The organism is Oceanobacter sp. 4_MG-2023 (genome assembly GCF_030689165.1).
In the GTDB taxonomy this organism is placed as follows: domain Bacteria; phylum Pseudomonadota; class Gammaproteobacteria; order Pseudomonadales; family Oceanobacteraceae; genus Oceanobacter.
In genome coordinates this window covers 1-55910 of sequence record NZ_JAUYVV010000022.1, presented here as the reverse complement: position 1 = coordinate 55910, position 55910 = coordinate 1, and the positions used below count along the sequence as shown (strand labels likewise).

The window sequence follows — 55910 nt, the reverse complement described above, 5'->3', positions numbered from 1 at the left end:
GGTGGTCATGGTCGCACGGCACCGGCAAGCAATCCTTGCGGATATCTGGGGCCGCGAAAAACCCGGCCCGTTGTCGCGAGATCAGGTAGCCATCATCGATCAATTCCTGATAGGCGATGATGACGGTATTGCGGGAGATCTTCAGCATCCTGGCCAATTCACGGGTAGATGGCAATTGCATGTCCGCCGGGATATGGCCTGCCAAAATCGCTTTGCTGATTTGCTCTCGCACTTGCTGCTGCAAGGTGTTGGTGCTGTCCGGGTTCAGGTGAAACAGTTGTTTGAACATGGTGTATCGGTACTTTTCCGGGTCGTTGTCCGACTCAAACGGCTGAGTGACTCACAGGATTCTATCAATCAACTGAGTCAAAAAGCCCGCCAATAACAGCCATAACCGAAAATCACCGGCCAGCACCACGCACTTGCACCACGCATTTATGCCATGGCGCGAATGGTTTCCTGCTTGCCCAGATTGTACGGACTCGCCGGACGCGCCAATAAACGTTCATTGACCAGTGCCTGTGCCAGTGAGCGATTACCATCCCGGATTGCAGCCTCCAGCAGGGTACGTGCCAGTACGTCACGCTGAGCCAGACTGCCTCCGAATTGACCATTGCTGTTCTTGATTGGCCAGAGTTTGTTCACCGCTGTTTTATAGTCTCCTTGGCCAAAGGCCAAAAATGCTTCACACACGGCCAGGCCGGTTTGTTTCACCATCTGGTAGTTGGTCGGGGCGCTATCGCCATGTACCAGATAGTCTTTCAGGTCAGTGACGATATCCGTCGCCGTATCAAAGTCTCCCGCTGCAACGTGAGCAATCACAGCATGGGCATCGTTAAAGACATAAAACCGCTGTTTGTGTTTATCCATCCAGGAGTCGGCCAGTGCTTGGGCACGATGCCCCAGGTTCTGGTTTTCCAGATACAGCCGCCACAACACCGAGGAGCCATCCAACAAGGCCATTGGTGCCGGATTGACACCCGGGAAATGGACGTATTTATCGTAAACCGCCACAGCTTCCTCCAGTTCACCGGTTTCCAGCAGGAACAGGTCAAGGTGGATGGCATTATGACTGATCATATCGTTATCCTTGTTCCAGTACGGTTCGTACTGGCGCATGAATGCCGCACCGTCCTGGAACTGGCCACGCATTTCCCGGGCGTGAGCCACCGCATGAATACCCCAGATGTCCCCCGGATTCATAGCCACCGCCCGCAAACCGTTGTCGGTGGCTTGCTCATAATGCCCGGCTTCTTCCTGGCCAAAACTCAGCATGCCCAGCAAGTATCCGTATAGTGGATGTTGCTGATCCCAACACGGCAGTACCCGGCCAACCCGATCACGTAAATTCAGCACCTGGCCCAAAAAGAAGTCGAGTTGGTGGCCACTGAGCAGCGCCAGTATGTCTTGCGGGTATTCCACCAGCAGCTGATCAAAGATATCGGAGGCGGTCATCAGGTCGCCTTTAACCCAGGGTTCCAGCGCCGCCAGGTGCATGCGTTCGCGGTGATTAAAGTGTGTGGCTGGCAGTGTCTGCAAGGCAGTGAGTGCCTCCAGCGCACCACCATGGTCATCCTTGTCGGTGGTCCACAAACACAGGTTGCCCTGCAGAATCAGTCCCATCACAAAGGCCGGATCGTCGTTCAACATGGCCTCAATGCGTGGTGATGGGTCTTTGAAACGACACAGCTCGCTAATGCCGGTGTTGTACAGCTCAACCAGCTGTGAAGATTGCGCAGTGATATCGAGATTGGTGATGTCTTTCATAGTGGGTGTCCTGTTTGGCCAGATTCTGGTGCTATGGCTCTCTGAGAACCAATCTGAGCATTGTGCTTGCGGAATACAGTAACCCTTCGAATCCAGAGCTATAGATCCAGATAGCCTGCTCTGTTGTGACACGGGCCTTCATGTGGACACTGCTGACAAACCTGATCCAGACAACTCATCGGGCGGTGGCTGATTTCAGTACAGGACGAGGATGAGAAGCAGCCATGGCGTCTGCTGCAACAACCTGTATGGCAGGATGCCTTGGCGGCTTATCAATCAGAAGGTGGAGATACTGAGCTGCGCGATAGCGGCATCACGCAACACGATGGCCAATGGCAATTGGCCAGAAAGGACACAAGGACTCCACGGTTGTGAAACCCTTGTCGCCAGCTTATCGACCCTTGGGAGGTTCTGGCAGTTCGTCTTCTGTCAGTGTGCCGCTGCCGTCTTCATCAAACTTGTCAAAATCATCCAGCAGTGGCCCTTTTACCTCATCCTTGCTCAGCTCATTATCGCCATTGGTATCCATCTGTTCGAAGCTGGGTGGACGCTGTGGTCGATCATCGTCAGCGGCTACTGCTGTTAGACTATAAGCAGACAGAACCAATAAGGGTAAGGCGATCAAATTTTTTTTCATATCTATCCTCTATAAAATAAACACCAGCCGTTAACGGCTTTCCGGCCTTTACTCGTTGAGAAAACAAGGAGCAAAAACAGAGTGTATTACACGCCAGACAATGGCCTGGTTTCAGGAAAATCAGTTATTTTGAAATTAACAAACAGACGTTAGATCGTTGACTGTCAACCGCTCTGCTCCGCCTCCAAGTTCAGCAGGAACAGTACCAAACACTCAAGTCGACAAGTATAAGTCAATTGTAAATATTGTAATCCTTCGCAAACATACTCATAAAAACCCAATCTCTTAATAAAGATCATGGATAGCCACAATAAACTTGTGATCCAATAAACACCGTTTTCATTCTGTTTGTGCTGGAGATTGTCTGTGAGAATGCCTGAAATTTCTCTATCCAAAAATACAAAATTCTCTATCGGTTACAGTTTTTTGCTGCTCATACTTTACTTCAGCTCTTTTGTTTCTCCGATGGATGACAAGGGTTATTATGTTCGGCTGATTATTTTGATCAACCTGGTGGGGATTGCAGCGTTTTATCTACAGTTCCCATTAACCGGGCGTTTAAAGACATTTCCTTTATTCAAGAATATAAACTGGAGTGTGGCCAAGCATAAATCCATGGGGTACTGGATTGGTGGAATATTCTTTCTGCACCCGTTTCTGATTATGGCTCCCAAATGGATGTTATCCACAGCAGATGGCTGGCTGGCCATCAAGACGGTCCTGTTTGCACCTGAGATGCTCACCGGCATTATCGCCTGGATACTATTATTTGTTTGGGTTGTTTTTTCAGCGTTAAAAAAACAACTGCCATTAGGTTATGAGGTATGGCGTTTCTGGCACACATTGGGTTTTATTGTTATTACCATTCTGGCAACGCTCCATATCACGGCGGTTGGCAGTCATGGTCAGTTACAACCCGTATTTAATAGTATCTTCTGGGGACTGTGTTGTATGGCTGTTGCTATTTCTTTTTACAACTACGCCATCAAGCCCAAAACGCTGCAAAAACATGCTTTTGTTATCCGGTCAATCGAAAAAATCAGTAGCACTGACTGGCAACTGACACTGACACTGACGGGAAAATCACACACAGCGTTTGATTTTGACGCCGGTCAATTTGTCTGGATTAATACACATGCTTCCCCCTACAGTCTGGATTACCATCCTTTTTCTATCGCTTCGTGCACCCAGTCCCTGCCTGATATTTCTTTTGTTATCAGAGAGCTGGGAGATTACACCCGCCAGCTCGATCAATTGTCGGTCGGGCAAACCGTCTACCTTGATGGCCCCTTTGGCCAGCTGACTCTCGATGCCAGCCAAAAAGCCAAAGGCATCACTCTGGTTGCCGGAGGAGCCGGTATCGGGCCAATGTTGGGGCTGTTACGCCAGCTGGCCGCAAACCATGACCCTCGCCCTGTCCGTTTACTCTATGGCAACAAAAAGCAGGATCAAATAGTGATGTATAAAGAGATCAAAGCGCTGGAGCAGTCCATGGTAGATTTCAAATCGCTATTTGTCTGTGAAGTACCCACATCGGACCCTGACATTCATCACGGTATTATCGATAGCAACAGCTTGGCAACCACTATCCCAGAACCACAACACTGGGCTGTGTATCTTTGTGGCCCAGAGGGAATGATGCAGAGTGTTCAAAAAGATCTGGGGGTGTTGCATATCCCGAAAAACAACATCATTTACGAAGAATTTGACTTTTAATAACCAACCCGGGACGTTTCATTATGCCTATTCATCAGATTTCTGGCTGCATTGGTTGCGAGTCATGTATTAAAAGCTGTCCGACCGATGTGATAAAACTGGATCAGGAAACCAAAAAGGCCGTGATCGCTTATCCAGAAGACTGCCAGATTTGCCATTTGTGTCGCCTGTATTGTCCGGTCGGAGCAATCACCATTACGCCGGAAAAAAGCATCCCTGTTATGGTTTCCTGGAGATAACATGAGCAAGCAAGACACCCAAGCCGGGCAAAGCGGATTATCCCGGCGTCAATTTATCGGCCTCACCGGCGGTGCTGTCGGCGCAGCCATTGGCAGCTATGCGCTGGGTCAGCATTTTCTGGGGCAACCGCCAACCATCAACAAACGCAAAATCGAATCCGCCGAATTCACCACCGACAACCAGACCACCGATGTGCTGGTGATTGGTGGCGGAATGGCTGGCCTTTTTGCCGCCGTCAAGGCACATGATGCCGGGGCCACGGTCGCCATGGTATCGAAAGGCCGCCTAGGCAGCTCCGGCCTGACGCCTTTTGCCAAAGGTATTTTTTGTTACGACAAGCATAACAGCCAGATCAGCCTGGATGAGTTCGTAGAAAAAGTAACGGAATCCGCCATAGATACCAACAATCCGGTATTTACCCGCCAAATGGCTGAACACTCTTATGATCGGGTACAGGAATTAAAAGCCTGGGGGTTCTTTGATTCTCCCCTGTACAACCAGTCGTTTATGCGGCCCATCGAAGAACGCCGCATTCCCTTGCACGAACGCATCATGATTACCCATCTGGTCAAGCAGGATGGTCGTGTTGTGGGAGCCTCCGGTTTCAGTCTCGACAGCCCCAAAATCATCCACTTTCACGCCAAAACCGTTGTGCTGTGTACCGGCTCTGGTGGCTTCAAGCCCAATGGCTTTCCGGTCTGCGACTTGACCCACGACGGCAGTATCATGGCCTATAAGATTGGTGCCAAGATCACCGGCAAGGAATGGAACGATGGTCACCCGGGGTCCGCCCAAAATTCAGGCTCCAGTTATGACAACTGGCATGGTCAAATTGAAGAAAAGCCATCCACCACGGGGATTGAGGTACACCACGATCTCGGCGTTGACCTCAATTATCAAGCCTATAATCTGGGTGCTCCGGTCACCATGGCACCACCCGGAGCCCAAACAGACACCGAATTGAGTGGTGGCCCATGGATACCCGACGCATTCAGGCACCCGGACCGTCGCCCGCCCATGCCACCACCAGAGCCCGGCCTGGCAGCGCTGTTTGGTAAAGGCAGACCCTCCGGCCCTCCAGGTATGGGTGGTGAACAGGTGGGAGGTTCCAGTGCCGGCATGGCCATTCACAAATCCGAAGGACTGGTTCCCATAAATGAAACCGGCCTGAGTACCGTTGCAGGTTTGTATGCTGCCGGTGATGCGCTGGGTTCTTATATGTCGGGCGGCATCTACACCCAGATTGGCTCGTCACTGGCCGGTTCAGCCGTGCAGGGAGCCATTGCCGGTGAAGCAGCCGCCAAACAAAGTGCAACCTTGCCACACAATCCGATCAGCACTGCCAACCAGCGCCACAATACCGAGCAAATCCTGGCTCCATTGCTGCGTGAGCGGGGCTACAGCCCGGCCTGGGTCACTCAGGTTCTGCAGGGCATCATGATTCCGAATTTTGTTTTATATATTAAAAAAGGCCGTTTACTGGAAGCCGCTCTGGCTTACATCGAAGAACTGCGAGACCACCACAGTCCGATGTTAATGGCTGAGGATTTACATGCATTACGTCTTGCTCATGAAACAGAAAACATGATTATTACTGCCGAAATGAAATTAAAGGCATCGATCATGCGTACCGAAAGCCGCTGCAGCCATTATCGCCTCGACTACCCGGAAGTCGATAAAGAAAACTGGCAGGCCTGGATCAACATAGAACAAGGCCCAGATGGTGAGATGCTATTCGAAAAACAGCCTTTTGATATGTGGCCAAATTTCCCGGCAAACCCTGTCGCTAACGGATGATAGCGACCAATAAAGAACCATAATCGCATCATTGGTTTCATTATTCCGTAATATTATTATGTTCTGTCCCTGACCCGCCACCCTGCAGCTGCTCAAACAAGCTGCAGGTACTTTCTTTGCTCCCAACCTCCTCCTTACCTCCTCCCCTGTTCTGTCTGCAGTGCCAAATGAGCCAGTAGCCTGCTTATCCAGCAATAGCCGTGCAAGAGTAAAAAAAAATCGCTAACATTACGGAACTTTACAGCGCCAACAAAAGATGACTTTTTTATGACTCTATTTTCGTCATACCAGGCAGCGAATACCCAGTGACGAGAAAAAGATCAAGCATGACCAGGCCGTGAAGTAATACGCATCAATCGCTTTATCACATAGATCAATATCAGGACCCGGATATGATGACACGCTCACTGCTTGCTATAGCCATTGCCACACTGGGTGCAGCCAGTGTTCAGGCAACCCCTTTCTTGCCGATGGACGCCCGAGGGCTTGCGATGGGTAATACCGGTGTTGCCAGTGCCCAACGTGCGCACGCGCCGGCCTACAACCCCTCGCTGCTATCACAAGCCGAACACGATGATGATTTTGCCATCCTGTTTCCACAGCTAGGACTTTCCATCGCCGATGAAGAAGAAATGTACGATACCTTCATCGACATGAATGACGAATTGATTCCTGAATTTGAAGCTTTGTTTGATAACGCCGAAAATAACAACTTCAACCAGCACCTGGAAGAACTGGATAATGCCTCCCAGGCCTTGTACGACGCACTCGACAACCTGAGCGCAAACGATGTCAATAATGTCGATGAAACCATCGCCGAACTACGCGCCAAAAACGACAACTTGCAAAGTGCTCTGGACACCGTCAATGACGACCTGAAACAGGTCGACAGCCTGACAGACCAGCTGACCAGTGATCTGACTTCTATCTCCGGCAACCCCTTCAGTGGCCGTCTGGGCACTTCTGCCGCCATTGCCTTGCCCAGCAAACGTTTTGCCGCGGCCATCAGCTTGTCTGCCAACGTGACCTTTTCTGGCCGCGTTGGCTACAGCTCGAACGATAACAACCTGATTAACGGCTATGGTGATGCCGCCAGTGGTTACGTCGACGATGCCGACGCTCTGAGCACCGACTTCGACGCGCTGCTCAACGATGCCGAGAACGGTGATGTGACAGAAGATGATCTCGACTGGATTACCACTCAAGCCGAAAATACCAGCAACTACACATCCGACAGCATCTCCACCGCAGCCGGTGATATCAGTATCATCGAAAATGGCCAGCTGAGCTCTGAAGCCGAAGATGCCGACATGGACTCCTATCTGGAAATGGTGGGTGTTGCTGTCTCTGACCTCGGGGTTTCCTTTTCCCGGGAGTTCAGCATCTGGGACAAAAAAGTGGCCATTGGTATCACACCGAAATACCAACGCGTTATCACGCTTCACTATGCCGCAGAAGCCGACTATGAAGGTGATATCGACGAGCAGGACCTGGAAGATGCTTCCGAAACCTTTAACCAGTTCAACGTCGATCTGGGGGCTTCCTTCCGTTTTGGAGCCACCAACAAATGGGTATTTGGTCTGGTTGGTAAAAACCTGATTGGCAAAACCTATCAAGCCAAGGAAGTGGTGATTCGCGGCTCAGCAGACTCAACCACTCTGGCAGGGCCAAAAATATCCCTAAACCCCCAGTTCCGCGCAGGCCTGGCCTTTAATGGCAACTGGACCACCGTCGCCCTGGACGTTGATCTCACCGAAAACGACCCGGTTGCCTGGGAAAACCCCACGCAATATGTCGCTGTCGGCGCAGAATTTGATATCTACAACACCTTGCAGCTGCGGGCCGGTTACCGCACCAACCTGAGTGTCTCCGATGCCGAAGTCGCTTCGATCGGTTTCGGCTTCTCGCCCTTTGGCGTGCATATCGATATTGCCGCCATGGCCAACCCCAACGATGTTGAAAAAGAAGCCGGCATCGCTCTGGAAACCGGTTTTTACTTTTAATACCTCGGCCTGACACGCCCAACAGGGGTGTCACACCAACCCGAAAACGCCGGCAGGTGACAAGCCCGCTGGCGTTTTTTATGCTTGTCGTTCTGGCAAGACAAGCAAAGCCAGACAACCCACTCGTTCAGGATAACCAACATCATGCAGCCTTATCTGGTCGGCGGTGCCGTCCGCGACGCACTACTGGGCATTCCGGTAAAAGATCACGACTGGGTTGTGACTGGCGCAACACCACAACAGTTGCTCGACCAGGGTTATGAACAGGTCGGAGCCGATTTTCCGGTATTCCTGCACCCGGACACCCACGAGGAATACGCTCTCGCTCGCACCGAGCGGAAGTCCGGCAACGGCTATCAAGGTTTCGAATGCCGTTTCAGCCCCGACATTACACTGGAAGAAGACTTGCTGCGACGGGACCTCACCATCAACGCCATGGCGCAGCAAGAAGATGGCAGCCTGGTTGACCCTTATGGCGGCCAACGGGATTTGCACAACCGGCTGTTGCGCCATGTTTCTCCGGCGTTTTCAGAAGACCCTTTGCGGGTATTACGGGTTGCACGTTTTGCCGCTCGTTTTGCATCCCTGGGCTTTACCGTCGCCGACGAAACCCAAACCCTGATGCGCGCCATGGTAGCAGCCGGTGAGCTAGACCACCTGGTGCCAGAGCGGGTCTGGCAAGAAACCCAACGCGCCTTGCAAGAAAACCAGCCTGCGGTCTATTTTCAAACGCTGCGTGACTGCGGCGCACTGGCGGTCTGGTTCCCGGAAATCGACGCCCTGTTTGGCGTGCCACAACCGGAACAGCATCACCCGGAAATCGACTGCGGCATCCATGCCCTGATGTCACTCACCGCGGCAGCACGTCTCTCCAGCCTGGTGGCAGTCCGCTGGGCGGCTCTGACCCACGATCTGGGCAAAGCCCTGACCGCACCAGCAGAATGGCCGCGTCATATTGGCCACGAAACACGAGGCATCAAGCCGGCCAAGCAACTGGCCAAACGCCTGAAAACCCCAAAAGATGCTGCCGAGTTATCCTTGCTGTCCAGTCAATGGCACACCCATGTGCACCGGGCACTGGAATTACGACCAGAAACCATCTTGAAGTTATTCGATGGGGTGGATGTCTGGCGTCGGCGGGAGCGGTTTGAGCAACTGCTGCTGGTTGCCAAGGCGGATTCCAGAGGCCGAACCGGTTTTGAAGACTGCGACTACCCGCAAGTGGAGTATTTGCAACGCGCGCTGGCAGCAGTACTGACCATCAGCGCCCAGGACATTATCGCCACCGGTATTAGCGGAGCCGCTATTCGACCCGCACTGGCGGCCGCCAGAAAAACCCACCTGGAAGACTGGAAAGCGCATCAGGCATCGTGATGCCTGATCTTAGCCATCAGGCAGGTTGCTTGAAGCAGGGCACTCGCCCTTCGACATCCACCGGTGGCGTGATTTGCTCCAGCGGTTGCAAGGCCAATGCTGGCCAAAAACTGTCAAACCGCTGATGACTCGATGGGCAACTCAGGTCCGGTGCGATATCCAGCAACGGCCGCAACACAAAAGCACAGCGACGGATATCACCACGCGGTAACGAATGGCCTTCGTATTCACCAACCAGATCGTTGTACAGCAATACATCCACATCCAGCGTACGGGATGAAAATTTCACCGCATCGGGAGCGCGGCCAAAATCCCGCTCCAGCTGCTTGAGCACACGCCCCAACGCTTGTAACGACAAGTCGGTCGAGATCTTGACCACCAGATTGATAAACGCCGGGCCATCAAACCCCATGGCTGGTGAGCGGTACCAGGGCGACACCTGTTCCAGCCCAAACTGCTGCTCCAGTGCCACCAAGCCAGCCACGATGTTTTCTTCTGGCCGCTGGTTGGAACCGATCCCCAGAAAGACAACCGCCATTACAAGACTCCTCGCTCAATTTTTAACCCGACAGCCCGCGCTTGCGGCACCACTGCCGGCTTTTCTACCCGGATCGACAACCAGGGCATGCCAAATTCTTGTAATAACCCGTCAGACAAGCGCTCCAGCAACGACTCCAGTAACTGGAAGTGCTGCTCACGCACAAACCCTTCGATATATTCAGTAACCGCCTGATAATTCAGGGCAAACGCCAGATCATCGGTCACCGCGGCCTGACGAATATCCCAGGCCATTTCCAAGTCAAACACCAACGGCTGGCGAACCTGTTTTTCCCACTCAAATACACCAATGACGGCGTCCACCCTGAGGCCTTCAATAAACACTCTATCCATCGATGGCGATCTCCATTGCTGTTACTCCGGCGACAGCCGGTAAATCAACCAAAGGCCAACGGGGAACAACCGCCACCGCCAAATCTGAAGATTGACCCGCCGCCAAACGTTGTGCTCCGGCGTAAGCGATCATGGCACCGTTATCGGTACAAAACTCCAGACGGGGGTAATACACCGCTCCGCCCATGGCTTCCGCGGTATCTCGCAACTGCTGGCGCAAGCGGGTATTGGCACCGACCCCACCAGCAATAATCAGCCGCTTGATACCGGTTTGTTTCATCGCCCGTTTACACTTCAGCGACAAGGTATCCACCACCGCCGCCTGAAACCCGGCAGCGATATCAGCCTTGTCTTGTTCTGCCAATACACCATCGACAGCCATCGCCAGGATTTTGGTACGGGTAAAGGTTTTCAAACCACTGAAACTGAAATCCAGACCAGGCCGGTCGGTCATTGGCCGCGGGAACGTAAAGCGTTTGTCGTCACCGACCAGCGCCAGCTGACTCAGAGCCGGGCCGCCAGGGTAAGGCAGTCCCATCATTTTGGCCGCCTTGTCGAACGCTTCTCCGGCCGCATCATCCAGCGAATCACCGAGCAATTGATACTGACCAATACCGTCCACCTGTACCAGCTGGGTATGGCCACCCGAGACCAACAGGGCGATAAACGGAAACTCCGGCGGATTATCTTCCAGCATGGGGGCCAGTAAATGGCCTTCCATATGATGAACGCCAATCGCCGGTTTTCCCAGCGCCCAGGCCAGGCTGCGGCCAAAACAGGCCCCAACCAGCAAGGCTCCAACCAACCCAGGCCCCGATGTGTAGGCAATGCCGTCGAGATCGTTTACCACCAGACCGGACTCCGCCAGCGCTTCATGAATCAGTGGCATCACCTTGCGAACATGATCCCGCGAAGCCAGTTCCGGCACGACACCACCATATTCCGCGTGCACGGCAATCTGGGAATACAACCGGTGCGCCAGCAATCCACGGCGGGTATCGTAAACGGCAATACCGGTTTCATCACAAGACGTTTCCAGCCCCAATACAATCACGCCACACCCTTCAACACGTTCATTCACCTGCTCCTGATTTTGGTCGACCGCCACCAAGAATATCTTGCAGCAACAGCCAAGCCGCCCATAATACGGCCCAGTTGATCGAAAGCCAACCAAACAGACCGTCAGGGCTTTGCATTCCGCTGCAAAAAACATTAGAATGCCCGCCCTCTAACTGGGGTCCGTGCAGGAGTTTCCTGAATCATCGGCCTCGACAAAAGAATTCAGCTAAAACGTAGGTGATTGGATGCCCGCTGTAAAAGTTAAAGAAAACGAACCATTTGACGTCGCTCTGCGTCGTTTCAAACGCTCTTGTGAAAAAGCCGGTGTACTGTCTGAAGTACGTCGTCGTGAACACTACGAAAAGCCAACCTGGATCCGTAAACGCCAGGCTGCTGCTGCCGTCAAGCGTCACCTGAAAAAAGTACAACGTGAATCACGCAAGCTGGTTCGCCTGTACTGATTTTTGTTCTGAATAACAACAGGAGCCATCATGAGTACTTTGGTTGAACAGGTAAAAGCAGCAGTAAAAGACGCCATGCGCGCCAAACAGAAAGACCGGTTGGGCGCCTTGCGATTATTAACTGCTGAGTTCAAACGAGTGGAAGTGGACGAGCGCATCGACGTAGATGATGCCCGGGCTCTGGTTATTCTCGACAAGATGACCAAACAACGTCGCGATTCTATTGCCCAGTATACGGCAGCAGGTCGCGATGAGTTGGCAGCCGTTGAGCAATTCGAAATTGATGTGCTTAGCGAATTTCTGCCAGCAGCTCTGAGTGAAGATGAGCTGAGCCAGCTCGTTGCTGATGCCGTTGCACAATCCGGTGCTGCCTCCGTGCAGGACATGGGTAACGTTATGGGCATCCTCAAACCACAGGTGCAAGGCCGCGCAGATATGGCGCAAGTCAGCCGAATGGTGAAAGCCATACTCGGTTAAGCGGCTGGACAGACACCAACGCCAGAGTCAAAACGCCACTTTTTTACAGTGGCGTTTTTTGTTTTCTGCTATCTTTATTTACGCTATACCGCAGGTGTAGTTGTCGACGGGTTGAATAATCGATGGCGGGCCGGATACCACAAGCATTTATTGATGAACTGCTCTCACGCACCGACGTTGTCGATGTGGTAGACAGTCGCGTCAAGCTTAAAAAGGCCGGCAAAAATTACTCCGCCTGCTGCCCTTTCCATAATGAAAACACCCCCTCGTTTACCGTCAGCCGCGAGAAACAGTTCTACTATTGTTTTGGTTGTGGCGCCTCCGGCAGCGCGCTGAAATTTGTGATGGAATTTGACGGCCTGGGCTTCCCTGATGCCGTCGAAAAACTGGCCGCCAGTGTCGGGTTGGATGTCCCTCGCGACCAGCAAAGCCAGGATATGGTACGGCAGCAGCAAGAACAGGATCCCCTGTATCGCCAACTGTCTCACTCCAGTGATTTTTTCAGTCGCCAGCTACGTCAGCATGACCAGCGCCAGCGCGCCGTCGATTACCTGAAAAGCCGAGGCCTCTCCGGCAAGGCAGCCAAGTTTTTTGCCATTGGCTACGCCCCGCCCGGCTGGGACAACCTGCTCGATGCTCTGGGCCACACTCCCGGCGATATCAAACAACTGATCACATCAGGCATGCTGATCGAAAAAGACGACGGCCGTTGCTATGACCGTTTCCGCGATCGCATCATGTTCCCGATACGGGATATCCGTGGCCGCGTCATCGCCTTTGGTGGCCGCGTGCTGGGCGACGAAAAACCCAAATATCTCAACTCGCCGGAAACGCCGATATTCCAGAAAAACAAAGAGTTGTATGGCCTCTACGAAGCCCGCAAAATTCGCCAGAAACTGAATCGCCTGATGATCGTCGAAGGCTATATGGATGTTGTCGCCCTGGCCGAATACGGAATTCACTACGCCGTTGCCACCCTTGGTACCGCTACCAGCGAGCATCACTTGCGACGGCTGTTCAAAATGGTGCCCGAACTGATTTTCTGCTTTGACGGCGACGCCGCTGGTCGCACCGCCGCTGCCCGGGCCATGGAAACCGTGTTGCCCATCCTTGAAGATGGCCTGCAAGCCCGCTTTTTGTTTTTACCCGATGGTGAAGACCCGGACACCCTGATACGACAGGAAGGCAAAGAAGCCTTCGAACAGCGCCTGAACCAGTCCCGCCATCTGCCAGAGTTTCTGTTTGATCACCTCAAACAACAGGTCGACTTCGACAGCCTGGATGGCAAAGCACGACTGGACCAACTGGCCGCGCCACTGATCAGCAAGATCCCGCGTGGCACCCTGCGCGACCTGATGACCGCTGAACTGGAAAAACAGCTGGGCGTGCAAAGCCGGGCAATGAACAAAATCAACAGCGCCGATGACGATCACACGCCACCTGCCAGCCAGAATCACCAGCCAGCAATCGAGCGCCATCCACACTCAGATAACGTGCCCGCCTGGCTCGATGATGACACCACCGATACCAGCCACCCCTACAATAACCAGACTGGTCAAAGCGGTTCCGACAACAGTTCCGCCAGCGACAGCCAACGCATGGTAGCGGCAGTGGAACGCGCACTGTCCGCCCTGATACGCAATCCGGCACTCGCCAGCCAGCTGGACCCCGTCGACTTTGAGCCCCTCACCGAGCGCGAACAACTCTTGCTGGAAGTTATGAAAAAGCTGCATCAATCGCCACAATCCAGCAGCGTTGGACTACTCATACAATGGATAGGCACCCCCTTCCACACCGAGCTGACTCGCCTGGCCAACCACAACGAAACACCGGTCAGACCCGTTCTTGCCGAAGTTGGCAATGCCATCAAGCGCCTCTGTGCCCGCCAGACGGAACGTGAATACCAGTCACTACTGGCGCGCTACCAGCACAAGGAAAGCCGCCGCCAAATGAGCGCCGACGATATAAAACAGCTGAAAACCTACCAACGCCAACGCCGTGAACTCACCGCCGGACGTGGCGATATTTACCTGAACAACCCACATCAGCGTTAGATCCGGTCTATGCTGCTTGAAAACACAAACATTCACCCCCATATGGATAAGTCGTATCAGAAATGCCCCGACTCAACACAAAGAGTCCTTGTTGTATATTTTTATTCACAGCCCGGATGGAACCCATCCCCTTGGTGCTGGCCTAAAACCGGTCAAAAAGATATACTTCGGCGCTTTTCTTGCCACGCCTGATACCAACGGATCACAGGGCCCCTATGTCTGCGAATACCCAACAGTCCCGATTGAAAGAACTCATTGCCAAAGGTAAAGAGCAAGGCTACCTCACCTATGCTCAGGTGAACGACCATCTGCCAGATGACATTGCCAACCCGGATCAGGTTGAAGACATCATCCGCATGATCAACGACATCGGCATTCCGGTATCAGAAGTGGCACCGGATGGCGAAGCACTGTTCATGAACGATGCTGCCGACGATGCTGCCGCTGAAGAAGCCGCTGCTGCATTGGCATCCGTTGAAAGCGATGTTGGTCGCACTACCGACCCAGTCCGTATGTACATGCGCGAAATGGGCACCGTTGAGCTGCTGACCCGTGAAGGCGAAATTGTTATCGCCAAGCGTATTGAAGAAGGCATCCGCGAAGTGATGTCAGCACTGTCCTATTACCCGGGCGCCGTACAGACCATCCTCAAGGCATTTGCAGACGCCGAACAGGACCCGAACCGCATTGGTGATATCTTCAACGGCTTTATCGACCCTTCCGATGAAGACCCGGAACCCGGCCCACAAAGTGGCCCTGATGCCGTAGTCGAAGAAACAAACGACTCAGACAGCGATGACGACGATGACGAAGAAAGCGGTGGTATCGACCTGACCGAGGTTAACCGTCGCTTCGAAGAAATCTACGACGCCAACGAAGCAGTGCTGGCCACGATTGAAAAACATGGCCGCGCCAGCAAACAAGCCGAAACGGCCCTGTCTGAACTGGCCTCTGTCTTTGCGCCGATCAAGCTGTCGCCCAAGTACTTTGAACGACTGGTCGTCGCTGCCCGTGAATCATTGCACGTCATTCGCACCCAGGAACGTCAGATCATGATGATGATGACGCGCAAGTGCGGGATGGATCGCAAGGACTTCATCAAGTTTTTCCAGGGCAACGAAGTTGATCATGACTGGATTGAAGGCCTGATCGCCTCTAACAAGCCCTACTCGAAAAAACTCGACACCTACAAGCTCGATATTTTCCGTGCCCAACGCAAAATACAAGCCGTTGAGACCCGTGTTGGCCTGAGCATCCCGGAAATCAAGGAAGTAAACCGTCGCGTTTCCATCGGTGAAGCCCGCGCCCGCCGCGCCAAGAAAGAAATGGTGGAAGCCAACCTGCGTCTGGTTATCTCGATCGCCAAGAAGTACACCAACCGGGGTTTGCAATTCCTGGATCTGATTCAGGAAGGCAACATCGGCCTGATGAAAGCCGTCGACAAATTCGAATACCGTCGTGGGTACAAGTTCTCGACTTACGCCACCTGGTGGATTCGTCAGGCAATCACCCGTTCGATTGCCGACCAGGCACGCACCATTCGTATTCCGGTACACATGATTGAAACCATCAACAAGCTGAACCGTATCAGCCGCCAGATGCTTCAGGAAATGGGCCGCGAACCAACGCCGGAAGAACTGGCAGAACGAATGGAAATGCCAGAAGACAAAATCCGCAAAGTACTGAAAATCGCCAAAGAGCCTATCTCCATGGAAACGCCAATCGGCGACGATGAAGATTCGCATCTGGGTGATTTTATCGAAGACGCGCATTCCGAGTCTCCGATGGATACCGCCACCAACGATGGCCTGACCGAAGCGACCCGCTCCGTCTTGTCTGGCCTGACGGCCCGTGAAGCCAAAGTGCTGCGTATGCGTTTCGGTATCGATATGAACACCGATCACACTCTGGAAGAAGTGGGTAAACAGTTTGACGTGACCCGCGAGCGTATCCGCCAGATCGAAGCGAAGGCATTACGCAAGCTGCGTCATCCCAGCCGCTCAGATCACTTGCGCAGCTTTATCGACGAATAGTCGTGTAATCGGCCAGCGTGATATAAAAAAACCGGCTTTGCGCCGGTTTTTTTATATCTACTCTTTGCATAGTCACGAGCGCCAATTTATAATCAGCGCCCTGTTTTTGCCAGTTATGGCAGCAACCAGAGGCGTGCGACCGCACACCTCGATCAGAAGGGCCTTTAGCTCAGTTGGTTAGAGCATCCGACTCATAATCGGCAGGTCCCCAGTTCAAGTCTGGGAAGGCCCACCATTTTTTCCTTTAAAATCAGTACCTTGGTTTTCAAATCCGGGTTTTATTACGAACACAAACCCGGTGTCATTTGAGTGTCAAACCCTGTCAGGGTGTCAACATTGGTGTCAATTATTCTGGCAACACCGCCCATTCCCGCGCAGTTGTGCGGATAGCCAAACCGGCCGGAAACCCGTACCAGCTCTGGCGTTTCTGGTTTGTCCTTCTTTTCCCACCCGCACAACTCCGCATTTTTCCGCATTTTGTGCGGATTCTTAAAACCCTCTACAGCCCCAGTGCTGGCGCGGGCTGGCGTCTGTTTGCACACGCACGCCACCCGCACAAATTTATTGGATAAAGCCCGGAAGTGGGGTGAGGTGGAGTGATTTTTATATCTGGATGTGTTTTTTATTTGGCGCTGGTGATGCCTTGGCTTTGGTTGGTCGTGGTTGCTGGGGGGATCGGTAGGCAGCAGGCATAAAAAACCCGGCTCATTGACCGGGTTCTTTGTTTCTGGCGGTGGTTATTTTGTGGCGGCGTCCAGCTGGGATTTCAGGCTGTCGATTGCGGTTTGTGCGGCCACGAAGGCGGCGGCGTTGATCGGTACGCTGCTGGCGCTGCCTGGGGCTGCGCATGTGACTGTCATGGTGCTGATGTTGGTCAGTGCGGTTGATATCTGGGCCAGTGCGGCGCTGATGGTGGCCAGCAGGTTTTGGCCGTCGGGGCCGATGTGGATAAGTGGCGCGGTGAGGCTGGCGGATGTTCCGGCGGTGGTGTTGTGTTCGCCGTCGGTGGTGCTGTTGCTGTTTCCGCCGGTTGTGGTTTCTCGGTTGCCGATAGTGTCGTCCATGATGTCACCGTCTGTGGTGTTCAGGCGCTGGCCGGTGGCGTGTTGGCGGATATCTCCGCTGGCGCTGGCGGTGATGTGTTGTCCGGCCACGGTATTGACGCTGCCTGCGGCCAGGATGTTGGCGACGGTTTCGGCCAGCATGTGGATGGCTGCGGCTTCGGTTGTGTGGGTGCCTGTTACGTCGGTGTGGCTGTGGCCATGGATGCGGCGGTTTTCGTGGCCGATGGTTTGGGCCAGCAGGCGCGCTGATTGGCTGATGCTGTCGGCGGTGTCGCTGATGGTCTGGTCTGTTTCGCGGCTCCAGTTGCCCGCGGCGTCGATTTGCTGGCGTTGGTGGTTTGCCTGTTGCCAGGTTTGTCCTGTGGCGCTGTTGTGTGGCAGTGCGTTCCTGTCTCCCAGGGTGCCGGTGATGATTGGGCGCTCTGGGTTGCCGCCGATCCATTGGATGATTACCAGTGTGCCGATGGTTGGCAGTGAAAATAGGCCGCGTTCTGCTCCGCCACCGGCTGGCAGTTGCACGGGTACGCCGTCCAGCTGGATGCCTGTGCCTGTTCCTGTGCTGGTTAGCATTTCTACGGTGACGGCATAGCGCGGGCGGTAGTTGTCGCTAATTCCGCCGGCGGCCGGGGCGTCTGGTACGGCTGTTATTTCGGCCAGTTGTGGGGTGTGGTATCCGGCGGCCAGTTCGGGGAACTCGCGCAGGATCTGGCGGCGGATATCGTCTGTCATGTGAGTGCTCGGAGTGTGGTGCTGTTGATGATTGATCGCCATTGCAGGCGCATTGTGTCGCCTGCTATTTCGATGCTGTGGATGATCTGCGGCTGGCCGCCGTTGATTGTGATGCTGATTCCTGGGCGTATCCGTGGTGTTAGTGGCAATGTGCCGCCCAGGGTGCTGAGGCTGTCGAATATGCTGGCTGGTAGGTCGATGGTTTTGGCGCCGGTGGCGCTGTTTTTTCGTTCGCCCACGTAGATCCGGCCATCTGTTTGCTGTTGCCAGATCCCGTCTGTGACTCCCCACGTTTTTAGCATGTTGTCGAGTGCGCCATAGCCGCCGCCCAGGTGTTGGTATCGTGGGATCTGTGTTTTTGTCCAGTCTGATTCTGGCAGTACAAATACTGCGCCGGTTTGGTCGCTGAGTGTCTGCAGTACGTCGGCTGGCAGCGGTTGGCGTAGATTGATTGGTATGCGTCGGTTGAGTGTGGCGGCTAGTTCGCGGGCGAGTATTTGCCATGCGCCACCGGCCAGCGGTTGGACTGTGTCGATGTATCCCCAGATCACTGGCCGCCAGTTGGTGCCGTTGAGTTTTGCGTCCAGGGTGATTGCCTGACCTGATTGTGGGTCGGTGTCTGTGATGGCGGTGATGATGGCTCGGCCGGGTGTGTTCAGCTCTAATTTTACGTTGTTGCTGATGAGTTCGGCGGTGGTGTGGTTGATGTTCAGTGCCGTGTCGATTCGCATTAGTCGGCCTCTAGTTCACCGATGATTTCATCCAGTTTTTTGAGCACCTGCCAGATCATGCCGTGATCTGATTCTGTGTCTGTGATGGCGCTGTCTGTGTCTGTTATTTCTGTTCCTGTGGCTGTGTCGGTGCTGGCGCTGGCGCTGGTGTATCCGGCGTTGCGTTGTGCCTCTACTCGCTCTGCTGTGCTGAGGTGTTCCGTCAGCGAGAATGTGACGGCCCAGGCCTGCAGGTCTGGAATTTTTCGGGCGTCAAAATCGCCATCAAATTTTACGTTTGTGATGTCGGCCGCGTCGGCGGTGTCGTCGACGATGGTGTAAACGGCGCGGGTCCCGTCGTCGTTTAGCGCCTCTCCTAGTTTGATGATCGTTGTTAGGTCGTCTGCACTGGCGAATGGTATGCGCCCGGCTACGCTGAGGCGTTTGCCTTTGGTGCCGGTGTTGATGGTGTCGGTACTGCTGCTGCTGGCGCTGACGTCGGCGTTTTTGATCGGCAGTTTTACGGATACGGCCAGATTCAGCAGTTGCAGTTCGGTGGTGGTGCCGTTGCGTTCCAGGATCACAATCCTAACTCCTGTTTCAGTGGTGCCAGCTGGTCAGCTGTTCCGTATATGGCAAAACCGGCGCTGTATGGCGCGGCGGTGTCTGGTGGTGTGATGCTGGCCAGTTGGGTTGCCAGATCGCCCGCCAGGTATAGGGCCCATTCGATGGCCCCGCCGTAACCTGTGATCGCGGCGGTTTGGTCGGCGTGGCGTTGGGCGCGTTGGTTGGCAAATGCGGCCAGCCGATCGGCCGGGTTGGTGTCGCTGGCAACGGCTTCTGACAGGCTGATGATGGTGTCTGCGGTGTCGTGCTCGCGCTGGCCGCCGGTGTGGGTAGTGGTCAGCGGTTCTGGCTCATTTGCCAGGTAATATTTTTCGGTTTCGTGGCTGGCGTATGCCGTGGCGGTGCGCCATGCGGCTGACAGTTTTGGTGATGGTAGTGCGGTATTGAGTGTTGCCAGTTTTTGAGCCAGTTGGGCGGCGGTGTCGGCTGGCAGTACAAATGCCAGCATGGCATCAAATCCGGCAGACTGGTCTGCCAGTTTGGTTTGCACGGTGTCTGGTGTGAGGCTGAATGCTACGCTGCGGCCTCTCTCTGGTGTGCCTGTTGCCCATGGGGTGATTATGGCTGTTGCCATGCTCTGACGGGCTGCTGTGATGTTGGCGCGGTTGGCGGCACTGGCCGCGGCAGTGCTGGCCAGGCTGTTGGCGGTGGTCACGTCGTCAGGCACGACCAGACCGGCCAGTGCAAATTGCTGCTGGCCGGTGATGCCGGGGTCAGTTGCCCAGGTGGCCGGTGTGCGGGTTGTGGCCTGCCAGGTCACGCGTACACCGTTGCAATAAATGCGGCGTTTTCTAACACCCAGTCTTGACTGGTTGCAGCATTAACACCCGTTTTTATTTCAAAGAAATTGGTGGTCCGGTTGGCAGTGTTTTCTCCGGCATACCCTAGGTCGTCTCCCAGACGATTGGCCATGACGTTGATTGATGTTCCCAGCGCTGGCGTTGGAAAGATCTGATAGGTTCCGGTGGCGGTTTTGTTTGCTGTCCAGCCCGTTGGGCCGTCTCTGACGGTGCCGTCTGATTCGACGACGATTTGATAAATGCCCAGGTTGTGACGGCTGGATTCTGTACTGCTGATCTCTGAGAGATTGTTGCTCCCCTGCATTCGTGCATCGGCTGTTGATTGGGCGGCAGCGGCGTCGGTTACGGCGGTGTCTGCTGTTGATTGTGCGGCAGCGGCGTCGGTTACGGCGGTGTCTGCTGTTGATTGGGCGGCAGCGGCGGCGGTTACGGCGGTGTCTGCTGTTGATTGGGCGGCAGCGGCGGCGGTTACGGCGGTGTCTGCTGTTGATTGGGCGGTGTCTGCTGTTGATTGGGCGGTATCTGCTGTTGATTGGGCGGCGGCAGCGGCGGCGGTAATCGCTGTGACTGAGTTCGTCGCTGCCTCTGCGGCCGCAATGGTTGCATCGATGGCTGATTTCACCGGGGCAGGCAGCAGCTCTGTATCCACGCTGGCTCGGTTGTCCGTGATGGATGATGGCCCTGTGATGGTTGCAATCAGTTCGCGGTGATAGTGGGTGCCCTGGTTATCGTAGCTGCTCAGTGCTGATGAGCTGGTTTCTATGTCACATACATTGCTGACGCTATTGATCGTCGCTTGCTGGCTGACTGTGGCATACACGTAAAACGGGTGGCTTTCCAATGGCTCGGATGACAGGGCTGTCAGGTTTGTGCTGGGTATGACTGTCAGCAGGCCATTGATTACTGCGCGTCCAGTTTGGACGTTATAACCAATGATGCTACCAGCTGGTGATTCGAAACATGCGGTGCCGAATATCCCTGCTGTTGCTGTTTGCGCCAGTGACTCGGCGCTTTTGAATCGTTCGAGGTAGTCAAATTGCCAGCTTTCGATATCGGCTGTCAGACCGGTGACTGCCGCTGCACTGGTCATTGTTAGCGAAAAATTCTTTGTTAGCACGTTGCCAATATCTGCACCATTTGTGGCGTATTTTGATTGTTCTGGCTCATATGCCACGGCGATCAGTACGTCGTACTGGCTGTTGTACAGGCCTATCCAGTTGAATGAATAATCTCCCCGGCTTGAATCGATCACCGCTGAAAAAACGGCGGTTGATTCGCTGGCGAGACCGGCCCGGTTAATCGGTACTGTGTCTACGACATCGGCCGTTGGTACTGTTTCCGTTTTCGGCGGTGTGGCGCTGACATCCAAACCCGATACGTTTGCAATTATGATCTGATCGCCTACAACGGGTTGACCGTTATCGTCGGTCGTTGTTATCGGGTTTTGTCCGATGGCAACGGTTGCGAGGAATTGCTCGCCAGCTGTTGTTATTACTGACATGAAATACTCCTTAAACTGTGGCTAATACGCCGGGGCAGAGTGACAGATATTTCGTTTTTGGTGGAGTACCCCCCAATTGCTGAACCCTCAATTTATAGTTCGAATAACCATCCCATAGTGCTGTGTCTGTTGGTAATGTAAACGGAATAAACATCGGCATACCACGGTAACAATCAACATAGATAGCCTGATTGCTGTCATGCCATACCCCTGTGTCATCCATGTATAGCGTTCTTCCTGATGACGAAGAATACAACGTCAATTTCCATGGGCCATAGTCGTACATGCCGGGAAGAACAATCCCCATATCTGTTCCACCGTCTGATTCACCGAACGTACTTGCGCCACTCCAGTAAACAGTGCCTGACGATGTAGAATATTCCGGCCCTCCGAGTCGGTCATTATATTCTCCCTCCGTTAAAGTCCCTTCCAACGTCATAAATTCCCGGTCAGAAATGTCAGCGCATCGGTATAATGACTCCGTGCCACCCGTGATTGCATTAACGCATGGTCGTCTCAGTGCTATTTTACTAATCCCGTTATCGATATACTCCTGCCCTTCAATTACATTAGATAACGCTAGCTCTGCTGTTGCGGTTTGTGGAGATGATAGATAGTGCGCGTTTGTGCTAGTAGTTCCCGGAATACACGCAAAATCAGTAGCGGTTATCCAAAATCCGTAGAGACGCCCTGTTGTGACAAAATATGTTGTGGAGTCGTCGATTAAAAACGTCATAGAGAAAATTTTTGGTTTTTTCTCTCTATTTTTAAATACATACCCTGCTGTTATCGACCCTCCTATATCTGGATTATCTATACCTCGAAGACTCATAGGAAGGCGTTCGGTATTCGAATAATTATTTACACGCATATTCACATCACCTTCCCCTACTAACATAGTTACCGTCATCTTTTTTGAGGAATCAGCGAAACCTAGCGGGTTTTTCATATACATAGACTCACTAGAGTAATCAACATATTTCCCATACTGATCCTCCGTCGTACTCTCTTCTATGTCAGTAGCGTATTGCGCCGTAAACCCTAATTCTTCGGGGCACGCCCATAGCGGCTCCTGCATGTGTGACACAGGGTTTATCGCGTTCCCAATAATCGTATATCGGTTAATAGTTCCTAGTTGGTTTAATGCCTCTTTGGAAAAACCAAAATTATTTACTAACTCATCCGAGTACATCGGCGCATCGCGTGGGATTGTAGATGATGTTGAAAATATCTGTGGGTCAGCCCCGAGAGCCGTGTTCGTGTCTACAATGTGTGGAGTGCCAGAAAGTGCGTGCAATGCGTCTGAGATAACAGACTGCCCGACGTAGTTGGGGTGGATAAAGTCTCCATCAAATGTGCCTGCGGAAATATCTACATTAGTTGCGTTGTAGTATCTAGCCGCTAATACTGCTAATTGCTCCTCATCATCAGTATCTAATCCACTAAGCCAGTGCCAGTCAATCATTGTTACGTGCGGTTCTAATTTTGTTGACAGTATGGCATTGCGCATTAGCTTGAATGACGTGTGTCTAGAACTAGCGGGCATCGAGTAGTGGCCACCCATCTCGCACATTGTAATGCAGTGAGCGCCGGATTCCCTTGTGTACTCGATAACTTTATTCATTGTCGGTATTGCGTAATTCTCAACATTGGACACCCCTGTACCAGCGTCATTAACTGTATACGGAAGAATAACCAAGTCCGGTTTAGAGTATTCAGACTGGTTATTAAATAGCGCCTCAAGCCCAGTGTCTCCAACAACAGGAACCGGGTCTACTTGAGTTCCCACTGTTGGTCTATCAATAATATAATTCTGAATAGTAGATCCACCATACGTCCCGTCCATAACGTGGATGCCGGGGTTATCTAGGCACCAATCAATAGATTCGAGGTAGACATATCCTGTCGTTGGTGGGTGAAATGTAATTGTGTGATACCCAATATCGTCAAAATCAATATTGAGTTCGTTGGCCATACTCTGCGCACCACTACAATCTATAGTCGCGTAATACACTCCGTTAACATCGACATCGCAAGAGCCGCCATCCGTTTCTGTGCTGTATCTAATCAGAATACGACGAGAGAAACCACGCCGGAGTGTAATGGAGTCGCTATCACTGTCCCCACGAAGCCGGTGCAGTCTCAACCCAGAGAATGGCTGTTTGTACCACCCGTCGTATATATCCTCGTAGCTACCTCCTAACGCCGCTAAAATTTCCGTGAGATTGCCAGAATCCCCATACGCAGCTTTTAACGACTCAAACCACATACGGTATCCGCTAGCACTGGAGGCCTCAATTGATGTCCCGGTAAACAATATACGTACAACACGAGACAGGCACTGTTGTGTTAATAGCGGAGCAATTGATCGCTGATTTACCGTGTATAACGCATCCTGTACGTTGGTTCCGGCCTCGTCAGATACGTTCTCTGACAGATTAGTCTCGTATAACTTATCCAATGATATTTTTTTGAGTTCGCCAGTTGGCGATATGAATGGGACGTGACCGCCGGATTCGTGCTCTACAACGGGTACTTGATCGGTGTTTAGGTCTTTTGCCATATCAATTAATCTCCAATAATTCGCCAGTGATGGTCAGTGGTTCACCGTTGAATGTAATCAGCTGGCCGAATGCGTCGGTACTGGCGGACAGGTGGCTGGTGTCTGTTTGTATGCTATGTATTACAGCAACCAATTCTGATTCGTTCTGTGTTGTTATCTGGTATCTGCGGCATGTCCGGCCATATTGATCTACCAGCAAATTGATCAGTGCCTCATTGCTCGCGATATCTGCCGGGGCCATTTGAATTTCTACTATGTCCCAGTCATCTCCGTAGACCCGTTCTGTAATTGTTACGTTTCCCAGTCCGAGCCGGGTCCAGATCCGTTTGAATCCGGCGGCGCTGCCCGCGTCTTTTGCGTTTTCGTATGCGGTTTTTACTCGCAGTCTGTATAGCGATTCGCTTTCGCCATTGAATCGGTCAACGTCGCGTTCCCAGGCCAGCATATCAACGATAAACATGGGGGCTGTGTCTACGTCGTAGACGCGCAGCGGAAATTCCAGCCAGCCGCGTACTTTCAGCCACCAGGTGTCGATGAATGTGCTGAACGCGCTGGCGTCGGCTTTTTCTTTGGTTCCGGTTTGCCAGAAAATCAGGCTTATTTTGCTCCAGTCCATGACGGTTATACCTCCTGAATCGTCGTTGTGAGTGTTTGCAGTCGGGGGATGTCAGCGGCACTGACAATGCTCCAAACGTTAAACTCTACGTTGGACAATACTGGCACCAGTACACGGATCTCGGCGGCCAGGTTAGCCAGGCTAAACCGGCTGTTGAATGTGACCTGTGTGACGCTGTATGCGCTGTTTTCTCGGAATGCACAGCGGATGATTTGCTCTGCCTCTGCCTGTGCGGCGGCCATGTCTGCAGCACTGGTGCCCGATGCTGCATACATTGTGGCGGTGATGTCGTGCAGGGTTTCCGGGAACAATTTCACGAGTAGATCATCACCATGTCCGTGATTTCCATCTGTTCTGATGTGCTCATTTACCTGAGATAGATAGTCATCACTGGCAACACCAGCATCAAACAACACGAGGGCGTCCGCGCTGCCAGGGCCTCGTGGTGCCTGTGTGTGGTCGATGAATATCCGGCTGTATTCGATGCCCACCTGTTCGGCGATGATTGATTTGTATACGGCGTTGACGTGCCAGTCTGATACTGCGGGGAACCGAGCGCGGATTCGTTCTCGGTAGTCGTCGTCTGATTCGTCGTCGGCGCCCGGGGTTGTAATCCAGTCGCTGGCGTTGGTCACGCTGGTGACGCCGGTTATTGGTGGGTCAAGGACGGTGAAATATCCGGCGGCCAGGTTGTAGGCTACGCCGGTATTTTCGGCCTCTACTGGCACTGTGATGGTTGTGTCTGTGCTGCCGAATTGGCCGGCGGCGGTGGTTTTTACGCGGTACACGGTGCCGTTGATTGCCGGGGTTTTGATCCATGTGCCTGTGGGGATCGGCAGGGTTGTGCCGGTGGTGGTGCGGTTGAACGTTATTTCACCGGTCAGTGTGCTCGCGTCTTTGCGCTCGATATTTCGGCCCCAGCCGATCAGGTCTAGCCAGGTGTCACTGGCGTATTTTAAAAACAGGTTTGGTGTGATCTCGGTGATCACCCATTGCAGCAGTGACAACACGGGTGTTGTGGCGATGGCACGCAGGAACCGCCAGAACGGGCTGTATGTGCTGTTGTTGTTGAACGTTAATCCAGCGTCGTCTGCCTCTGTTTGAAACTCGGTTTCCAGCTCTGTTTGGGTGGTTGGGATTCCCGCATCGGCTGCCTGTTGTGTGAAAAATTCCTGGGTTTCTGTATCGATGGCCATGTATGTCAGGCTCCCACGGTTATCAGGCCGAATTCAGTTTCGGCGGTGACGGTAATTTGTACGTTTTTGGTGGTGGCAAAATATTCTGTTACGGCACTGGTTCCGGGTTTTATCCGGCTGTCCGATTCGACTACCTGCCGGATTTGTTTGCGTACCAGTGCCCGTTGCTGGCTGTCACGCTGGCCGATCAGTTTGGTTAATAGCCCGCTCTCTCGGATTGCGTGCCTCGTATCCTGGGCAATGACGTCGCGGTCTGTGACCAGTAGTGGCTGACCGGCGGTGTCTGTGCTGATGTCGTCGTCGGTAATGAGCAGGTCAATATATGTCGCCATTTCGGTTATCCCCCTTGCAGCATTGACCACTGTTCCAGATCGGCAGGTGTCATGCCGTTGTCTGCGTTGATTGTTACGCCTCCCCAGTGGTTGCCACCGCTGCTGCCGCTGCCCTTGAGTATTTCGGCGATGGATTCGCGGGTGCTGGGCGTGTTGCTGGTTGGGGTGCTGAGTCCAGAAATGTCTGGCAGGTCGGCGATTGCTTTTATTTTTCCAATTCCCATTGCGGTAATTTCTTCTCCGCCAGAAAATGGATTTAAGTCATTCCAGCTAAAATCAATACCGCTCGCTGAAAATGGATTTAAATCACTTAAGCTAAAATCTAGTCCTATTAATTCTTTAAAGTCTTTCCATAATCCTTTTATCGAATCACTCAAGTTTTCAATCCATTTTAAAAACCCAGACCCCCATTCTGTATTTTTGAACCATGCACCCAATTTCTCCCACCAACCTAACCAATCGCCCAGTAAATAAATTGCAGCGACCACAGCCGCTATAATTATAGAAATAACAATAACTGCTGCCCAAAATGGGCTTGTAATAACTCCCATTGTAATTATGAATGCCAACATCGTTGTACGCAGTAATATCAATGCTTTCCGAAAATATATTAGCGCCCGTATTACGCCCAATATAATTATTTTCCCAAACGCCCACATAATTAGCAGCCCGGCCCAGGCGGCGCGACTGATCCCGATGATGATGGACATTAACCCGACTGCACCGCCCAACAGGATGACGCTCAGTGTGGCCAGTCCGATCCATTTAGTCAGATGGGGGAATTCTCTCGTCCAGCCCATGATGGTCTGTAAACCATCGGTCAGGCTGGCCAGTGTGTCGTTGATGACGGGTAACAGCGCAGTACCGAAAGCAATGCGCAGCCCTTCGGTTACCGCCTGAAATTGTTCCCATGGGTCCACCATGGCGGCGGCCATGTCCCGGGCGTTGTCCATGCCGGTGTTGCGGCCCAGTTTGGTGATGCTGGCATTGAGTCCGTCGGTGTTGCCCATCAGCTGTTTGATCAGGCTGACGGCCTCGTCTGATCCGAATGCGGTTTTCAGTGCGTCGGATTCGGCTACGTCCAGGGTTTCGCCGAATCGGGATTTCAGTGCGTTGAGGATGTCCAGCATGGGCAGCATGCGGCCCGCGCTGTCTGTAAATTTCATGCCTAATGATTTTTGCGCGGCACCCACTCCAGCCAGAAATGATTTGTATTTTGTACCGGCTTCGCTGCCGCTCATGGTGGATTGCAGGGTGCCCAGAATGGCCATTTGCTCGTGCAGCTGGATGCCTGCCGCCTGGGCGTTAGCGCCCACGCTGGTGAATGCGGCGCTCATTTCTGAACCGGTGGTTTTGAACATTTTAACGGCAGCGGCGGTTTGCCCGGTGAGCTGTTCTACCCACTCGGATTTCCCCATTGCAGCGGCCTGCTGCTGAAAAATGCCGTACATGGTGCCCATGTAGCCGGTGATGGTGGCGGCATCGGCCTTGGTTCCTTTTGCCAGGATGTTGCTGGCCTCTGTGAATACGGCCAGTTCGCCGTTGGTCAGTCCGCCAATGGCTGATTGGATGTCGTAACTGCTGCGGACAAAATCGGCGGCGGATTCGCCGTATTGCACGCTGAAATCCAGCGCGGTGTTTTTGAGCCGGGTTAACTCGGCCTCTGCTACGCCCAGACTACGCACCTCACCGATGGCGTTTTCCATCTGATAGACCGGTTCCATCAGCGTTTTGATGCCAATGTATGCGGCCCCCACGCCCACGGCACCGCCCCGGATGGCGTCGAATCCGGCGGTGGCGTTTTGGCGAACGCTGCCCAGAGTGCGGTTGATGTTTTGCAGTGGTCGGCTGACGGTATCGGTCAGGCCCACGGTAAACATCAATCGTTCCAGTGCTGTGGTTCCGCTCATTCGGGCGTGCTCCTGTTGCTACTTTTTGGCAAATGCCTTGGCAATGCCGCTGGCGACGGCGTCGCTGATTTTTTCAATGCTGCTCTGGTGCAGCCATACAGCGGCGGCGATCTCGTCGGGGTCGCTGGTCTCTCTGCCCCAGACCAGCCGGGCCAGTACCAATGCCTGACCCAGCTGGTTGTCTTTCAGCGCCTTAACGGCGCGTTCTATTTTTTTACGGTGATTTCCACGTCACCGGTGAACTCACCCGCAACTGCTTGAGCCAGGTTGATTGCCTGACCCATGTCCAGCAGCGCGTTCAGCGATTCTTTGTCGTCTGGATGAATGGTGCGCATCAAAAAGTTATTGCTGGGTGCCACCTTGTTGTTAGGCAAAAAATCATTCTGGAACGCATGGAATGCCATCAGATCGACGCTGAACCGCAATTCGGTTGAGCCTGCGCATACGGTGATTTTTTTGCTGTTTTGGTCTGCCATGGTGTTGGTTCCTGTGTTGTGTCTGGTTTGGTTATTTCGTTAATGCCTGCTGGATGCCGACGGTCAGCAGGCTGATCAACCCGGTGACCAGCAGGCCAATGACCGACCGGCGGATTACCCGGCCGATCTGCTCGCTGGCTTTGCGTTGCTGGCGCACAAACGCCATGTCGGCCTGCGTTTCCAAGTGGTTGTTGGTATCAAATCCCAACCGGGCCAGAGCGTTGTTGGTGCCCTGTTCGGCGGCGTTGGTAACCAGTTCTGTCAGTTCTGCCGGGTTCATGTCTGGCATGGTGCTGTGCTCATTCTGTGGGCGGTTTTACCTGTGCGGCGGGCAGTTTTTTGCCCTGCAGGGCGGCGGCGAAATCGTCCACGGTTTCACCGCTCAGGTCGTTGGTTGGTTTTCCGGCAATTTTGTACAGCGCCCACACGGCAATGCGGGTCAGCAGCCGTTCCAGCAGGGCTGCCCAGGGCAATTTTTTAATCAGCGCTTGGGCCACTTCGGTGATCAGTGGCCAGAGCACTGTCAGCAACAGGGTTTTCATGCGGTCTGCTCCGGTTCTGGGTTGCCATAAACGGCGTTGTAGGCGTTGAGGTAGTCATCCGGCGTTGCGGCACCGAGTTCGCTGTTCCAGTATTTTTTGGCGTAGTTGGCCAGCCCTTGCAGGTCGTCAGCGTCGGGTAATGGCTCTGGATGGCTGTACAGGTACACGCGGGCAAAACCGGCGGCCAGTACGCTGTCTGTTACCAGCCGGGCGGCGGAATACTGCCGTGGCAGTGCCTTGAATCGTCCGCTGCGCTTGAGGTAGTCGCAGCAGTATTGGTATGTCGGTGGCTCCATTTGGAACATACCCAGGGCCGGGCCGCCTTTTTGGCGCACGTACATGAACGCGCCGGATTCATGGGCGGCGATCATGATCAGCAGCCGGACGGCTGCCTCAGTGTCTGGCAGGTTGTAGCGCGTCAGGGCCTGCTCGATAGTGCCCCGGACTGCCAGGGCGATTTGTCGGACGTCAATACTCATGGGGTTGTGCTCCTTAAATAATGCCGAACGAGTCGCCGCTGATGTACGGCACTCCATTGATCTTGACGAAATCCTCACCGGTCACGTCGTACTGCACCGTGACGGTGGATTTGTCGGTGCTGTTCGGGTCGATGTTGAGCAAGTCGGAGATTTTGAGTTTGCAGCCGTCGGCATAGACCAACATGTTTTCGGCAATGGTGCTGCCGCCAACGGCGTAGGTGTGCACCGGGAACTCTGGCAGATCCTGCCAACTGCCAGCCGCTGCGGCGGCGGCGGTCAGCAAATTGAATTGGCTGATGTCGAGCACCAGATCACCGGATGCCGATACGTCACCCTGCAGGGTCCCTGCTGGGCGGCCGTTGTTGGTCGCGGTGGTGGTGTTGTCAGTGATGGTCAGTGTCATGGATTCGACGTGCACCATGATGCCCATGATGCGCACGTCAAACGATTTGCCATTGATGCGGTTTCCCATGGTTTATGCCTCCGTCCGGGTGAGATCGAGGCTGATATACAACCCCAGTTTTTTGGCTGAATTTTTTGGAGCTGCTTGCGCGGCCAGCTCAACGCTGGTGTTGGTCAACCAGGTGATCACCATGTCGCCATCTACCGGTGTTTGTACCAGTCCGGCGGCGGGTTCACCATTGATGGTGCTGGCCTTGGCGGCGTCGTAAATCGGCTTAAGGAAGTATTCGGTGTAATACGCGGTGCTGCTGGCGCTGCTGTTGAATGCGCGGTTGGCCACCTGATTGATCATGAGCAGGCGAATACGGCGGGTGATGTAGTCGATCACGCGGCGGTTTTCGTAGACGGAAAAATCACCGTCGCTGGCGTCCAGGCTCATGTGATCGGCCCAATACGTGCCGTCTTTGTCTGGGTACCACTGCGGCACGCTGAACCGGGCTTCGCTCAGTTCGCTGAGGTGATCCAGATCCAGTGCAATGCCGGTGCTGTCTTCTGGATGCTCTCCCAACCCGGCTACGGTTCCGGTTTGCACGCGCATTGGGCTGTCGGCAATGCTGACGTATTCCGACGTCAGGCGGCCGATGACTGCGCCCAGATTGGTGCCGTGCAGCTGTGGCACCAGGTGCACGCGGTCGAATACGTCGGTGCCGTTGATGGCTTTGGTGGCAGTGATGTACTGCGCCCAAGTCTGACTGCCATCTGGCCCCGGTAGCGGTGCATGAATGGTGATGTATTTGGCCCAGGTGTTGATGGCGTTGGTGCAAGCGGCCTGCAGGTCTGGCAGATCGGTGGCGGTGACGTTATCGGTCAAGGCAACCAGTTCCGTTTTGATGTTGTTGGGTTGTCCCAGAGCGATTTCTAACGCGGCTGACCAGTCGCCAAATGCGGTACCGATGTCTGACCCACCGAGCGCGCTGTACAGCGGCACGACGTAGGCTGTCCAGTTTGGCCCGACGTTCTGCTGTGCGGCGGTGATCTGGGTTTTCAGGTTGCTATCGGCGGCCCCCAGGATAGCGTCCAGATCGGTGGACGCGCCGATGGTGTGAACGGTGGCGGCGTTGGTGACGGTCACGGCGTCGTCGGCGTTTTCGTCGTTGTAGCCGATCCAGAGCACCCGGCGTTCCACGTCTGTGGTTGCGCCTTGGCTGAGGTTTTGTTGATTTGCGCTGATGGTTCCGAGTGCCATGTGGGTGGCTCCTGTGTGTGTGCGGGGGTTTATGCGGCCCGGCGCACGTCGTTCAAAATATCGTTGATCAGGTGGTTGGTGATGTCGGTAACGTCGGTGCTGTTGAGCCCGAAAAACTCACGTTCTGGCAGTGGCATTGACCACTGCTGTTTGCTGGGTTCGTCGCGCAGCATTCGCAATATCAAAGCCGCCTTTCCGACGGTCAGGTTTTCGGTTATCCAGCGGGCGCTGACGCGGCGAGTTTTGGCGCTGCCAGCTCTGGCCCCGCTTTTGTAGCGGCTGCCCGTTGGCTGTCGGTACCCAGCGGCCAGCAGCGCTTTTGCTTGGCCTTTTGTTGCTGGGTCGCTGTAGTTGGGTTCGCCCCGTTTGCGGGCTGTCTGTTTGGCCTGTGCGGCGGTCATGGTGGTGCTGACGCCCTCTTGATGGGCGCGGGCAATCTGGCCGGTGCGGGTTTTTGGCCAGGTGACTTTGGCGCTTTTGGGGCCAACGAAGGCCTTCAGGGTTTTGGGCAGTTTGCGCAGCACTTTTTTGTTGTCGCGTTTGCGCGGTGGCAGCGTGCGGCCGTGCACGTCTTTTTGCCGGGTGATGTTGCGTTTGGCGTTGCGGATGACCATGCGCGCCACGTAGCGGTGATGTTTTACGCGGGCGCGGTTGGGCATGTTCAACACGTCCAGCTGGCGTTGTAGCGTCAGGTCTCCAGCAATGCTTAGGCGGATCATGTGCGCACCTCACTGGTCAGGCTGATGGCCTCTGCGATGTTTAGCGTGTGCTCGCCAAACGTCCAACGGTCGCCGATGGCCTGCACTGGGCCGTTACTGTCGCGGGTCAGATAGATGCCGTCGCGCACGTCGAGGGTGTACTCGACTTGCAGGATGCGTCCGCCCCGGTTTTTTGTGGCGGTACTGGTAATTATCTGCGGCTCGTCGAGGTCGGCGCGTACCTCTCGGCTGAGGCTCGTTTCCCAGTTGTGCAACATGGCCAGCAGCAGGCCGCCACGGTGGCCGTGCATGGCGTCGATACTGAGTGCCAGGCGGTAGCGGTAATCGCAAAAATGCAGGCCGCGTTCTGTCTCGCGGTTGCTGCCCGGTTCGATGGTGCCGGAGTCGATCCAGAGGTCGTAACCCTGTCGGGTTATGCCCAGCAGTTGCCGGTTGTCGTGGATCAGGGCGGCCAGGCTGTCGAGTGTTTGCATGACCGCTCCTAAATCAGATACACGCCGGTCGCCGGTTCGCCGTTGATTTCGGCAACGGCGGCGGTGGCGGTGGCGGTGTATTGGGCCGCAACGGTGGCGCGATCGTCGTCACTCTGCATCGGTTGCATCATGATCAGTCGAGCCATGGCGGTGCTGTATACAGCGGCGTAATACTGTGCAACCAGTACGCTGTTTTCGGCAATGGTGTCGGCGGGGATATCCGCCAGGGTTTCCGGGTCGAGCATATCGACCGACACGGCGGTACCGGTATCGGTGGTGCCCCAGTAGACAAACCCGGTCTGGTCGGCATCCAGTGCACGCTGCTTGTATGGCTCCAACCGGCGGTTGGTTTGGGCGGCGGCAACAATCAGGGCGTTTTTGATCATGGCGTTGTCGAGCGCGCCGGGCACGGCGTACTGGCGGCAGAACTCGGCGACATTCATCCCCGGCCAAAATTCGGCGTTGGGTACGTCGGTCTCGTCGCGTTGTTGCGCGGCGGCGGCTGTCCAACTGTAGCTGTCTGTCATGTCGTGCCCTGCCTGTTGTAGGGGGACGGCTGACTCAAAACGTCCAGACAGGCCTCTGCCTGAGCTGTTGGATTTTGAGGGCCGCCCAGTGGTGCGGGGGTTGTTTACTGGCTCCGCGTGCCAGTTATTCGGTGTCGTCGTCTGTGTCTGGCGCGTCTGGCGCTGGTTGTTCGGTTTCCAGGCTGACGGCCGGCAATTGGATGCCCAGTTTTTCGAGGTTTTTCACGACCTCTTTTTTAATCGTCGTCACCTTGGCTGGGTGTTTTGGTGTCCCCAGCATGTCGGCCTTGGTCAGCAGGATGTATGCGGTTTTCCACTCTCCGGCGTCGGTGGCCAGTTGTCCGGCCAGCTTGTGGTATTTCATGATGACGCCGCGTGGTACTGGCCAGTTATGCAGCTGGTTGAAAATGTTGCCAAACAGCGGCTGTGGGCTGTGGTTCAGTTTGATTTGATGCGAGGCCCAGGCATGGACGGCATCCGCAACAAATGTCGGAAGACTCGATTTGAATCGTTCCGGCATTTTTTGGCCTTGGCTGACGCATAACAGGGCGATTTTCTCGAACTCAACGGCGTTGCTGGCGGGGTGACCGTCTTGCAACAGGTCTGCCAGCCAGATCATGGTTTCTACTATCACCGGGTTGGCGTAGACGTCTCCTGATGCCATGTACTCTTGGACGTGCTCCATGTATCCGGGCAGGCGTTCAACTTTGAATTCCTGTTTTTCGGTCAGGGTTTTTCCATGCAGCCACAACACGTCTTGGCTCATGGCCATGCACAGCGCCTCGAATCCCTCGGCGGTGGTGGTGAGTTCTGTAACCGCTCCGGGATCTGCCGATTCAACGGCGGCCTTGGCAGCAGCTTGCTGCTTTTCGCGCTGTTTACGGGCTGCCCAGGCGCGGGCCGGTGATAATTTGGTCATGGTCATGCGTCCTGTTGGTTCAGTTCATGTGGCCCGGTATTGCTACCGGGCCGGTGTATCAGGCTGAGAATGTCGCGGTGGCGGTTGTTTCATCCACGATGGTGACGGCGGTCGGTTCAAACCCGGCAATGGCGTCCATGTCGCCAATGGCGTAGGCGTCGTTGGAGCTCATGAACTCGGCAATGCGGTCCAGCTCTGGCTGATCCTTGGTCGTGCGACGGGTGCGGCCCTCTTGGTAGTAGAGGTGCAGGTTTTTCAGATCGGTAACGACGATGCCGGTGTCTGGGAATCCAGGCACTTCGATGGCTTTGAGTCCGCCATAGCTTTTGGACAGGGTAGTAATACCCAGTTTTTTCTCACTCGGGGTACCGGCATGTTCTGTGAGGGTTTTGCCGATATCGGCCGCGACCAGGGCAGAACCGACAATGACTACCTCGTCACCGGTGCGGTTTTCCACTTCGATCATCCGATAGATGTCGTACACCGCGGCGTCGAGGTTTTGGTAATCCGGGTTGTCGGTGTTTTTGCCAATAAATACCTTGTCTGTACCGGCTGCGTTTCCCTCTCCGATAATCCGGCTCGGGGCCTGTTCGCGCAGCACTTGCAGCCAGCCTTTGTTGACGTCCTGACCCAGTGGGTTGGTGGTGCTGTTGGTCGTGGTGGCAACGCTGGTGCCGTACCAGCCGACTTTGATTCGAGTCAGTGCAATGGCGCGGAATACCTGCTGCATGTAGCGGCTGTAGAAATCTTTGTAACGTGCCCAGGTGTCGAGAGTGGCATAGCGCATGTAAACGTCGTAGTTCGTCTTTGCTACCTCCCAGGTTGATCCTGTTGGGCCGCCCAGTTCAGTGCCATTACGTTCTGTGCCGCCACTCGTATCGGTGCGGCTGGCGATCATGTCGGAAAATCCGAGATCCAGCGCTTGGCCCTTCATATCTGTGACTGGGGCCATGCCGATCCATTGCAGGAATTCGCTGGACGCTTGCACTTTGTCATTCAGCGTCGTTTCGCTCGGCTCGGTTACTGCAAACTGTTTGCCGTTGTAGAGATCGGCAACGGCAACCGCGTTGGCGGCCGCAATGGCAAACAGCAGTTTGTTGTATTTTGCGCGGGTGTTCGTCTTCATGTGGTTTGATCCTTCAGCTGTTTGCTGGTTGCCGGTTCCGGCAATTTGATTAACAAATGTCGTCTGTGATTTCGTCGTCGGCTGGACCGGTCATTGCTGGCATTGTCACGCCGGGTGCTGGTGTGCTTTTCAGGGCGGTGAACTGGTCTGCCAGCGATTGTTGATCGGCCTGAATTTTTGCCAGGGCGTCGGTCAACGCACTGAATTGATCGGCTGGCGGCGTGTCGGTATCGGCTGGCGGCGTGTCGGTATCGGCTGGCGGCGTGGCGGGATCGGCTGGCGTCAGTGCCGTTTTCAGCTCTGTCAGGGCGCTGGTGAATTGTTCGGATTGTGTGGTGACTGCGTCGGTCAATGCCGTTTTGAGTTCGGCCAGTTGCTCGGGGGTCATGTCGTCGTCGTCCTGTTCTGGTTTTTTGGGTGCGGGTGCAAATGTTTTCAGCCAGTTGGTAAACCAGCCGGGGGCGGTGGTATTGGTGTTGGTGTCTGGCAGTTTCAGTTCCAGCGGTTGAGCGGCGGAATACAACGCTGGTTTGTTGCTGCTGAATTTCATGGCACTGGTGCCCAGGCTGGCCGGGCGATCGGTCACGGCCAATCCCGTGAGGTATGCGCCTCCGGTGTCGGCAAATTCTGGAATGATTTCCATGCTGAAAAACAACTTTTGACCGGTGACATTCATTTGCACCAGTCGCTGATTCGGATTAATGCGCGCTTCCAGAGTGGTTTTGCCCTGTTTGTTTTTCCCGGTGCGCAGCTCTTGCACGGTGCCGAATGATCCATACCACTCCAGCTCATGGTCTGAGTTGATCACGGCTGTGTACACGTCCAGGTCGTATTGTTCGGCGGCGGCGGTAAGCCAGTCTTCTGGAATTTCGCGGCCGTCGATCGTTGCACCGGCGGTCCCGATGGTGAGCCATTCGGTTAATAGCATTTACATATCCGTCCCTACTTTCGTTGGTTCATATATTCGAGACCTCAACAATATCGATATATTTGCCGGGTTTTTACCGCTGTATATTCTGTTTTTTTCTATTTTTATTGATATAGGATGATTTAAAAGTATTGGCCGCGTTTTTATATGTTGTGGTTTATACACTGGTGCCATTGATTTAAACCTGATTGGCTCGCTGATATGGCAAAACGATATTCTGATGATACAAAGGCGCTGGCGCGGACGCTGTTTATTAGGCGCGTAAAGGTGCCTGATATCAGCCGTGAAACCGGTGTTCCCCGTCGGACGCTATACGATTGGATTGATAAGGATGACTGGGACAATCTGGTAAAAACCGACGACATAACCGAGGCCTATGACCGGCGTATTTTAACGATACTGAACAAACGAGAGACGCTGACCACTACCGAGTTAAACGAAGTTGAGCACCTGCAGGGGCTGAAAGCCAAACACATGAAACTGTCTGGCCAGGTGGCGGCGGTTCGGTTGCCCGGTGATCCTGACCCTGTGTCTGTTATGGCGCATGAATTACAAGGCAATCTAACACTGGATGCGGCTGATAAGGCTGGTCGGCCAGAGCCTGACAAACGTAAAAAGAAGCCGGTTAAAAATGATTTCCGTGGCATTGATCGTGACCATATTTTAGAGCTGGCAAAGAAAAAGCTGTTCAAATACCAATGGCTGGAATTGGAAAAACTGCTGAATGATCCAGACAATGAGGAATACCGCCGCCGCTTTTATTTGAAATCCCGGCAAATTGGCTGGACGTTTTACGCGAGTCTTGAGGCGTTTGTATTGTCGTTGATCGATGGTAATAACAAGGCGTTTTTGTCGGCCAGTAAAAACCAGAGCCGATTGTTCAAGCGTTATATTTTGTCGTTTGCCATGGAGTGGTTTGGCATTGAAATCAAGGGCGGTGATGAGATTACGATCCAGACTGATAACGGCCCTGTAACGTATTGGTTTTTGAGTACCAATAGCAGCACGGCACAGGGCCCGTCTGGTGATGTGTATCTGGATGAGGTTTTTTGGATTCGGGATTTCGAAAAACTGAATAAGTTGGCTGGCGCCATTGCCACTCACAAGCATTTTCGTAAAACCTATTTTTCTACGCCATCGACTAAATCCCATGATGCGTATCAGTTGTGGAGCGGTGCCGATTATCAGGATATTCAGGAACACCGTCCAAATTTACCTGTTTTTGAGATGCCAACGGCTAAGCAGCTCCGGGCTGGTTATACGTCTGTTGATGGCATGTATCGTAAGATTATTACGATTCATGATGCCCTGGCTGGCGGCGCTGATTTTTTCGATTTACATCAGTTGGAAATCGAGAATATACCGGCGGTATTCCGTCAGCTGTATGAGTGCGAATTTATTGATGATCAGAACAGCGCGTTTGTTCTGGATCAATTGCTGGGCTGTGCTGCGAATGATGACCGCTGGCATGGTTTTAATTCCAGCGCAGCGCGGCCCTACGGCAACCGACCGGTGGCGATCGGATACGATCCCAGCCGTTCTGGCGACAAGGCGGAGGTGGTTGTACTGGGCCTGCCCAGTCAATCCGGTGGCCTGTTTACGCTGCTGGAGCGGCTGAGTATGCACAACGAGCACTGGCAGTATCAGGCCGATAGCATCAAATCTCTGTGCGACAAATACAACGTGGTATTTCTGGCGGTTGATCGCACGGGTGAAGGGTCTGGCGTGTTTGAGGAGGTGTGCAAATTCTTCCCACGGGCAACCGGCATCCATTACAGCGTTGACGTAAAAATCCAGTTGGTGCTCAAGGCGCAGAGTGTGATTGCTAAAAAACGGATTCGGTGGTCTGCCGATTATGTGGATATTCCTATGGCGTTTATGGCGATACGCCGACAGCAGCAGGGCAATGTCATCAGTTTTGTTGCAGCCCGTGATTCTAAAATTGGGCACGCCGATGTGGCCTGGGCGATTATGCACGCGCTGCAGTGCGAGGGGTTAACCAGTGATACACCCAACGACAAAAAAACCACCGCCGTTATCAGTGAGGCTGCATGACACATTCAACGCTCGATACCAGTACCGATACCAATATGCCCACAGAATCGGTGGCATGTTTCACCTTTGGTGATCCGGAGCCGGTAACCACCGGTCTGGAAAGCCTGCTGGGTGTTTATTACTACCAGGAGGCGGACTACTGGACGCCACCTATCTCTCCGGCTGGGCTGGATACGTTGAGCCGGGCCAATGCCATTCACCGCCGCTGCATTAATTTCAAGGTGCAGCAGGCGGGCATTTGCTACCGCCCCACCGCCAACGGTATGCCGCTGCGGGATTTTTTGCGCTGCAACCGGGATTTTCATGTGTTTGGTTATTTTTTCTTCCGGGTGATCCGGGGGATTTTGGGCAACGTGTTGGGCTATTCGCATATTCCGGCGTTGAATATGCGGGTTAAACCACGGGGCCGGTATTGCCGGTTGCTGAATGGCACGCTGGACCGGATCGATTTTGAACGCGGTGAGGTATTCATGGGGATGCAATACGACAGCGGGCAGGATGTGTATGGCGTCCCGGACTGGATCGGCGGTCTGCACGATGTGTTTTTGAATAGCGAGGGTACGTTATTTCGCCGGCGATATTATAAGAATGGATCCCACATGGGTTACATTTTGTACACGACAGATTCAAATCTGGATAAAGATCTGGAAAAGAAAATTGAAGCGGCCGTTAGGGGGTCAAAAGGTCCCGGTAATTTCCGGTCTATGTATATGAATATTCCGGGTGGGGATAAAGACGCGGTTAAATTGATCCCGGTTGGAGACATCGGCCAGAAGGACGATTTTAACCAGATCAAAACCGTGTCGAAGCAAGATATCTTGATTGCACACGGTATGCAGCCTGCTCTGGCTGGTATGGCTCCGGAGAATACCGGCGGATTCGGGGACATTGATAAAATTCAGTTGTTTTATCGTCAGAATGAGGTTCGCGCCCAGGTGCAGCCGTTTGTGGAATTGAATGATCAGCTGGGCCAGCCTGTGTTCCAGTTTGATTTCAATGCAGGAATTGACACCATTTGAATGAGGTATAAAGCCTATGCCTGCTGATTTTTATCATAATGGCGGTTACTATGTGTCGGATGTTCTGTCAGTTTCTGAGGTCTCCGATATGCGAATTAAATGCCCCTGTTGTGGCAAAAAAGCCACGGTGTATAGCCGGGCGTTGACAACGGATGATGTCAATTCGGTTTATGCTCGCTGTGTTAATACGGAATGCCAACGGTTTGACCATTCGTTTGTTTCTCATGTGGCGTTTAGCCACTGGATCGATCCGAAAGCGGCGGCGATGCAAATGACACTGACGCACCTGTTTGATCAGCTGCCCGCCTCCGATCGGATGGCGATGGCGGCGGAATTGTCTGCCAGGGTGTAATAACCCAGCACAAAAAAGCCAGCTGATTGCTGGCTTTTTTGTGTCTTATTGCTGTTCCGCTTCGCGGATCATTTCTTCTAATACGGTTTTCTGAACCCGCAACAAATCGTCTTTTTGATTTTCCGTTTTTACTGGAATACACACAAAGTCGATCCCCGCTTTCATCATTGTGTAGCCTGACTTTATGGATTTTCTCAGTTCTGCGGGATCCGCTTTTTTCATGACTGCCCCCATAATTTCAGCAGTTTTTCGATGGCCTCTGGCTGACCAATACCCGCCTTTATCTCACTGACGGTCAGCCCTGTGTCTGGGTGGTAAACCTGTTTCAGTTCCAGGTGGGTACCGTCGTCGTTTTGGTTTTTGGTTTGTTTAACCAGCATACCAACGGTTTTGCCGCTGAGTTCGGCGGCGATCTGCACTGACTCTCCCCGTTCGTTGGTGCTGGCCTGCCAGCTAAATCCGTTCAGACCAGTCAGGAACAGGATGGCATTGATAAAATTGCCGCCAAATACGGCGGTTACGCCGTCGGATTTCAGGTACGTGAGCGTGACGGACCCGGCCATGCCATCGGGGTTGACGAACCGGATGCGCAGGGCGTGGCTACCCGTTTTGTTTTGCTGATACTCCGCTTTGGTAATGGTGGCGATCACGGCACCGGTTTCGGTAATGAATGGCATATCTCCAGCCTGCTCGGCACTGGTTTCGTCCAGCACAAATGCAAACGCTGGGTTGGCTTGGTTGGGCTGCCGGGTTGGCTGGGTTGGCTGGGATGGGATATGGCTCATGGCGGCGGCTGCGTATGGGTTTTGGGTGGTGTATGTCATTGTCAGATTCCTGTCATTTGGTGGTGCATGTCTATCGCTGGTTGTAGTACCCGGATAGGGGTTGGGTGTGCCAGTGCTCCGGCAACGTGTTTGGCGGTGCTGGTTTCATCAAATCGATGCTGGCGTTGCATGGCTCCTGCTGCGTTTTTGATAACCCGGTCAGGGTTGGCTACTGGGTTTAATTCCAGTGCCAACCGAATCTCCAGTAAAAATGTATTCAGGTTGGATGGTTGTTTCATTGGACTGCCTCCAGTCGTTTCAATACTCGGTAGGGTTTGCCGGGTGTGGGTTGTGCAATGACGCCCTGCTGTTTCAGGGTTTCACACGCCCGGCGGTATGCGCTCTGGCCGATGCCCATGGCTGCCGCTTTGCTGCGGGTTGGCATTTCTCCGGTCGTCCGGATTATTTGGCGCAGTGTTGTCAGCGGGTCGGTTGGCTCTGGCTCTGGCTCTGGCTCTGGCTCTGGCTCTGGCTCTGGCTCTGGCTCTGGCTCTGGCTCTGGCTCTGGCTGGTTGGTTGGTTGGCTGTCCAGTGGGTTGGCTGGTTGGTTGGTATGTTGGTTGGTCGATGCTGGCATGGTCAGCAGGATGGCGGACAGTACAGGGATCAGGTCTATCAGCAGGGCGACGCCCCAGAACAGCCAGCCGCCCAGCAGTTCACCGGCCACGATTGCCTGGCTGATGGCCGGGGCCGCGTTTTCAGCGCGGGCGGCCTGCTTGGCGGTGGTGCCGGTGTTGGTGATCTGGGCGCGGATCGATTCGGCCTGGGCGCGGTAGTCGGCGGATTTGGTCAACAGGTTTTGTACGCTGGCCGCGGCGGCCTGTTTATCCAGTGCGGCTGCGCTGGCCAGCCGTTGGGCATTCAGGCTGGCGGCCAGATCGGCGGCGGCCAGATCGGCGGCGGTGGGTTGATTGGTTGGTGTGGTTCGCTGTTGGTATGCGGTTTGGAACCAACTGGCGGTACCGGCAACGCTGATGGCCATCAGCGCGGCGGCGGCCACGGCGCAGATTAGCGCCAGCGGTTGCTGGCATTGCTGCCAGCGGCGGGCTGCTTCTGCGGCCAGTGTGTACTGGGCCAGTACAAACAGGATGCCGGTGGCACCCAGGGCAATAGTAACTGGGGCCAGCAGGTTGCCCGGTTCGGGTGCAAACGATACAAACAGCGACCATTCAGCCCAGCCGGATACCGCCGCGGCGGTGATGATGATGGCAAACAGTGGGATGGTTTTCATGATCACCTCTATGCCACGGCCAGTGCAGCGCGAATGAATTTTTCACCGGCCATCGGTGGCACGGCGTTGCCAGCCATGTGGACGGTGGCGCGGTGCTGGCGTGGGCGTTGGGTGTTGGCTGGAAACGTCATGGCGGCCAGACATTCATCGGCGGTTAACATGCGCATTTGGTCGCCATTGACGATGGCCCATCTATCGCGGGTGGTGATGGTTCCTATCGGCCGGTCAATGCTGCGGGCGGTTTTTGTGTTGCCGTAGTATGAGAACAGGAACTGTTCGCCAAAGTTGGCGCGGCCATGTTGTGCGCGGGCCAGTGTGGCGGCGGCTCGGCCCGGCTTTTCGACGGGTGACCAGTTGCCGGTGCTGAAGTCGATAAATTCCCGCGCCGGGCGGTGGGGTTCTTTGTCCAGGGTGATATCCAACGGGGCGCGGCTTTTGCTGACGGCCAAAAACAGCCGCACGCGGTTTTGCGGTACACCCAAATCGGCACAATCCACAATATGCGTGGCGATGCGGTAGCCCATCGCGGCCAGCGCCTGTTTCCACGCGGGATACAGCGCCCACTGCAAAAACTCCGGCACGTTTTCTACCAGTGCCAGCGCCGGGCGGTGGTACTCCACGGCGCTGACTACGGCCCATGCAGTGGAGCGGCTGGCGTCGTGTTGCGGGTTGCCGCTTGATTTGCCGCGGGCCTTGCTGTGACCCTGACAGCATGGCGATGCCAGCAAAATGTCGTGGGCTGGCACGGCGTCCCAGTTGGCTTGGTGCAGGTCCTGGCATACGTGCTGGGTGTTTGGATGGTTTGCGGCGTGCCATTCCACCGCGGTTGGCCAGTGGTTGGCGGCCCACAATACGTTTACCCCGGCTTGGGTTGCGCCGGTGCTCCAACCGCCCAGCCCCGCAAAAAGATCGATAGCAGTCGTCATAATTACACCCACATTGTTTTTTGGTCGTTATCGTCGCGGTGGTTTGCACCGAGATCATCTGGCGTGGCCAGCCTGGCACTGATTCTCAGACGGCCGGTTAACCGGGTTTCGGTTTTTCCGTGGCGCTTGGCGCCCTGTTCTGTGGCGCTGGCTACGTACAGGGTGTCGATCTGGTTGTGGTTGGTGACGGTGACCACCCATTTTTTTACTGGTTTGCCTGCCCAGTAGCTGACCGGATCAAACATGCCCAGCAGCCCAGGCTGTAGCTCCAGTTCAGATTTGCGCTGGCGTTCGCGTTCTGCTGCCTGCTGCTGCTTCTTCTGCATCACCAACGATTTGATGTGTTGTTCAATCTCTGTTCGTTCGGCACTGGGCAACTGGTTGAGGTACACGCGCCGAACGTCTGGCATGAAATTGATTGCCCGTTCTGCTATCAGCCAGCAGATTCGGTGTGCCAGGGTGCTTTTCAGGGGTTCCCCGTATGCCGCCAACTCTGACTGCCGCTGGCTGGATTCCGTCATGGCCAGCCGTTTGGCGGTGGCCTCCTGCTGTCTGTAGGTCAGTCGTTCCATTTTTAATACCTCTACTGGCTAAACATTGTTGTTTGTTCGGGTGCTGCAACGGTTTTCCGGGCGGCTGGTTGGTTGCCCGGCGGTATCGGTGGCCAGCTCCCTGCTGCCCCCGTACAGTTATTGACACCAGTCCAAGGCGGCGCGAGCGCCTTAACTGCTGCTCGCGCTTCGCGCTGCGCCAAGGCGGCCGCTTCGCGTCCTGCCCGTTCCGCCTTGCGGCGGGTGCGGACTTCTTCGGCCTCTGATGGTGTGCATGACACCGATGTCCAGTTATGCATTCGTGTTTGCACATGCAGTTCCTGTCCGTCCCACATGGCGCGGATGCCGTTGTCCTTTTCAATCAGTTCGTTGTATTGGTTCCATATCGGCTTATCGGTGTTTATCTCGTAAACCTCACCGCTTTCCTCGCTGATGGCTTCAATGGTTTCGATGGCGGTCTTGACGATTCGCCATAGCGAGACCTTTCCGTGCTCGTCGCAATGGCGGCAGTACCATGCCCACGCGGTGGCGGCTCCGTCGGTCTGGTTTATGTGTTCGATTTGTTTTGTAGCTTCACGTACCAGCGGAGGCAGCGCGTCGATGCACTCTGGTGATTGACGTGCCAGGCGTCGGAATTCACGCCAGCCGGAAACGGATGGCCCGCCGATCTGCTGAAACTGTCGGATGCCGTTGCGGCTGGCCCATACCACGATGCTTTCGGCGCTGGTTTTGGCGTCTTCGTTGTATAGGTCGGCGTCGATGTGTTCGCCGTCGATGGATTTGCTGATGTATTTTGCGATGTAACCGGCGGCCGAATATTCGTTGCCGGTGTTTGGGTTGGTGCCAGTCTTGATTTTTTCGACGTCAAACCGGTGTTCGTCGGCACCCCGTTCGTCGGGCAGTGCTTCCATGGCGTATTCCTTCAGTGCGCCACCAAATTTATTGGCATCATCTGGATGGATGAATAGCAACAGGTGCCAGTGGGGTGTGCCGTCGTGGTGTGGTTCCGCTACCCGGACGCCAAAAAAGCGCCAGTCATTGCGTTTCGCTTTGGCTCGGAATTTTGCCCAAACTTTGCACAGGTGCTGCTGAGCCTCTCGCTGTGTGGTGCCATTAAAATTCGGGTTTCTGTGGCTGACTCGGCGGTCTTTTCGTTTGCTGGTTACGTAAGCGTGATAAGCCCCCGGGCAGGTTACGGTGTAGAACCAGCCTTCATACCCCAGCTGTTTTGCGTACTGTTCAAAACCGGCCACCCTAATCATTAACTCGGTTCTGCGGATGGCGGGATTGGCGTTGCTGAGTTCGGCCAGATCGGCCAGTGTGTACTGGTCGCCGTTGTCGTTCTCTAATACCGTATTTTCCATCATGTTCAGATTGAGCTGTTTACGGCGGCGGTATTCGGCACGGCCCAAACGGCTGCAATACATGGAGCTGGTGCGGTGGATGGTTCCCAGTTCGCGGCTGATGGCCTCAGTGCGCTGTGCGGATACGCGGCGTATTTTTCTGATCCACCATTTTGGGTCTTGCACGCGCATTAACAGGGCGCGGCAGTCATTGGGTATCTGGTTCGCCTTGGATTCTTTTCTGTCTCGTTTGGCGGTCAGTTCGTCGATGTGATTTTGATGGCGGCTGACGTGACGTTGAGCCATGCGGACAGACCACCGCGGCGCGGTACGTGGACGGTATGGCATCGCCCTTACCCGCTTGGACAATGCGCTCAGTCCGACAGTGGCTTCCTGTATTTCTGCGGTCATCTTGTTGGCGTCTGACTGTAGACCTGTGATGTTGTCCAGGTCGTCCAGTTTGGTGGTGTCGAGGCCGTGGTATTCCAGCAGCGGCGCAACCTGCTCAGCTCCGGCCGGCATAGTTCCATGGCCCAGCATCCAGCCTGCCAGCAGTTTGATGCACTGTTCTGATTTGGCGTTGGCGTAGTCGTTAACGGTCTGGTCGTCGGTTTGGTCGATACGATAATCGCCAAATTTGAATTGTTTGATGATGGCGTCCATGCGTTCGTTGGCTGTTCGGATGCCGTTGGCCTTTGTGCGCTTTACCACTCGCTGCCAGTCGTGCAGCAGTGGCTGGCTGAATGATGGGTATTTGCTGGCGATGGCTTCGGCCTGCTCCAGCCAGTAGGGCCGGGGCTTTTTCGGTGGCGCAGAGACCAGCGAATATTCTGCCAACGGCTCCGGTGTGATCACGACAGTTCGCCCTGTTTCAGTCTGTTGATTCCGAGCTGGGCAATGGCTCTGAGCCGGGCTTCTTCTGCGTCCAGCCGTGTTACCAGGTCAAACAGTTGGTCTTCTTGAATTGTTTTCGTTACGTGCTCGACGCTGCCCGCGGGCAATTGGCTCAGGGCAGCTGAGACTTGGGCATGCACTTCGGCGGTTATTTGCGCCAGTGTGCTGATGTCGTGGCCACTGAGTTCGAGCGGTTCGAACTCGGCGGCGCTGGTGTCTGGTTCGGCAACGGCCGGTTTTTTGTCGATGGCAATCAGGATTTCTTCGTAACCCTCTGCCCGGCAACTCGGGCAGATATTCATCTCGTGTTGCACGGTCCATTCCCGATGGCACGTTTTACAGGCGTAACTGTTGTAGGCACCCAGTTCCTGGGCACCGTTATGGTTGTTGTACATGGTGTTGCTCCGGATCAGGCGGGGCTGAGTTCGGCGACTCGGTCGAGGTAGTCGCGCACGATGTCGGCAGCGTCGTCACTGAGACCCCAGACGAACAGGTCTCCAAATTCGAGCCATATGTTCTGCGGCAATTCGCAGAGCACGATGTCGCTGATGTCTGCAAAGGCGCAGATACAGCCATCAAACGTGATGCGGTGTTTGATGGTTGCCGAACGGGGTGATGCGCTCTGGCAGATCTCGACCACTTGGCCGGAGTGGGTATTAAACCGGGCGGTGATGTCTGCGGGTGTGTGCACAGAGGATTTAAAATTGATCATGCGGCACCCTCGTTCCAGCAATCTGGCTGCCAGTGGATGTTGATGTCTTCCAGATTTGGCACTAGATAATTCTCGATTTTTAGCGCCTCCTGCTGACCAATGGGGCCGATCTGTATGGTGCCAATGTGCAGCGTGCTGGTTTTTCCACCATCTTGGCTGTACATGACGGTGCCCGATGGCCACGCGTTGGCGGTAATGCTGTTGCCGGTGATCTGGATGCGTGCGTTCATGCCCGGACGGCATACGATTTCCAGTGTGTATTTGTGCCCGGCGGCGGTTTTGAACTTGATCATGCGGCACCCCCGACGGCACGCAGGCCTGATCTGAATTTTGACTTTTTAATGACGGCTTCGGCCTGACGGCGTAATTCCAGTGCATCGGCCAGGTGCGGGTTTTGCTGGATGATCCAGCTCTCTATGTCGGACTCCAGCCAGCGGCGCTGACCAAGTACATGGATTGGCTGCGGTGCGCAGCCTGATTCGACAGCCCGCCGCCAAGTGGATGGCGATACGCCAGCGGCGCGGGCAGCGTCGGTGGCGTTCAGTTTGGGGGCTGCAAGGAGGGTTGATGCTGGGGTTGTCATTGTGCCGCCCCCTCTTGTGGTAGATTTTGTTCAGCAGTCCAGCTTTCAATTTGTTCCTGTATCCAGAATTCCAACGGCCCTAAGTTGTAGGGTTCCGGGAATTTCCCTTCTTTCGACCACTTTCTGATTGTCCGACCGGATACTCCTATCTGCTTCCCGACTGTATTTGCTGACAGTCTTTTTTCTGATGCTGTATACACTTTGACCCCCTTTTATTGGAACTTTTAGGAACTTTGTGTAATGTTTGAATTTGTGAAACACATTGCTTTCGAGTCCCCATTGGCAACAGATTATCAGTTGCCTAAATGCACAGTCAATGCCTATAGGCAACTTATTGACGTAACCTAAATGGACTTTCATTGTGAAAGATTCTTTTTCTGAGAGAATTCAAATACTTATCGATAAATTTGGGCGTCAAAAACTTTCTGATGCCAGCGGAATTTCTACGACTCAGTTGCATCGGCTACGGAATGCCGATAGGGACACTAGCCGAACGAATTTAATCGCCCTGTGCCAAGCCACTGGTGTCAATCTTCTATGGCTGGCAACCGGTGATGGGGCTATGTACCCGGAAGGTTCAACGATTACAGACACTCCAGTGCGAATTTCTGAGCCTTCAAATCGGTACTCGGTGCCTTCTGAATACGCCCTTATTCCTGTTCTTGACATTCAGGCCGCGGCTGGTAATGGCTCGGTTGTTGATAGCGAATCGATTGCTGATGTGTATGCGTACAAGCGGGATTGGTTACGTAATGAACTAGGTGCCAATGCAGCTGACCTGCGCATAATCAGAGTATCCGGCGATTCAATGTCACCAAAATTGAATTCTGGTGAACTGGTGTTTGTTGATGTTAGAGAGGGTCACTACAGCGGGGACGGTGTTTATATTTTGCGTATGGGTGACTCTCTGCTGGTTAAAAACGTCCAACGATTACCAGGACAAATATTACGTATTCGTTCAGAGAATACAGCGTATGAGTCGTTTGATATTCGTCTGGATGAATCGAGCAATGATGAAGTGGCCATTATCGGCCGGGTTGTATGGGCGGTTTCTGGCCGTCGGGTTTGAATTTTCACTACTAATACCAAGGACGTTTATTATGAAAAATATTGTTAAATCGATGGTTTTTTTTGCATTGATGTCTGCTCCTTTGGCGAATGCCGGTTTCATTCACCCAATGGATTTCGATGGCTCGGAAGGCCAGAAAGCAGAGGTCATCCAGTTTATAAAATCCCAAGTTAAGAAAGAATACTGCAGCGGCGCTATCAATATGTGTCAAGCCATGACACTTAGAATGATGGAGCAGCAGAATTTAAATGCGTTTAAGCAGGCCACGGTCGCTACCAACCGAAAAATAATGGACAGAGTTATTCAGGATTATTGCCACGGGCCTATCAATATGTGCAATTACCAAACCATCATGATGATGTATCAGCAAAACCTGGATGCTAGCAAACAACAACTTAACTGGTGATGAAATGTCTATTAGATTTCTTTTTATATTTGTTTTTTTATATTCATCTTTAGTGTCTGCAGATGATAATTACAAGGCAACCCTATACAGAATAACAGACGGATTCTCTATTAAAAAACAGCCTGCTGTTAGTGTCTTCTTCTCTCATCCGTCTGCTGATTTTTGTCATATCTCATTTTCTCCCAAAGCGTTAGAAACAATGCCTAAAGAATTAGACCCAACGGGGTTGTGGGTTTCAACAACGTTTAAAAAGATAAATCCATTCATATCGGCGCAATGCTATTCTGATGGAAATCTTTTTGTTTTCAATCAAAGTTTAAAATCAAATTCCATTGTCGCTTTACTTCAACGAGACCCTGCTAATCGTCGTGCTAATTTAATGATCAGCCTTCGTTTGCATAAGGTTTTCATAACCGATAACCCAGAAGAAATTAGCGTAAAAACATTCGTTCCTTTAATTAATTCTGGATTTGATAAGATTTGGAGTAAATATAATGCGCCAAAGAATCTTTGAAGACGGCAACGGCAACCTGTGCGGTGAGTACCCACACGATCCGGCAGTCGGTTTTGTGCGCAGCAAGCGCGGGCTGCGGCGGCGGTTGGTGTTGGCCGATGAGCGCCAGACGTTGACGGATTCGGATGCCATGGCTCTGGCACTGAAACGCTATGCCAGCAAAGAGGCTGAGATCCGCGACCGGCAATTTGCCAACGATGCCAAACAGCGGGCAGAACAGCAGCGATTAAAAAACCTGTCGTTCGCTGATGCGGCTGGCCAGTGGATGGCGATGGTTGAACAAACGGCGCGGCCTAAAACGATTTTGGTTTACCGGCAGACTATCCGGCTGTATCTGGAGCATGTGGGCGATCATCCATTGCGAGAGTTCGGCCGATCTCAAAACGAGGTATTTGCCCAGGCGCTAACCCGGGTGATCAGTCACCGATCTGGCAAACCAATCAGTATTGCAACGCAGCACATGCATCTCCGGCATCTTGGTGGTTTTATTCGATGGGCGTATGACAACGAGCTGTATAGCAAGGTGATCCGGATCAAAAAACCGAAGGTTCCGGTGCAGGAGATGGAGGTTTTCAGCATGGATCAGCTGACGGTGTTAAAGCGATTCCTCGCTGACAATGTTGATCAGGCGTTACCTGGCCGCGATTTGGTCAATGCTAAAAACCTGTATCGGGCATTCATGCTGGCGACTAACTGCCTGTTACGAGTTGGTGCGATTGCGCATTTGCCACTGGCTAATATCGATATTGCAGCCGGTGTGGTGAAAATCCGCGACGTGCCGGAACTGGGCTGGAAAAACAAGGGCGGCAAGTGGCCGAACAAACCGATCAATGCCAATCTGGCCGATTTTCTGGCCGATGATTTGGCCAACCGGTCACCTGCTGAGCGGTGGTTTTTGGATGATGGCTCCGGCAATACGTGGTACTCGGACTATAGCCATGTGAGTCGAGCCATGGGCAAAGCCTGCCGGAATGCCGGACTGCCCGACGGGGTTAAGCCGTTCCACTGGGGTATGCGGGCAGCTCTGATTACGTGGCTGCTGAACAACGGTGAGACGCCGCAAAAGGTGCAACAGCTGGCGGATCATTCGGACATTCAAACGACCATGCGTTACTACAACACGCGGGAGGCACAGCAACGCGATGCGGTTGACCGGCTGCCTGTTTTTTAGCGGTTTGGTGTCAAGTTGGTGTCAAATTGGTGTGCGGGAAATACAAAGAGCAATAATAACAACGAGTTATGATCGAATGACTACCGCCTCATAATCGGCAGGTCCCCAGTTCAAGTCTGGGAAGGCCCACCATTTTTACTTTTAAAATCAACAGGTTACGAAAATTTTTTGGCTTTTTAGTCAAGTCAGAGGGTTTTATACGGTGTAACCCCATTCCAAAAGCGTTTACACTCACAAACTTTCTCTCCCCAAAGCAAATTTCCTCAGGTTACACTGGGGTTACATCAAACCAGATAATAGTTATCACAATAAAACCAAAGGAAGCCAACCGTGTCTGATCACAAGGAACTGAATCTAAACAAGGAAAACCTAAATGCGTTGACGGCGGAGACACTGCGGCAATCTGCAGAGAAGATACAAAACTACTTCTTCAAGCGAATGACTAGCCCGAATGTTGTGGATATTTCAAAAGCCATTTCTGGGTGACGGCTATGTACATTCCCAAATTTTTTGTAACCAAAAAGCAATTTTATGAAGCTTCAGAAGAAGAAAGGACACGGTTCAACTATCAAATAGTTGATGATAAACCATTGAAATTACCAGAGAACTACTGTGAGCCAAGCTTTGCCAGTATAAAGGAAGTGGTAACAGCACCAAGGTAAGCTGACTCTTCCCTGGTGCTATTGAACTAAATCTATAAGCTAGATTATTTGGATTTTGGGAATTGAACTACACTACCCTGATTGCTATTAGATGGCTTGCTTTTACTTTCGTTTAAAGAGAGTTTAAGTTCAACCAGGTTATTTACTGGTGCTTCATACGAAAAATATCCCGACTCAAGGCCGCATAGGGTTTCAAGAAGGTACTCAGGAAGTCCAAGCTGATGAGCGAGATCTGGCTTAGTTTGTACTTTCTGATCTACCAACATTTTGATTGCTCTGTTAAGCAGGCGAGGTTGCTCAAGCCTAATTTGATCATCGTATGGTTCGCCTCTTATCCATCCTCTTGCTGAGCGCCCTTTGAAAAGTCTTAGCTTTTGATCGTCATCTATAATATCCAACTGATAACAACGCATTACCATAGCTGCAACCGAGACCTTCCAGCGAGGCTTCAGTGATAATAGCGTTTCAAGTGTTGGCCAGCTCACTTCAGATGCAAACGAATCTGCAGGCAGAAGAAAACAACCAGCGAACAAGTCTGCCTGCCGCTCTATCTGTTTGTAGTGCTCGTTAGAGCGAAATGTTTTGTCATCAACATTGCGATGAAGCACTAAGTGTCCAAGCTCATGAGCTGCATCAAACCTATTTCGAATTCCATTCGCTTTGTCGGAGGACACAAAAATATAAGGTCTGCCATCTAGTAGGCTCCAATGTGAAACGCCATCCATTTTTAAATAGCCAAGTTCATCTCTGGCAAAAATAACACCGGCATTCTCGATTGCGAGAACTACATCCTCAATCGGTCCAAGCCCCAGGCCCCAAGCTTTTCTGCACTCCAGAGCTAGAGCCTCAATTTCAGAGTCAGTGATTGTTAGAAAGCGGCCTTCTGAAATAGATGGAATGTTAACGTTAGGCCAGCTCACCCAACGAGCTAAGGTGGCGGCAAGCTCTGCGACTAGGTCGAGTCTTACTCTCGCCATGTCTCTAGCAACTTTGGTTGCACTTGCTAGAGAACGATAAAAATAAGGTTTTTCTCCATGGTCAGGTACGTCTTTCAAAAACCAGTTTACTGGAAATTTAACAGCGCCACTTAATGATCTAAGTTTGTCCTCTTCTGGGGCTTGATTGCCTTTCTCCCAGTTTGATATTGTCGCTTGAGAAACACCAACAAGGGCCGCTAATGCGACCCTTGTAATCCCAAGCGATTCTCGAGCCTGAATTAATCGATCAGGCTGGAAACCACTTACGCCGGTTCTCATAATGTCTACTCCGATTTATCACTCGACCATTTTTCTTCTTTTTGTAGGTCATCACGTAACATTGGCCAAGCTAGGTCAACCTGCATTGAAGCTGCGTTAGCCTCTTGGCCATATTCTTTTATTAATTCTTTCAACGGTATTTCAAGGTGGTAACCGAGCCAGTCGGTGTATGGTACCGTTATTACAATTTCAGCTGGTTGTGACTGATCTTTACCTGCGGCTCCAGGATGAAGGACAACAGCTACAACATGAAGCGCGTCATCCATCTTTGGTGGTGGAGCTTTAAAAAAATCATATGTCATGGGCTCTAGTATGGCGTTCTTCTGGCTCAGCATGCTTCTATGTCTTGCTGGGCGCGCCCATTGATTTTGATGAAGTTCTATATGGCTCAGGGTGATGTTCCCCGCGCAAATTACAATATATTGCTCTCCTTTTGGGACAGTCTGTAATACCGATGGACTACCTTCGGCTAGTACGCCTGCTAAAGCGTCATCAACATAATACCGCCTTTGGTATGATCTCAATCGATTGGGGCTTGTGTTTTTGCAGTCCTCTACAGCTCTATGATGAGCTTTGGCGTAAGCAGTACGGATAGCGTCCTCAACTGATAAGAACAAGTCTTTACCTACATTTGAGGTGATGTATCTAACAAGGCGATCTTTGAGGGTTGGTTCCATCAGGTACGCATCTATTGATTTAGTTAAGCGGAATTTTAGCTATATTTATTTAGTTTATCAAGCTCTGATATTAGAATCATACGTAATGAGGGCTAAGTCGGGTATTGCCGGAAACCGCATCAAGTGGTGATGCGCTTTCGAGCGAAGACCGTTTAATCGCGTTTTTCGGCATCAAAGTAGTCTGTAGTGGTCAACTGATTCCGGACAATATTTTAAGGTTTTCCTCAGCTGCAACGGGCGAAATGCCGTCGTTGAATGTATGAGGTCGCTGCCGGCTGTAGTCGTCCATCAGATAACCACCAACATCTTTCTTGGCCTCGGCCAGGTTGCGATAGCCTAATCCCTCTGGAAGCTTGAGTTATCAATAAGCCCCCAACCACAAGGCTTGCCAAGCGCCTGGTGTTGGCCCGGCTGCTCTACGGCGCTGGCTCAAACAATACGGTTATATATTTACCACTTCCCGTCTCTGTAGTAGGGTTTAAGCCCTTGAATCAGGGGCGTCATCGTATGTCTTCTCCCGGTATCGTATTAGTCGCCAACAAGGCCGCGTGTCTTAATGATTTATCTGCCAGCCTGATGCCTCTGCCTGAGCTGGAATCAGCACTGCAATCCGCTATCGGCAGTGAGCTACCCTTGTTTGTTGTGCTATCTGCCAGCAACCATCTATGGGAAACACGGCTGGATGAACTGCAAATCCCCTGGGGAGTTTGCCCGGATGCAAAACAGGGCATCGACCATTGTGCTGCTTTCGGTATCCACAACAATCAGGATTGGAGTGGCTGGCTCATTGATATGGCCCGCTCTCCCGGCCCTTGCAGCGATACGTATAAAGCCTTGGCTGGCTCCATTACCCAGTTTCCTGTCGCCAGCGCCCAGAATAACGCCGGTCATCGTGACTACCCCATAGCCTTTCAAAGCCGCTTTGGATTTAACCTGATGAACCCGGATAATCGTTTGGTCTCGGCAGCTCTGGTTGATAACCACAACGACACGCTCGATGGTAAATGCAAGCCTCCACTGTCATGGCTTAACATGTCATTGGTACATACAGTCGACCACCTTTAACCGGCGAGCACGCCCATCACCACCAAGAACGATGGGTGCTGCAAGCAATACTGTCTTGAACGGATTTTTCTATTGAACACCCTGCCACAACCAGCCTGTATCTGGGTTGACGCCGACGCCGCCCCCAAAGCCATCCGGGATATTCTCTGTAAAGCCGCTGTGCGCACACAGGTGCATATCTGGTTTGTTGCCAACCATACGCTACCGCTACCCAAATCGGAGTGGATCCACAGCCGTACCGTGGCCGCCGGATTTGATGTCGCCGATAACTCGATTGTGCAAAGCGCTCGCCCCGGTGATCTGTTGATTACTCAGGATATTCCTCTGGCCGCAGAAATCATGGAGCTGGGGGTGGATGCCATGAACCCTCGCGGCGAACCCTATAGCCGCGAAACCATCCGTCAACGGCTGAACATGCGGGACTTTATGGAAACCATGCGTTCCAGCGGTATTCAGAGTGGCGGGCCTTCTGCCTTTGATCAACGTGACAAACAGTCGTTTGCCAATAGCCTCGATCGCTGGCTGGCCAAACAGAAAAAAATGGTGCGTCCACAGAGCTGATAATGAGTACTCAACCGCCAACAGTCAGTGACAAACTGGCACCTGATCGTAATTTTGATGATATCTCTGCCCGCTTTCGCAAAACGATTTACGACACCCCCAAAGGCCAGCTGCGCCTGGCGGCCCTGCGACAGGATTTTGCCGACCTGAAGATCGCACTACCCAACGCCAGGGTATTGGATCTCGGTGGCGGACAAGGGCAATTTGCCCTGGAACTGGCCCGACAAGGGGCGGCGATCCATTTGTGTGATATTTCCGAAACCATGCTGACGCAGGCAAAACACAGCTTTGCGGCCGACAACCTGCCGCTCAACAGTGCCTGTTGCTCCCTGCAGTCAGCCTCAGACCGGTTTCCTGGTCAGTTTGACCTGGTACTCAACCATGCGGTACTGGAATGGCTGGAACAGCCCTACGATGCACTGCAGGCCATCACCAGCAAGGTCGCAACCAACGGCTGGCTCTCGCTGATGTTTTACAACCGCCATGGTCATCAGTGGCGTCAGATTATGAACGGCCGTACCCATGCTCCGGACGGCTCCAATGATCGGCTGCGCCAGGAAGGCAATGCACCCCAGCATCCTCTCGACCCAGACAAGGTGATGGATAAGCTGCAAGCGGGTGGTTTTGATATTGTCCGCTGGCGCGGCATCCGCTGCATCCACGATCATATGCACCAGAAAATCCGTGACCGTATCGGCCAGCCGGCAGTTAATCAGGCCGATCTGGAATTTGGCCTGCAAGATCCCTATCGCCTGTTCGGTCGTTATATCCATGTAATGGCCAGACGTACCACTCGATGATAATCAACCCATGAATATTCTGGTATCAGCCTGCCTGCTCGGTCAGCCCGTCCGCTATGATGGTGCCGACAACGCCACCAAACTGGCCCACCACCACGCAACGCTTGATCAGTGGCGGCGCAAGGGATGGCTGATACCGGTCTGCCCGGAAATGGCTGGCGGTTTGCCGACCCCACGACCGGCGGCGGAAATCGTTGGCGGTGATGGTGCGCAGGTATTGGCTGGCCAGCGCCGAGTGCTGACATGCAGTGGCGACGACGTTACTGAATCGTTTCTGGCCGGCGCTCGGCAAACCCTGGCTTATGCCCAGACCCATAACGTACAAGCGGCGTTACTGGCATCACGTTCTCCTTCCTGTGGCACCGACAGTACTTACGATGGCTCATTCAGCAAGCAGTTGACACCCTATAGCGGCATCACCGCTGCGCTGCTGCAACAGCATGGCATTGCCTGCTTTCCGCCGGAACGATTTGAGCAGTTGTTAGAGTGGGTGCAACAGCAGCAGTGCCTGGATTCTGAAGGAGTGTGATTAATATGAAAGCCGTACGACGACAGAGGTTGCCGTTGATTAAGCATGAATATTTATAGCAGGGGATTTGATCATGAAGCGGACGCTTCGAAGGATTTTTCTGAGATTTTTCTGAAATGGTGCGCTCGGGAGGATTCGAACCTCCGACCACCTGGTTCGTAGCCAGGTACTCTATCCAGCTGAGCTACGAGCGCACATCAGAAAAGCACTCACGATTTGAATCATTTATTTAATCTAATAAATGGTGCGCTCGGGAGGATTCGAACCTCCGACCACCTGGTTCGTAGCCAGGTACTCTATCCAGCTGAGCTACGAG

63 protein-coding genes and 3 tRNA genes (1 of these 66 running past the window's edge) are annotated in these 55910 nt (G+C 53.3%); 23 read left to right on the top strand and 43 right to left on the bottom strand.

Features of this window, described 5'->3' with window-relative positions; translation table 11 throughout:
- From Q8W24_RS13900 to Q8W24_RS13890, 3 genes are all read right to left on the bottom strand, one after another.
- Positions 1–289, bottom strand: the 5' end (the start) of a protein-coding gene (locus Q8W24_RS13900; protein ID WP_305475699.1) for a PLP-dependent aminotransferase family protein. It extends 1175 nt beyond the left edge of the window; 289 of the gene's 1464 nt are visible here — the first part of the coding sequence; its start codon is at positions 287–289; its stop codon lies beyond the left edge, outside the window.
- Positions 290–435: 146 nt separating this feature from the next.
- Positions 436–1767: a tetratricopeptide repeat protein gene (locus tag Q8W24_RS13895; protein WP_305453005.1), complete on the bottom strand. Its 1332-nt coding sequence runs from the start codon at positions 1765–1767 to the stop codon at positions 436–438.
- A gap of 391 nt (positions 1768–2158) precedes the next feature.
- A complete protein-coding gene (locus tag Q8W24_RS13890) occupies positions 2159–2404 on the bottom strand; it encodes a hypothetical protein (RefSeq protein ID WP_303434211.1) in 246 nt (81 codons plus the stop codon).
- A 372-nt stretch (positions 2405–2776) separates the two neighbouring features.
- On the opposite strand from Q8W24_RS13890, the gene Q8W24_RS13885 reads away from it, so the two are divergent.
- The 5 genes from Q8W24_RS13885 to Q8W24_RS13870 all read left to right on the top strand — a co-directional run bounded on the left by Q8W24_RS13885 (position 2777) and on the right by Q8W24_RS13870 (position 9534).
- A complete protein-coding gene (locus Q8W24_RS13885; RefSeq protein ID WP_370693336.1) occupies positions 2777–4120 on the top strand; it encodes a ferric reductase-like transmembrane domain-containing protein in 1344 nt (447 codons plus the stop codon).
- Positions 4121–4143: 23 nt separating this feature from the next.
- Positions 4144–4359, top strand: a complete 216-nt coding sequence (locus tag Q8W24_RS16950) for a ferredoxin family protein (protein ID WP_368501395.1) — start codon at positions 4144–4146, stop codon at positions 4357–4359.
- A gap of 1 nt (position 4360) precedes the next feature.
- Complete coding sequence (locus Q8W24_RS13880) at positions 4361–6157, top strand: FAD-binding protein (protein ID WP_305475697.1); 1797 nt, start codon at positions 4361–4363, stop codon at positions 6155–6157.
- 392 nt (positions 6158–6549) lie between these two features.
- A complete protein-coding gene (gene traF / locus Q8W24_RS13875) occupies positions 6550–8160 on the top strand; it encodes a conjugal transfer protein TraF (protein WP_305475695.1) in 1611 nt (536 codons plus the stop codon).
- 144 nt (positions 8161–8304) lie between these two features.
- Positions 8305–9534 carry a multifunctional CCA addition/repair protein gene (locus Q8W24_RS13870; RefSeq protein WP_305453007.1) on the top strand — a complete coding sequence of 410 codons (1230 nt, stop codon included), beginning with the start codon at positions 8305–8307 and terminating at the stop codon, positions 9532–9534.
- Between the two features lie 16 nt (positions 9535–9550).
- On the opposite strand, the gene folK is transcribed toward Q8W24_RS13870, so the two are convergent.
- From folK to tsaD, 3 genes are read right to left on the bottom strand one after another with little or no spacing between them, the layout of a single operon-like run.
- Positions 9551–10072 (bottom strand): 2-amino-4-hydroxy-6-hydroxymethyldihydropteridine diphosphokinase, encoded by a 522-nt coding sequence (folK, locus tag Q8W24_RS13865; protein ID WP_303434206.1) that lies wholly within the window; start codon positions 10070–10072, stop codon positions 9551–9553.
- Positions 10072–10425 (bottom strand): dihydroneopterin aldolase, encoded by a 354-nt coding sequence (gene folB / locus Q8W24_RS13860; RefSeq protein WP_303434205.1) that lies wholly within the window; start codon positions 10423–10425, stop codon positions 10072–10074. Before folB ends, folK begins: the two co-directional genes overlap by 1 nt.
- Positions 10418–11479, bottom strand: a complete 1062-nt coding sequence (gene tsaD, locus Q8W24_RS13855) for a tRNA (adenosine(37)-N6)-threonylcarbamoyltransferase complex transferase subunit TsaD (protein WP_305415250.1) — start codon at positions 11477–11479, stop codon at positions 10418–10420. Before tsaD ends, folB begins: the two co-directional genes overlap by 8 nt.
- A gap of 250 nt (positions 11480–11729) precedes the next feature.
- Between tsaD and rpsU the strand changes: the two genes are divergently transcribed.
- From rpsU to Q8W24_RS13830, 5 genes are all read left to right on the top strand, one after another.
- A complete protein-coding gene (gene rpsU / locus Q8W24_RS13850) occupies positions 11730–11945 on the top strand; it encodes a 30S ribosomal protein S21 (protein WP_303434204.1) in 216 nt (71 codons plus the stop codon).
- A gap of 30 nt (positions 11946–11975) precedes the next feature.
- The gene (locus Q8W24_RS13845; RefSeq protein ID WP_303434203.1) at positions 11976–12422 is read left to right on the top strand and encodes a GatB/YqeY domain-containing protein; all 447 of its coding nucleotides are present in this window, start codon (positions 11976–11978) and stop codon (positions 12420–12422) included.
- Positions 12423–12544: 122 nt separating this feature from the next.
- Entirely contained in the window at positions 12545–14476 is a 1932-nt protein-coding gene (gene dnaG / locus Q8W24_RS13840; protein ID WP_305475694.1) for a DNA primase, read from the top strand.
- A gap of 215 nt (positions 14477–14691) precedes the next feature.
- Complete coding sequence (gene rpoD, locus Q8W24_RS13835) at positions 14692–16509, top strand: RNA polymerase sigma factor RpoD (RefSeq protein WP_303434201.1); 1818 nt, start codon at positions 14692–14694, stop codon at positions 16507–16509.
- A 158-nt stretch (positions 16510–16667) separates the two neighbouring features.
- Positions 16668–16744, top strand: a tRNA-Ile gene (locus Q8W24_RS13830).
- Positions 16745–17246: 502 nt separating this feature from the next.
- On the opposite strand, the gene Q8W24_RS13825 is transcribed toward Q8W24_RS13830, so the two are convergent.
- From Q8W24_RS13825 to Q8W24_RS13715, 23 genes are all read right to left on the bottom strand, one after another.
- Complete coding sequence (locus Q8W24_RS13825) at positions 17247–18302, bottom strand: phage baseplate assembly protein V (protein WP_305475692.1); 1056 nt, start codon at positions 18300–18302, stop codon at positions 17247–17249.
- Positions 18299–19033 carry a hypothetical protein gene (locus Q8W24_RS13820; protein ID WP_305475690.1) on the bottom strand — a complete coding sequence of 245 codons (735 nt, stop codon included), beginning with the start codon at positions 19031–19033 and terminating at the stop codon, positions 18299–18301. Before Q8W24_RS13820 ends, Q8W24_RS13825 begins: the two co-directional genes overlap by 4 nt.
- Positions 19033–19596, bottom strand: a complete 564-nt coding sequence (locus tag Q8W24_RS13815) for a hypothetical protein (RefSeq protein ID WP_305475688.1) — start codon at positions 19594–19596, stop codon at positions 19033–19035. The genes Q8W24_RS13820 and Q8W24_RS13815 overlap by 1 nt, the downstream gene beginning before the upstream one ends.
- A complete protein-coding gene (locus Q8W24_RS13810) occupies positions 19593–20399 on the bottom strand; it encodes a hypothetical protein (RefSeq protein WP_305475687.1) in 807 nt (268 codons plus the stop codon). Before Q8W24_RS13810 ends, Q8W24_RS13815 begins: the two co-directional genes overlap by 4 nt.
- Positions 20396–21940 carry a phage tail protein gene (locus Q8W24_RS13805; RefSeq protein WP_305475685.1) on the bottom strand — a complete coding sequence of 515 codons (1545 nt, stop codon included), beginning with the start codon at positions 21938–21940 and terminating at the stop codon, positions 20396–20398. Before Q8W24_RS13805 ends, Q8W24_RS13810 begins: the two co-directional genes overlap by 4 nt.
- A gap of 10 nt (positions 21941–21950) precedes the next feature.
- Positions 21951–24503, bottom strand: coding sequence for a hypothetical protein (locus Q8W24_RS13800; RefSeq protein WP_305475683.1), 2553 nt, complete (start codon positions 24501–24503; stop codon positions 21951–21953).
- Between the two features lies 1 nt (position 24504).
- On the bottom strand, positions 24505–25119 hold the full coding sequence (locus Q8W24_RS13795) for a phage tail protein (protein ID WP_305475681.1): 615 nt from the start codon (positions 25117–25119) through the stop codon (positions 24505–24507).
- A 5-nt stretch (positions 25120–25124) separates the two neighbouring features.
- Entirely contained in the window at positions 25125–26315 is a 1191-nt protein-coding gene (locus Q8W24_RS13790; protein WP_305475679.1) for a baseplate J/gp47 family protein, read from the bottom strand.
- 5 nt (positions 26316–26320) lie between these two features.
- On the bottom strand, positions 26321–26647 hold the full coding sequence (locus tag Q8W24_RS13785; RefSeq protein WP_305475678.1) for a DUF2590 family protein: 327 nt from the start codon (positions 26645–26647) through the stop codon (positions 26321–26323).
- Positions 26648–26652: 5 nt separating this feature from the next.
- Positions 26653–28557 carry a phage tail tape measure protein gene (locus Q8W24_RS13780; RefSeq protein ID WP_305475677.1) on the bottom strand — a complete coding sequence of 635 codons (1905 nt, stop codon included), beginning with the start codon at positions 28555–28557 and terminating at the stop codon, positions 26653–26655.
- An 18-nt stretch (positions 28558–28575) separates the two neighbouring features.
- Positions 28576–28719 carry a hypothetical protein gene (locus tag Q8W24_RS13775; RefSeq protein ID WP_305475676.1) on the bottom strand — a complete coding sequence of 48 codons (144 nt, stop codon included), beginning with the start codon at positions 28717–28719 and terminating at the stop codon, positions 28576–28578.
- Between the two features lie 44 nt (positions 28720–28763).
- Positions 28764–29033 carry a putative phage tail assembly chaperone gene (locus tag Q8W24_RS13770; protein WP_305475675.1) on the bottom strand — a complete coding sequence of 90 codons (270 nt, stop codon included), beginning with the start codon at positions 29031–29033 and terminating at the stop codon, positions 28764–28766.
- Positions 29034–29064: 31 nt separating this feature from the next.
- The gene (locus tag Q8W24_RS13765; RefSeq protein ID WP_305475673.1) at positions 29065–29322 is read right to left on the bottom strand and encodes a hypothetical protein; all 258 of its coding nucleotides are present in this window, start codon (positions 29320–29322) and stop codon (positions 29065–29067) included.
- A 10-nt stretch (positions 29323–29332) separates the two neighbouring features.
- Positions 29333–29575, bottom strand: a complete 243-nt coding sequence (locus Q8W24_RS13760) for a hypothetical protein (protein WP_305475671.1) — start codon at positions 29573–29575, stop codon at positions 29333–29335.
- Entirely contained in the window at positions 29572–30054 is a 483-nt protein-coding gene (locus tag Q8W24_RS13755; protein ID WP_305475670.1) for a hypothetical protein, read from the bottom strand. Before Q8W24_RS13755 ends, Q8W24_RS13760 begins: the two co-directional genes overlap by 4 nt.
- A 13-nt stretch (positions 30055–30067) precedes the next feature.
- Positions 30068–30526: a phage protein gene (locus tag Q8W24_RS13750; protein ID WP_305475668.1), complete on the bottom strand. Its 459-nt coding sequence runs from the start codon at positions 30524–30526 to the stop codon at positions 30068–30070.
- 3 nt (positions 30527–30529) lie between these two features.
- Positions 30530–31702: a DUF2586 domain-containing protein gene (locus Q8W24_RS13745; RefSeq protein WP_305475666.1), complete on the bottom strand. Its 1173-nt coding sequence runs from the start codon at positions 31700–31702 to the stop codon at positions 30530–30532.
- Between the two features lie 29 nt (positions 31703–31731).
- Positions 31732–32421, bottom strand: a complete 690-nt coding sequence (locus Q8W24_RS13740; RefSeq protein ID WP_305475664.1) for a hypothetical protein — start codon at positions 32419–32421, stop codon at positions 31732–31734.
- A complete protein-coding gene (locus Q8W24_RS13735) occupies positions 32418–32894 on the bottom strand; it encodes a phage tail protein (protein WP_305475662.1) in 477 nt (158 codons plus the stop codon). Before Q8W24_RS13735 ends, Q8W24_RS13740 begins: the two co-directional genes overlap by 4 nt.
- An 8-nt stretch (positions 32895–32902) precedes the next feature.
- On the bottom strand, positions 32903–33421 hold the full coding sequence (locus tag Q8W24_RS13730; protein ID WP_305475660.1) for a head completion/stabilization protein: 519 nt from the start codon (positions 33419–33421) through the stop codon (positions 32903–32905).
- A 124-nt stretch (positions 33422–33545) separates the two neighbouring features.
- Positions 33546–34340, bottom strand: a complete 795-nt coding sequence (gene gpM / locus Q8W24_RS13725) for a phage terminase small subunit (RefSeq protein WP_305475658.1) — start codon at positions 34338–34340, stop codon at positions 33546–33548.
- Positions 34341–34398: 58 nt separating this feature from the next.
- A complete protein-coding gene (locus tag Q8W24_RS13720; RefSeq protein ID WP_305475656.1) occupies positions 34399–35466 on the bottom strand; it encodes a phage major capsid protein, P2 family in 1068 nt (355 codons plus the stop codon).
- Positions 35467–35515: 49 nt separating this feature from the next.
- Entirely contained in the window at positions 35516–36394 is an 879-nt protein-coding gene (locus Q8W24_RS13715) for a GPO family capsid scaffolding protein (RefSeq protein WP_305475655.1), read from the bottom strand.
- 201 nt (positions 36395–36595) lie between these two features.
- On the opposite strand from Q8W24_RS13715, the gene Q8W24_RS13710 reads away from it, so the two are divergent.
- The 3 genes from Q8W24_RS13710 (at position 36596) to Q8W24_RS13700 (ending at position 39820) form a co-directional block, all read left to right on the top strand.
- Positions 36596–38449 carry a terminase large subunit domain-containing protein gene (locus tag Q8W24_RS13710; RefSeq protein ID WP_305475653.1) on the top strand — a complete coding sequence of 618 codons (1854 nt, stop codon included), beginning with the start codon at positions 36596–36598 and terminating at the stop codon, positions 38447–38449.
- 176 nt (positions 38450–38625) lie between these two features.
- Positions 38626–39468: a phage portal protein gene (locus Q8W24_RS13705; protein WP_305475651.1), complete on the top strand. Its 843-nt coding sequence runs from the start codon at positions 38626–38628 to the stop codon at positions 39466–39468.
- 88 nt (positions 39469–39556) lie between these two features.
- Positions 39557–39820: an ogr/Delta-like zinc finger family protein gene (locus tag Q8W24_RS13700; protein WP_305475649.1), complete on the top strand. Its 264-nt coding sequence runs from the start codon at positions 39557–39559 to the stop codon at positions 39818–39820.
- 45 nt (positions 39821–39865) lie between these two features.
- Here Q8W24_RS13700 and Q8W24_RS13695 read toward each other — a convergent pair whose 3' ends face one another.
- The 11 genes from Q8W24_RS13695 to Q8W24_RS13645 form a co-directional block, all read right to left on the bottom strand.
- The gene (locus Q8W24_RS13695; RefSeq protein WP_305475648.1) at positions 39866–40042 is read right to left on the bottom strand and encodes a DUF1382 family protein; all 177 of its coding nucleotides are present in this window, start codon (positions 40040–40042) and stop codon (positions 39866–39868) included.
- Entirely contained in the window at positions 40039–40644 is a 606-nt protein-coding gene (locus Q8W24_RS13690; RefSeq protein ID WP_305475646.1) for a hypothetical protein, read from the bottom strand. Before Q8W24_RS13690 ends, Q8W24_RS13695 begins: the two co-directional genes overlap by 4 nt.
- Before the next feature lie 2 nt (positions 40645–40646).
- On the bottom strand, positions 40647–40883 hold the full coding sequence (locus Q8W24_RS13685) for a hypothetical protein (protein WP_305475644.1): 237 nt from the start codon (positions 40881–40883) through the stop codon (positions 40647–40649).
- Positions 40884–40964: 81 nt separating this feature from the next.
- Entirely contained in the window at positions 40965–41213 is a 249-nt protein-coding gene (locus Q8W24_RS16945) for a PT domain-containing protein (protein WP_370693337.1), read from the bottom strand.
- Between the two features lie 670 nt (positions 41214–41883).
- Entirely contained in the window at positions 41884–42801 is a 918-nt protein-coding gene (locus tag Q8W24_RS13675) for a DNA cytosine methyltransferase (protein WP_305475642.1), read from the bottom strand.
- 2 nt (positions 42802–42803) lie between these two features.
- Positions 42804–43373, bottom strand: a complete 570-nt coding sequence (locus Q8W24_RS13670; protein WP_305475641.1) for a hypothetical protein — start codon at positions 43371–43373, stop codon at positions 42804–42806.
- An 11-nt stretch (positions 43374–43384) separates the two neighbouring features.
- A complete protein-coding gene (locus Q8W24_RS13665; RefSeq protein WP_305475640.1) occupies positions 43385–45550 on the bottom strand; it encodes a replication endonuclease in 2166 nt (721 codons plus the stop codon).
- Positions 45547–45984 (bottom strand): hypothetical protein, encoded by a 438-nt coding sequence (locus Q8W24_RS13660; protein WP_305475638.1) that lies wholly within the window; start codon positions 45982–45984, stop codon positions 45547–45549. The genes Q8W24_RS13665 and Q8W24_RS13660 overlap by 4 nt, the downstream gene beginning before the upstream one ends.
- Before the next feature lie 14 nt (positions 45985–45998).
- A complete protein-coding gene (locus Q8W24_RS13655) occupies positions 45999–46301 on the bottom strand; it encodes a hypothetical protein (protein WP_305475636.1) in 303 nt (100 codons plus the stop codon).
- Positions 46298–46594 carry a hypothetical protein gene (locus Q8W24_RS13650; RefSeq protein WP_305475634.1) on the bottom strand — a complete coding sequence of 99 codons (297 nt, stop codon included), beginning with the start codon at positions 46592–46594 and terminating at the stop codon, positions 46298–46300. Before Q8W24_RS13650 ends, Q8W24_RS13655 begins: the two co-directional genes overlap by 4 nt.
- Positions 46591–46884, bottom strand: coding sequence for an AlpA family transcriptional regulator (locus Q8W24_RS13645; RefSeq protein ID WP_305475632.1), 294 nt, complete (start codon positions 46882–46884; stop codon positions 46591–46593). The genes Q8W24_RS13650 and Q8W24_RS13645 overlap by 4 nt, the downstream gene beginning before the upstream one ends.
- A gap of 361 nt (positions 46885–47245) precedes the next feature.
- On the opposite strand from Q8W24_RS13645, the gene Q8W24_RS13640 reads away from it, so the two are divergent.
- The 6 genes from Q8W24_RS13640 to Q8W24_RS13615 all read left to right on the top strand — a co-directional run bounded on the left by Q8W24_RS13640 (position 47246) and on the right by Q8W24_RS13615 (position 50530).
- Complete coding sequence (locus Q8W24_RS13640; protein ID WP_305475631.1) at positions 47246–47953, top strand: helix-turn-helix transcriptional regulator; 708 nt, start codon at positions 47246–47248, stop codon at positions 47951–47953.
- A 31-nt stretch (positions 47954–47984) separates the two neighbouring features.
- On the top strand, positions 47985–48359 hold the full coding sequence (locus Q8W24_RS13635) for a hypothetical protein (protein ID WP_305475630.1): 375 nt from the start codon (positions 47985–47987) through the stop codon (positions 48357–48359).
- Positions 48331–48873, top strand: a complete 543-nt coding sequence (locus tag Q8W24_RS13630; RefSeq protein ID WP_305475629.1) for a hypothetical protein — start codon at positions 48331–48333, stop codon at positions 48871–48873. Before Q8W24_RS13635 ends, Q8W24_RS13630 begins: the two co-directional genes overlap by 29 nt.
- Positions 48854–50044 (top strand): site-specific integrase, encoded by a 1191-nt coding sequence (locus Q8W24_RS13625; RefSeq protein ID WP_305475627.1) that lies wholly within the window; start codon positions 48854–48856, stop codon positions 50042–50044. The genes Q8W24_RS13630 and Q8W24_RS13625 overlap by 20 nt, the downstream gene beginning before the upstream one ends.
- A 6-nt stretch (positions 50045–50050) precedes the next feature.
- Positions 50051–50176, top strand: a tRNA-Met gene (locus tag Q8W24_RS13620).
- Positions 50177–50374: 198 nt separating this feature from the next.
- Positions 50375–50530, top strand: coding sequence for a hypothetical protein (locus Q8W24_RS13615; protein ID WP_305475626.1), 156 nt, complete (start codon positions 50375–50377; stop codon positions 50528–50530).
- Between the two features lie 220 nt (positions 50531–50750).
- Here Q8W24_RS13615 and Q8W24_RS13610 read toward each other — a convergent pair whose 3' ends face one another.
- Positions 50751–51962: an XRE family transcriptional regulator gene (locus Q8W24_RS13610; protein ID WP_305475624.1), complete on the bottom strand. Its 1212-nt coding sequence runs from the start codon at positions 51960–51962 to the stop codon at positions 50751–50753.
- A 5-nt stretch (positions 51963–51967) separates the two neighbouring features.
- Complete coding sequence (locus Q8W24_RS13605; RefSeq protein WP_305475623.1) at positions 51968–52639, bottom strand: hypothetical protein; 672 nt, start codon at positions 52637–52639, stop codon at positions 51968–51970.
- A gap of 507 nt (positions 52640–53146) precedes the next feature.
- Between Q8W24_RS13605 and Q8W24_RS13595 the strand changes: the two genes are divergently transcribed.
- From Q8W24_RS13595 to Q8W24_RS13580, 4 genes are all read left to right on the top strand, one after another.
- Positions 53147–53704, top strand: coding sequence for a hypothetical protein (locus tag Q8W24_RS13595; RefSeq protein WP_305415144.1), 558 nt, complete (start codon positions 53147–53149; stop codon positions 53702–53704).
- A 72-nt stretch (positions 53705–53776) separates the two neighbouring features.
- A complete protein-coding gene (locus Q8W24_RS13590) occupies positions 53777–54265 on the top strand; it encodes a YaiI/YqxD family protein (protein WP_305415143.1) in 489 nt (162 codons plus the stop codon).
- 2 nt (positions 54266–54267) lie between these two features.
- Positions 54268–55065: a methyltransferase domain-containing protein gene (locus tag Q8W24_RS13585; protein WP_305475622.1), complete on the top strand. Its 798-nt coding sequence runs from the start codon at positions 54268–54270 to the stop codon at positions 55063–55065.
- Positions 55066–55075: 10 nt separating this feature from the next.
- Complete coding sequence (locus Q8W24_RS13580) at positions 55076–55594, top strand: DUF523 domain-containing protein (protein ID WP_305475621.1); 519 nt, start codon at positions 55076–55078, stop codon at positions 55592–55594.
- A 117-nt stretch (positions 55595–55711) separates the two neighbouring features.
- On the opposite strand, the gene Q8W24_RS13575 is transcribed toward Q8W24_RS13580, so the two are convergent.
- A tRNA-Arg gene (locus Q8W24_RS13575) sits at positions 55712–55788 on the bottom strand.
- Positions 55789–55910 lie beyond the last annotated feature (122 nt).

Bases quoted from the DNA above. Each gene is read 5' to 3' on its own strand.
- Q8W24_RS13690 (WP_305475646.1), bottom strand. From the start codon at position 40,644: ATGACATACACCACCCAAAACCCATACGCAGCCGCCGCCATGAGCCAT.
- Q8W24_RS13790 (WP_305475679.1), bottom strand. From the start codon at position 26,315: ATGGCCATCGATACAGAAACCCAGGAATTTTTCACACAACAGGCAGCC.
- Q8W24_RS13765 (WP_305475673.1), bottom strand. From the start codon at position 29,322: ATGCCAGACATGAACCCGGCAGAACTGACAGAACTGGTTACCAACGCC.
- Q8W24_RS13675 (WP_305475642.1), bottom strand. From the start codon at position 42,801: ATGACGACTGCTATCGATCTTTTTGCGGGGCTGGGCGGTTGGAGCACC.
- Q8W24_RS13695 (WP_305475648.1), bottom strand. From the start codon at position 40,042: ATGAAAAAAGCGGATCCCGCAGAACTGAGAAAATCCATAAAGTCAGGC.
- Q8W24_RS13685 (WP_305475644.1), bottom strand. From the start codon at position 40,883: ATGAAACAACCATCCAACCTGAATACATTTTTACTGGAGATTCGGTTG.
- Q8W24_RS13710 (WP_305475653.1), top strand. From the start codon at position 36,596: ATGGCAAAACGATATTCTGATGATACAAAGGCGCTGGCGCGGACGCTG.
- Q8W24_RS13735 (WP_305475662.1), bottom strand. From the start codon at position 32,894: ATGCAAACACTCGACAGCCTGGCCGCCCTGATCCACGACAACCGGCAA.
- Q8W24_RS13760 (WP_305475671.1), bottom strand. From the start codon at position 29,575: ATGAAAACCCTGTTGCTGACAGTGCTCTGGCCACTGATCACCGAAGTG.
- Q8W24_RS13880 (WP_305475697.1), top strand. From the start codon at position 4,361: ATGAGCAAGCAAGACACCCAAGCCGGGCAAAGCGGATTATCCCGGCGT.
- Q8W24_RS13800 (WP_305475683.1), bottom strand. From the start codon at position 24,503: ATGGCAAAAGACCTAAACACCGATCAAGTACCCGTTGTAGAGCACGAA.
- Q8W24_RS13630 (WP_305475629.1), top strand. From the start codon at position 48,331: ATGCTAGCAAACAACAACTTAACTGGTGATGAAATGTCTATTAGATTT.
- Q8W24_RS13635 (WP_305475630.1), top strand. From the start codon at position 47,985: ATGAAAAATATTGTTAAATCGATGGTTTTTTTTGCATTGATGTCTGCT.
- Q8W24_RS13720 (WP_305475656.1), bottom strand. From the start codon at position 35,466: ATGAAGACGAACACCCGCGCAAAATACAACAAACTGCTGTTTGCCATT.
- Q8W24_RS13755 (WP_305475670.1), bottom strand. From the start codon at position 30,054: ATGAGTATTGACGTCCGACAAATCGCCCTGGCAGTCCGGGGCACTATC.
- Q8W24_RS13795 (WP_305475681.1), bottom strand. From the start codon at position 25,119: ATGGACTGGAGCAAAATAAGCCTGATTTTCTGGCAAACCGGAACCAAA.
- Q8W24_RS13805 (WP_305475685.1), bottom strand. From the start codon at position 21,940: ATGTCAGTAATAACAACAGCTGGCGAGCAATTCCTCGCAACCGTTGCC.
- Q8W24_RS13595 (WP_305415144.1), top strand. From the start codon at position 53,147: ATGTCTTCTCCCGGTATCGTATTAGTCGCCAACAAGGCCGCGTGTCTT.
- Q8W24_RS13785 (WP_305475678.1), bottom strand. From the start codon at position 26,647: ATGGCGACATATATTGACCTGCTCATTACCGACGACGACATCAGCACA.
- Q8W24_RS13605 (WP_305475623.1), bottom strand. From the start codon at position 52,639: ATGGAACCAACCCTCAAAGATCGCCTTGTTAGATACATCACCTCAAAT.
- Q8W24_RS13660 (WP_305475638.1), bottom strand. From the start codon at position 45,984: ATGTACAACAACCATAACGGTGCCCAGGAACTGGGTGCCTACAACAGT.
- Q8W24_RS13625 (WP_305475627.1), top strand. From the start codon at position 48,854: ATGCGCCAAAGAATCTTTGAAGACGGCAACGGCAACCTGTGCGGTGAG.
- Q8W24_RS13750 (WP_305475668.1), bottom strand. From the start codon at position 30,526: ATGGGAAACCGCATCAATGGCAAATCGTTTGACGTGCGCATCATGGGC.
- Q8W24_RS13845 (WP_303434203.1), top strand. From the start codon at position 11,976: ATGAGTACTTTGGTTGAACAGGTAAAAGCAGCAGTAAAAGACGCCATG.
- rpoD (WP_303434201.1), top strand. From the start codon at position 14,692: ATGTCTGCGAATACCCAACAGTCCCGATTGAAAGAACTCATTGCCAAA.
- Q8W24_RS13740 (WP_305475664.1), bottom strand. From the start codon at position 32,421: ATGATCCGCCTAAGCATTGCTGGAGACCTGACGCTACAACGCCAGCTG.
- gpM (WP_305475658.1), bottom strand. From the start codon at position 34,340: ATGACCAAATTATCACCGGCCCGCGCCTGGGCAGCCCGTAAACAGCGC.
- Q8W24_RS13650 (WP_305475634.1), bottom strand. From the start codon at position 46,594: ATGATCAAGTTCAAAACCGCCGCCGGGCACAAATACACACTGGAAATC.
- Q8W24_RS16950 (WP_368501395.1), top strand. From the start codon at position 4,144: ATGCCTATTCATCAGATTTCTGGCTGCATTGGTTGCGAGTCATGTATT.
- Q8W24_RS13645 (WP_305475632.1), bottom strand. From the start codon at position 46,884: ATGACAACCCCAGCATCAACCCTCCTTGCAGCCCCCAAACTGAACGCC.
- Q8W24_RS13820 (WP_305475690.1), bottom strand. From the start codon at position 19,033: ATGCGAATCGACACGGCACTGAACATCAACCACACCACCGCCGAACTC.
- dnaG (WP_305475694.1), top strand. From the start codon at position 12,545: ATGGCGGGCCGGATACCACAAGCATTTATTGATGAACTGCTCTCACGC.
- Q8W24_RS13770 (WP_305475675.1), bottom strand. From the start codon at position 29,033: ATGGCAGACCAAAACAGCAAAAAAATCACCGTATGCGCAGGCTCAACC.
- Q8W24_RS13610 (WP_305475624.1), bottom strand. From the start codon at position 51,962: ATGAGAACCGGCGTAAGTGGTTTCCAGCCTGATCGATTAATTCAGGCT.
- folB (WP_303434205.1), bottom strand. From the start codon at position 10,425: ATGGATAGAGTGTTTATTGAAGGCCTCAGGGTGGACGCCGTCATTGGT.
- Q8W24_RS13585 (WP_305475622.1), top strand. From the start codon at position 54,268: ATGAGTACTCAACCGCCAACAGTCAGTGACAAACTGGCACCTGATCGT.
- Q8W24_RS13890 (WP_303434211.1), bottom strand. From the start codon at position 2,404: ATGAAAAAAAATTTGATCGCCTTACCCTTATTGGTTCTGTCTGCTTAT.
- traF (WP_305475695.1), top strand. From the start codon at position 6,550: ATGATGACACGCTCACTGCTTGCTATAGCCATTGCCACACTGGGTGCA.
- Q8W24_RS13730 (WP_305475660.1), bottom strand. From the start codon at position 33,421: ATGACAGACAGCTACAGTTGGACAGCCGCCGCCGCGCAACAACGCGAC.
- Q8W24_RS13670 (WP_305475641.1), bottom strand. From the start codon at position 43,373: ATGGAACGACTGACCTACAGACAGCAGGAGGCCACCGCCAAACGGCTG.
- Q8W24_RS13780 (WP_305475677.1), bottom strand. From the start codon at position 28,557: ATGAGCGGAACCACAGCACTGGAACGATTGATGTTTACCGTGGGCCTG.
- Q8W24_RS13655 (WP_305475636.1), bottom strand. From the start codon at position 46,301: ATGATCAATTTTAAATCCTCTGTGCACACACCCGCAGACATCACCGCC.
- Q8W24_RS13700 (WP_305475649.1), top strand. From the start codon at position 39,557: ATGCGAATTAAATGCCCCTGTTGTGGCAAAAAAGCCACGGTGTATAGC.
- Q8W24_RS13715 (WP_305475655.1), bottom strand. From the start codon at position 36,394: ATGCTATTAACCGAATGGCTCACCATCGGGACCGCCGGTGCAACGATC.
- folK (WP_303434206.1), bottom strand. From the start codon at position 10,072: ATGGCGGTTGTCTTTCTGGGGATCGGTTCCAACCAGCGGCCAGAAGAA.
- Q8W24_RS13580 (WP_305475621.1), top strand. From the start codon at position 55,076: ATGAATATTCTGGTATCAGCCTGCCTGCTCGGTCAGCCCGTCCGCTAT.
- rpsU (WP_303434204.1), top strand. From the start codon at position 11,730: ATGCCCGCTGTAAAAGTTAAAGAAAACGAACCATTTGACGTCGCTCTG.
- Q8W24_RS13825 (WP_305475692.1), bottom strand. From the start codon at position 18,302: ATGACAGACGATATCCGCCGCCAGATCCTGCGCGAGTTCCCCGAACTG.
- Q8W24_RS13885 (WP_370693336.1), top strand. From the start codon at position 2,777: ATGCCTGAAATTTCTCTATCCAAAAATACAAAATTCTCTATCGGTTAC.
- Q8W24_RS13745 (WP_305475666.1), bottom strand. From the start codon at position 31,702: ATGGCACTCGGAACCATCAGCGCAAATCAACAAAACCTCAGCCAAGGC.
- Q8W24_RS13870 (WP_305453007.1), top strand. From the start codon at position 8,305: ATGCAGCCTTATCTGGTCGGCGGTGCCGTCCGCGACGCACTACTGGGC.
- Q8W24_RS13895 (WP_305453005.1), bottom strand. From the start codon at position 1,767: ATGAAAGACATCACCAATCTCGATATCACTGCGCAATCTTCACAGCTG.